The following is a 57,671-nucleotide window of genomic DNA, read 5'->3' on the forward strand; positions in this document are numbered from 1 at the left end:
ATGTATAAGGCATGGCCGAGAATAAATTCAATATCATGGTCGTCGCAAAAGTCGGCGACCCAGTACCAACAGTGCATGCATTCAACGCCGAGGACAAGATCATCTAAATAGGGGCTGATAAGTTCAATCAGCGCGTCTGGATTCGCTGATATTTCCTTATGTAGGCGCGTTTCACCTTGTTGATTGATAATGCAAACATAGAGGCTGCGGGCGTGCAAATCGATTCCACAATAATGCTGATGGGTGCTATTGTAAAAGTTCATTGGGTCTTCTCCTTTTTGGTTTGGTTGCCTTTCAGTTTAGCCAAGCTGGCTAAATTGGGGAGAAGGCTCAATGAGTATCAAAGCGCTGCTGTCGGACAAATTTTCCGCTGCGCTCCAAATTTGCCGCAGAGCGCAACGTTAGGCGGTAAAAGTTTACGGTGCAATGGTTAAAATATGAATGAAAAATTGCTTAAAAAGTACCTCAAATATGCTGGCACAGATGAAGCGTTTGCGGTTCTGTTTGCTAAGAAACATATTGAAGATACCAGAGGGCATTGGGTTGATGTCGTTGATTGCAGACGATATGAAATGTCATCCGATAATTTACATTTCAGGCTTGTGGTTGGTGGGCTCTATCGGCGAAAAATTCAACCACAATATCCTTCAAAATCGCAATTTACAGTTGATGGAAAATTCGATGAGCACCGTTACATGTTAATGGTTCGAGCCATAACGTGGGAAACAGCACACAAAGACATTGAGCAGCAAAAATTGAAAGGAATAGCGCCAAGGAAATTCAAAATAACTGGTGTGAGCTACGATAAGAATCGAGACAACAAAAATTTTTTCCGTGACGATGCACCACCTGAAATAAAAGCTCTTGCAAAAAACATAAATGATCGAACTAATCCATTGTGGGATGCCGCCTTGCGGTATGCCAATAAGCCAGAGTTTGTTTACAAAATTAGGCAGGTGTACCTTGCGCCAAGGCGAGCCTAACAAGGTGTTCAAGATCGTTCGCCTTGCTCACTGGGACCTTCGCAGCCGCGCTGCTTCGGCCCCTTAACACGGCGTTAGGCTTACTTAGTCATATGTTGCTGTAACTTTTAACTATTAAGGACGAAAAGTGGTTGATCTCACAGAGCGGATTAAAACAATATCTGACAAAGTTTCCGCAAATGAAAACTCTATTAAAGAGATAAAAGATAGCTTAAAACCCGCTAAAAAAAGGGAGCAACTCAAAATAGGTGTATGGCCTGTTTGCGCATACCATGCGCAGATAAACCCCGAACTCAAATCAAAAACGATATTGACGGACTCTACTTGGGAATATGTTGAAATCTACTTAAAACAAAAATCAGATGGCTCAATAAAACACAAAAATGCTATCTTTTATTGGCAACAAGCAAGGAATTTTTATAAAGCTACTAAGTCACTGGACAATAACTCAAAGCCATTGACCACTTATTACTGTTTTCTTAACGCGTCAAAAGCTCTGTTAGAGATTAAAAAAATTCCATATGACTTTTCTCATGGGGTTTCAGGACGAAGTGAAAACGGTCATAACAATATAAAAAATGAATTCGTTAGGCTTAAAACTAAAGGCGTTTTATCAGGGTTGTGTTCATATTTTGAGGAGGCAGTTATTCCAAAATCGAAAGATGAACCCCATGAAGAATACTCTCTTAAGGACGTGCTTTACAATTTGGCATATATACACCGCTCATACAATGTAACGTACCCCAATCAAACTGAGTTGTTCATACCAATTTTGAATCCTAAGATAGTTAGAGATAAAATAAAAAATAAAGCGTGGATGCAATTTGAATTAGAACCAGAACATTCCAATAGAACTACTCTAACAAGGCTTGAATCCTTAAATTTTTAATTAGAGGTTATAGCTGAAAATGATGAGAACTATACAATTCGTCATAAGCGTAGATTTAAATGGGATGTCGCTCGGAATAATCCCGATGCAGCGAATTTGAATAGATTGAATAATTATTTAAAAGCCCGTCGCAAAGAGTTTCAGTATATCTATAGTGCAAACGAGCTCTGGTATGTTAAGCGAAATGATTTAACATCAGAATCTATTATAAATCGTAATCCGTTAGTTTTATCTTATGCTGCAATGCATCGTTTGAGTGAGTTAGCTAGGTATCAACCAAACGTTTTGAGGTCTCATTTGGAAAAAGATGCTTCATGGCTTCTTAATGAATTTATAGAGAAATCAATAGTGCAGTTCATAGATCAAGTCTCATCAGAAATTACGGGTAATACGTTTCGAGTTACAGGGTTTCGCTCGTAAAATAAGCCTAACAAGTTGCTTAATTTCGTTCCGGCCACAAACAGCGTGGCCTCCACTGGACTGCCTACGCTGCGCTGCGGCAGCCAATTAGCAAAGCGTTAGGCGTGGGAGAGAATTGAGATCGCGCGCGAATATCTAGAGTCATCGGAGTGCATAGACTGGAAAACACCAGAGGTGTTGGCCAACGCTTAATCCCTCCGTCCCCTTTGTTTTGCGCTGGTGGTCCAATGATTGTGCTAGACTAGTAATTAACAGACAACATCAAACTGCCTGTTTCAGGCCACGTTGCACAACCGGAGGAAACCACGATGAAAATAAAAGCGGCCGTCACCCATGCCCAGGGTAAGGATTTCAGCATTGAGGAAGTCCGCCTTAGCGGACCCAAGTCCAATGAAGTGCTGGTGAAGGTGGTTGCCACGGGGGTCTGCCATACTGACGCGGTTGCCCGGGATCTCGCCATCTCACCCTATCCCATTGTGCTGGGCCACGAAGGCTCAGGCATTGTTGAGCAGGTGGGGGAGAATGTCACCAGCTTGGCAGCCGGAGATCACGTCGTGATGTCTTTTGCCCACTGTGGCCAGTGCGAAAATTGCCTCACTGGCCACCCCACGGTTTGCGCGGCATTTAACGACCTGAACTTTGGCGGCCGCATGGAAGACCAGACCTATCGGTTGCACCAGGGCGACACCGATCTGGGCACTTTCTTCGGACAGTCGTCCTTTAGTACCCACGTGGTGGCCCACGAGCGAAACGTGGTTAAAGTGGACAAGGACGTGGATCTGGCGCTGCTGGGACCATTGGGGTGTGGCATCCAGACCGGCGCGGGCACCGTACTTAACCGCCTCAAGCCGGAGTTCGGCACTTCCATCGCGATCTACGGCTGCGGAGCGGTGGGGCTGAGCGCGATCATGGCGGCGAAGATTGCGGGCTGTCAGCAGATATTTGCCATTGACGTCCACGACAGCCGGCTGGAGTTAGCCCGAGAGCTGGGGGCGACTCATACCCTCAACGGCAAGAACGTGGATGTGGTGGGGGAGATCAGGAAGGCCGCCGATGGCGGGACCCACTACGCGGTGGAAAGCACTGGTGTGCCGCCGGTGGTGCGGCAGTGCCTGAATGCGCTACGCCCCCTGGGCCAGGCCGCCATCGTCGGGGTGACACCGGAGATGAACATCGACGTCCACAATGACCTGATGGCCGAAGGCAAGAGCATGATCGGGGTTATCGAAGGGGATTCAGTACCACGGGTGTTCATCCCCAAACTGGTGGAATTCTACAAGGCCGGCAAGTTCCCGTTCGACAAGCTGATCAAGTTCTATCCCTTCGACCAGATCAACCAGGCTTTCGAAGACTCCCAGAAGGGGGTTGTGGTCAAGCCGATTCTCAAACTCGCCTGAGCGCAATCGCTCAGGACCGGGCCTCGTGCCCGGACGCCTTGCCCCTTCGTTTGAGCCGGTAACTGATCTGGGCCCGGCTCATACCAACCATGCGCGCCGCCGCTTGGCAGATTGCTGGCAGGCAGAAAACAGCCCTAAGTTTGGCAACGGCTTCGGCGCGTAATTTGGAGTTCAGGTCGCGGGGCAATCCGGCGTAATCGTCGGGTAATTTCCGCTCATTCGGTGGCCTGGTTCCTGGCGCAATGGGTCAAGCTGGCACACAGTATCGGGAGTTGGCATTCAGCATTGGGTGCCCAATAAAAACCAAGGGTGAACAGGCCCTTAACATTCGTGCTTGTTTGATGTTCGCGGGTCAAGTACATTCCACACTCAAGAAAATTTTTTTAAAAACAGTATAATGGGGTCTTTGACCCATCGCACATCAACTATCGATGCAGCAGGTCCAATGTTATTGGAGGTGTTGCTATGTCTGGTTATGAAACGCGTAAAATTCACTTACGCGTTGGTTCACGTGAGTGGAAAATTCGCTCGTTAAAAGATACTCAACAGTACTATGATCCTCAGGGCGAAGCCAAGCGAGCAGGGATTTGCTCGGCGAGTTGGAGCTTGTTCGGGCAATTGTGGCCGGCGAGCAAAGCGTTAGCGCGAGCAGTGAAGAAAATTGACATTAGCGGACGTCGATTTATCGAGCTAGGTTGTGGCCTCGGGTTACCAAGTTTAGTATTGCGTGCGCGCGGCGCCCATGTGGTGGCCAGTGACAAACATCCGTTAAGCGAAGAGTTTCTTGACTATAACGCGGCGCTAAATCAGGTGCCCGAAGTACCATTCGTTGATTTAGATTGGGGGCTATCGCCTGCTCCTGATCAGCGCGGGCAATACGATGTCATTCTTGGTAGTGATATTCTGTATGAGCCTGATCACGCTGAAATGTTGGCAGAATTCGTAAATCAGCTTGCAGCGCCTAAAGCGAAAGTGTTGATTACGTGTCCAGGGCGTGGCTATCGCAATCGCTTTGCGCGTTACCTGCAAGACTATGGATTTGCTTTAACCGAGCAGAACATTCCGTTTATAGAAGGTGAGCCAGCACCACATCGGGGCCGGTTACTGAGCTTTCGGCGGGGTTTCTAAGTGTCCAGCGGCATGAGCCGCTGGCACTTATGTCAAAGCGCTTGCAAGTTAAGCATACAACCGTGCACGGGCGGCGTGAAGCTTCTTATAGCTGTCTAGTAATCGTAAGTGACGATCTAAACCATCTAGCTGGCTGTTGGTTTCAAACAGGCCAGGGAAGCGAACCGTTCCTTCAACTGCGCCCACCACATCCGCCATGGTTTGTTCCCCGTACATGCGTTGGAAACTACGCAGGTAGTCGGCAAGTTCCATATCATCCGACAACGTTACTTCCAAAACAGCACTCATGGCGCGGTAAAAGAGATTCCGCTCCACCGTGTTGTCGTTGTACTGTAGAAACTCTTCGGTTAGCTCAAGCGCGGTTTCATGGTCACCTAGCGCAAGATAAATCAGTAATTTGAGTTCAAGAATGGTGAGTTGGCCCCACACGGTGTTTTCATCAAACTCAATGCCGATCAGGGTAATAATATCAATGTACTGATCCAGCTGACTTTCTTCCAAGCGTTCTACCAGAGCCTGCAATTGCTCGTCACTTAAGCGGTGCAGATTGAGAATATCTTCGCGGTAATCAAGCGCCTTGTTGGTGTTGTCCCAAACGAGATCTTCAATGGGGTACACTTCGGAGTATCCGGGCACCAAGGTACGCACCACTGGAATGCCAAACTTATCGTGCACGGCCATGTACACTTCATGCCCCAGGTCGGTCAGAATGCGCATTAAGTTCTCTGCTTCGACTTCGTTGGAACCGGAAAAATCCCAGTCGCTGAACTCAAAGTCGGCACGCGCACTGAAGAAGCGCCATGAAACAATGCCTGACGAGTCAATAAAGTGTTCCACGTAGTTGTTGGGCTCCGTTACTGCCATGCTATTGAAGGTTGGTGGCAGGAAGTCATTCAGGCCTTCAAAACTACGTCCTTGCATGAGTTCGGTTAGGCTCCGCTCCAGTGCAATCCGGAAGTTCGGGTGTGCGCCAAACGACGCGAATACACCACCGGTGCGTGGGTTCATGAGGGTGACACAAGCCACCGGGAAACGTCCGCCGAGGGAGGCATCTTTAACGAAAATTGGGAACCCTTGGGCTTCTAACGCTTCAATTCCCTCAACAATGTGAGGGTAGCGAGCCAAGACGTCTGCTGGAACATCGGGCAACGCAAATTCGTTTTCGATGATTTCTTTTTTCACCGCTCGCTCGATGATTTCACACAGGCACTGCACTTTGGCTTCGGCCAAGGTATTGCCCGCACTCATACCGTTACTTAAGTAGAGGTTTTCGATTAAGTTGGTTGGGAAGTAAACAGTTTCCCCGTCGGATTGACGTTCAAACGGCAGCGCACAAATGCCGCGGTCAACCCGCCCTGAATTCGTATCAATCAGGTGTGAGCCTTGTAACTCACCCTCAGGGTTATAAATACTTAAGCAATGTCCATCCAGCAACCCCGGTGGCAAGCTATCGTCTGGGGTGAGAGGAAACCATTTTTCATTGGGATAATGCACAAACTCTGCGTTTGCAATTTCTTCACCAAAGTACTGGTCGTTGTAGAAGAAGTTACAGTTTAGTCGTTCAATAAATTCGCCTAGCGCCGATGCTAATGCGGCTTCTTTGGTGGTTCCTTTCCCGTTGGTGAAGCACATGGGCGATGCGGCATCGCGAATATGGAGCGACCAAACGTGCGGAACAATGTTACGCCAAGAAGCAATTTCAATCTTCATGCCTAAATCAGCCAAGATTTTGGTGACATTGGCGATGGTTTGTTCAAGGGGTAAATCTTTGCCTTCAATGTAGGTTAATGACCCATTCTCAGGCTGCCCCATTAATAAGGCTTGTGCGTCCTCGTCCAGATTCTCGACCACCTCAATCTGGAACTCAGGACCGGTCTGCACCACTTTCTTAACGGTGCACCGGTCAATGGCGCGTAAGATACCTTGGCGATCACGCTCGGAAATATCGTCTGGCAGTTCCACTTGGATTTTGAAAATCTGGTTGTACCGATTCTCAGGGTCCACAATGTTATTTTGTGACAAACGGATGTGTTCCGTCGAAATATTGCGGGCAACACAATAAACTTTAACGAAGTAGGCCGCACACATTGCCGACGAGGCAAGAAAATAGTCGAACGGGCTCGGTGCTGAGCCATCGCCTTTGTATCGAATCGGTTGATCGGCAATGACCGTGAAGTCATCGAACTTCGCCTCAATACGCAGGTTGTCGAGAAAGTTAACTTTAATTTCCATGAGCTAATAACCGCAATTTGATAAAAATATTGGCTATTATCCCGTGTTTAGCTGGCAAAGTCTCCGTTTGCACCAGAATTCTTTTTCGGCTTCGTCGCTGGTGCGCTTTCGGCCAGTCCAAAGGCTTCACGCAAATTGTTGGCAAAGGCAATAAACTTTTCTTTAATGGTTCGTTTCACAGAAACACTTAAGGAACCTAACACCGAAAATCCCGTAATCGTAATGTGAGGCGCTTGTTTACCGGCCATGCAAGGGGCTTTGTTTTCTGAAGAACCAACAATATCAAACATGCGAATCGTCACGTTCACGTGCTCCGGGACAAAAATATCCACGCTGCTCAAAACACTGGCAATGTTAATTTCGATTTGTTGGTGCTGGAAAATGGCATCGGTGAAATCAAGTTGGGTGCTTCCCAATACCCCGACAATGCGCAGCTTTTTAGGAGGAACCCATTGGCCTTTGCGCTGATTGGAGCCGACCAAGCTCATGATTCGTTCTTTATCTTCCTCATTTGGGTTTGCGGCGTCGTAGTTGAGGCGAAACGAGCGTTCTTTTTTGGCATCGTAGGTATCGTCCGCTTCCAAGGGTAAATCAGCAACGAGATCGACTAACTCCTGGTGAGATTCGGTTTGCATGGCGCTGTCGAGGCGGCGTTCAAAAGCTTCTGAAGAAATAATGGCATGACTGTAGTTGATGATTAATTTATCAACGGTTTCTTCTCGCACTTGCTCAATGGGACGATCTTCCAATTTAACGGCCATGTTGTTCTCCTAATCATTATTATGTTGGAATCGTGATTGATTTGATGAGAATAAATGCAAGATTCACGCCAAATAAAAACAATAATAAAATCAGATAGTTATAATTTTGATGCTGAAGTGGTAAAGGAAAACTCACCACCATTTAGTCAAATTACCCAACTTTCGCTTAAGCTGTCATCATAGTAGAATAACCTGTGACACGACAGTTTGTCGTTGAATTGATAGAAGCGGAGGAATGATGAAAAAAGTTGCAGTAATTCTTTCTGGTAGTGGTGTTTTCGATGGCTCGGAAATCAATGAAGCGGTGCTGACGCTCCTGCATTTATCGAAAGCCGGTGCGAGTTATCAGTGCTTTGCTCCAGATGCGAATCAACAGCACGTGATCAATCATTTAACCGGCGAAGAAATGAATGAAACACGGAATATTTTAGTGGAAGTTGCTCGAATTTCACGTGGGGAAGCAAAGCCACTCACTGAGCTGGATGCTACTCAATTTGATGCGGTAATTTTACCCGGTGGCTTTGGGGCAGCCAAAAACCTTTGTAACTTTGCCGAGCAAGGTGCCGCGTGTGAACTGACACAAGATGTCCGCAATGCCTGTGAAGCCTTTAAGAAGTTGGGTAAGCCAGCGGGCTATATGTGCATTGCTCCGGTCATGGTACCACTGGTGTACGGCGCTGGAGTTCAGGTCACTATTGGTAATGATAAAGATACGGCAGCAGCAATTACTGCCATGGGCGGCAAGCACGTTGATTGTGCCGTAGACGGTATTGTGGTCGATGAAACCCATCGCGTGGTGACCACCCCTGCTTATATGTTGGCGCAATCGTTAGCGGAAGCAGAGCAAGGCATTAGCAAGTTGGTTCAGCAAGTATTAGCGATGGCTTAAGCCATCGCTGCGGCATTTTTATTTTTAAGAATAACAAATAGTTATAACTTTAATTAGAAAGTCGACTACATTTTGTACAGAAAGTGAACGATACTGAAGATGAGCGGAGCGATCACGCTAAGCTCATTTATCGGAGGTATTCATTATGCGGTCGTTATTTATCTTGCTACTGTGCGCAGCCGCAATCGGGTGTTCATCAACATCAACGCCAACAACCTCTAGCAAACTAGTGGTCGATCATGACCGCGTCGAAGCTATCGAGCGCGTTGCGACGGTGACTGATGTTGAAGTTTACTGGATTAACCCACCGAAAAAGCGGGTTAATACCACCGACAATTAAACGCGGCGCTCGCCCCTAATTCTTAAAGTGAGCTTCTATCTCATGATGAAGCTCTTTTTTTAAGCCCAGCATAAAGACCACTTCAGCCACCACAAACAGTGGACCAATCGCTAAGCCCATAATATCGTCAACAAACGCGGGTTTTCGGCCCTCAAAGTAATGCCCGATAAATTGGAAGATCCAGCCAACGACAAAAAGCCCAATGCCCCAACTCAACCACAGATGAGTTTCGAGTAAGGCCACGGTGCTGCCGAGCCATACTGCTAAGCCGAGCAGCAGGGTCATCAGTATGCCGAGCGGCCGATCGAGTTTAAGATAAAACAAGGCCGCAAGGGCACTGACAATTATCGCTGGAGAGATAGGCAGGTTGGCAATAAACCAAGTTGGCCGAGATAATAAAATCTCAAGGGCAATCACGATCATTGGGATACCAATTAAGTGCGTGATAATATTTCGTTGATTGCGGTGATAGGCAGCATAGCCGATTAAGTGTTCTGTGATTGTTTTCATACTTGCTCACCTTTTGTTTTATTGTCAATATTAACCTGATTCCAATAAAGAACAAGGATATCCAATGCAAGAACAGTTTGAGCGACGAACCTTCCTTATTTTATTAGTGGTGGTGTCGATCGCGTTTGGTTTTATCCTCAAGCCATTTTGGACGGCAATTTTCTGGGCATGTGCCATTGCCGTTGTTTTTGCGCCCCTTCAGCATCGATTGGAGCAATGGTGGGGAATACGGCCGAATACCAACGCCTTGGTGACCTTGATCGTTTGTATGTTCATTGTGGTCATGCCGTTGATCTTTGTGACCAAAATTCTTGTGCAAGAAGGCGTGCAGCTGTACCAATTGCTAGAGTCGGGGGCGATTGATCCGCGTGCTATGCTCACCGAATTACGTGAGGCTTTCCCCATTATTGATGAATTGCTGGTGGAATTTGGGATCAACCCGAATAACATTCGAGAGCAAGTCATTGAACTGTCGCAGGCGCTGTCAAAGTTTCTGGCGCGGGAAACCTTATCAATCGGGCAAAACACGTTCAGCGTGTTGGTAAGCATTGGCTTGATGATGTATTTGGCTTTCTTCTTGTTGCGTGACGGCACCAAGGTGAGCCGTTCCATTGTGCACGCTCTGCCGCTGGGTGAAACACGAATTCAGGCACTGATTGAAAAGTTTGTTGAAGCCACCCGCGCAACCATCAAAGGCAACCTCGTAGTCGCCATTGTGCAAGGGGCGCTCGGGGGAGTTATCTTCTGGTTATTGGGAATTGCTGCCCCGCTATTATGGGGCGTGATCATGGCGTTCCTCTCGCTGATTCCAGCTGTTGGTGCTGCCATTGTCTGGTTCCCAGTCGCGGTTTACCTCTATGCCACAGGCCATTGGATTGATGCGACCATTTTGGTGGCATACGGCGCCGTGATTATTGGGTTGGCGGATAATGTTCTACGCCCCATTCTGGTAGGCCGAGATACGAAACTTCCTGACTATGTCGTGTTGTTCTCAACCATTGGTGGGATTTCATTGTTTGGCATTATTGGCTTTGTGATTGGTCCTCTCATTGCTGCCTTATTCATGTCTGTGTGGCAAATTTTTGTCGCAGACTTTATGCGTCGTCCGCCGCCGTCAGTCTGAGAGGGCGGCGATAACCGCTCAAGCTAGCTGGGTGCCTCAATACCCACTGCCACACTTGTAAATCGCGGGCGCGGAAGGCGCCTGCACACGACAACAGGTAGTAGCGCCACATGCGAAAGAAGCTTTCGTCATAGTCCTCACGCAAACTTGGCCAGGCTTGCTCGAAATTTTGATACCACGCCATTAACGTCGGGTCGTAATCAGCCCCGAGATTTTCAACATCCTCGGCGCGTAAGTGCTTACGAGATGCCGCATCGATATGAGCTAAACAGGGTAGTTCGCCATTGGGGAAAATATAGCGATGAATCCAAGGGTCCGTGCCGCGAACATCTCGATTACGGCCAATTGTGTGTAGCAAAAACAGTCCGTCAGGAGCTAAACAGCGCGCCGCTACTTGCATGAAATGGGAATAATTCCGTTGGCCGACATGCTCGAACATTCCCAAGCTGACTACCGCATCGAACGGCTCATGCAACGTTCGGTAATCCTGCAGCCGAAACTCAATGGGCAGCCCTTGACATAATTGCTCACCAAGCTCCACCTGCTGGCGCGAAATAGTGACGCCGACACAACTGACTCCATAGTGTTCCGCTGCGTACTTCATAAAACTGCCCCAGCCACAGCCAATATCGAGCACCCGCATGCCAGGTTGCAAGTTGAGCTTCTGACAAACCAATTCTAGCTTATCGCGTTGTGCATCTGTTAAGCTTTGGGCATGACGCCAATAACCACAGGTATACACCATGCGCTCATCAAGCATGGCTTGGTAAAGTCGATTCCCTAAATCGTAGTGACGGAATCCCACCTGCCAGGCTCGCTTTGGGGTTTGTAGGTTAAATAGATGGCTTTTTACAACATGCCAAAGCAAACGTGTCGGTTGAACGTGCTCGTGCAAGCGGTGGGTTAAAATGCGACAAAATAAGACATCCAGCGCTTCACAATCCCAGTCACCGGCCATGTATGCCTCGCCGAGAGCAAGATTACCTCGACTGAGGAGTTGCTGGAGAAAGTAATCATCTCGTAGTTGAATGTCCCAGGGGCGGTCACCGTTTAGTTGGATATCCGCTGGGGCTAATAATTCAGCAATGAGCTGGTGGGTTTTGTTCATAGCGTCTCCAACCGTGAGCTTGCTTTCAGTGTAGTCGAGGGGCGCAAAATTGCACGGAGTAAAGGGGGATTTCGCATGTACGAGGAGTTAGAGTTTGCCCTATAATGAGGCGATCTTTACATCAATCTTTACATCATAGTACAAGCGTCGTTCGCTCATTTAACTTAAGATAGGGTACTGTTATGAAACGTATATTTGTTGCGTTAATGGTGGCATTCGTTGCTGGCTGTGCCACATCACCCGCAACGGATTTGGGAATTGATATGGCGGTTGCCGATAGTGTGACCTTCATGCGCCCTTACGAATTGTCGCGTACGGATGTCAACTTTACGGCGTTGGGTGAGGTGCAGGGCGCTTCGTGCCAAGTGAACCGGTTTGCCGCAGAGCCGACCCAGCAAGAAGCCTTGCTACGGTTGAAGGTGGCAGCCGCTGAGTTAGGGGCGAATCACGTGGTGTTGCGTCAATGCCGCCAACAACAAAGTGATGAGTGCCGGAGCCAATGGCTTTGTACCGGAGACGCGTTTCAATCACAGCCACTGCGCTAAGGTTATTAAGGAGTGATCATGCAGGTTGCAAAATTATCTGCCGAACTGATTGGGCAGACCGATTTATTGCGATTAAACTCATTATCCGAACTGACTGGGTGCGATATTTTTGTGAAATTAGAGTCACAAAACCCCGGTGGTTCGATTAAAGATCGCGCTGCGTTACAGATGATCAAAGATGCGCTGGCAAGTGGTGAACTCAAGCCAGGCATGACCATTGTCGAAGGCACTGCAGGCAATACAGGGATTGGCTTGGCCGTGGTTGCCCGTTCGTTTGGCTTGAACATGGTGGCGGTAATGCCTAATGACCAGACCAAAGAAAAAGAACAAATGATTCAATTGCATGGGGCTGAGTTGGTCACGGTGGATCCGGTTCCATTCAAAGATGAACGACATTTCTACCATACAGCTCGCCGATTGGCGGAAGAGCGCCCAGATTATTGGTGGGCGAATCAGTTTGAAAACACGAGCAATGCGCGTGCTCACTACGTCACCACAGGCCCTGAAATTTGGGAACAAACCCAAGGTAAGATTGATATTTTAGTTTCCGCGGCCGGAACTGGCGGAACCATTGCTGGGAACTCCATGTTTCTTAAAGAGCAGAATCCAGCAGTTCAAGTGTGGCTTGTCGATCCGGATGGTTCGGGTATTTATAGCTACCTTAAATCGGGTGCTTATGTGAGCCAAGGCAGTTCATTTACTGAAGGGATTGGAATTATGCGCTTAGTGGAGAACTTCCGCTTAGCGCAAATTGATGCCGCAGTGAATCTCCCTGATGATGACTTAGTGAGTTTATCGCGTCATCTCGTGCAACACGAAGGGTTGGTATTGGGTAGTAGTTCATGTTTGAATGTCGCGGGCGCATTACAAGCAGCGGTGCTGCATGGTCCGGGCAAAACGATTGTGACTTTTGCTTGTGATTTGGGGGAGCGCTCAGCAAGTAAGCTCTATAACCCAGAATATTTAGCCCAACGTGGCGTTCGAACTGACGCCGAACCCATTCATGATTTAATTGCCCGTTATCGTCAACAAGGCGATCGGGTTTGGTACCGTACTCCATGAAACTGAATTTAGCAGGGCTAGCGGTCGCGACCGTTTGGCTATTGGTAACCCCCGTTGTTGCGGGACAAACGATGGCGGAAGAAACGTCTCCGCCAGTGACTGTGGAGCAAGTTGAGGGGGACATCATGGTGCAGCCAGATACTGAAATGGTGCAGCCGGATACGGAACTCGAACCCACCAAACCGATTGTGATTGCGCACCGAGGGGCATCAGGGTACGCCCCTGAACACTCGGTGGCAGCGTTAGCAATGGCCCATGTGATGGGAGCGGACTATATTGAGCAAGATATTGTGCTGACGCGTGACCACGTACCAGTGGTCTTGCATGATATTGTGCTGGACCATATTTCGAATGTTCGTGACGTGTTCCCGGACAAAAAACGCCCGGATGAGCGCTACTATGTGCTCGATTTCACCTTTGTTGAACTGCAAAAATTAAATCTAACCGAACGACAAACCGCTGCGGGAGAGCAACGTTATCCAGCTCGTTTCCCAGCAGGGACGGGGCAACTGAAAGTCATGTCCTTGGCGCAGCAAATTGAGTTGATTCTTGGTTTAAACCAAACCCGAGGGCTACAAACCGGGCTATACATTGAGTTAAAGAATGCGCGTTGGCATAAACAACAAGGTTATGACGTGCTGCAACAGACCCTTAATGTACTGGCTCGCTATGGGTTAACGGACGCTAGCAATTTAGCCGCACCGGTATTTTTGCAATGCTTTGATCCGGAAGTATTGCGGCGCATTAAACGTGAGTTTTTGCTTGAGCTACCATTAATTCAGCTCATTGCTGATAATAGCTGGAATGAAAGCGATATTGATTATCACACCATGCTTTCAGCAGCGGGAATGGAAACCCTACGCAACTATGCCGATGGCGTAGGCTTGTGGCTGGAGCAAGTCTTTTTAGGCCTTGATGAGCAGGGGCAGCCGAAGTTTTCACAAGTGGTGGAGCACGCTAAAGCAGCAGGCCTGTTAGTGCATGTTTATACGTTGCGAGCCGATGAACTGCCAGAAGGTGCTGAAAGTTACGAACAGTTGGTGCAATGGCTGACCGATATTGGCGTGGATGGGTTCTTTACCGATTTTCCAGATTATCCAGTACCGCTAAAGTCAGCGCCATCCGATACCCATCCGCTCCCCGACCATAATAGTCTGGAAGAAGATCAACAACTTCAAAATGGTGCCGACGGTATAGTTCTATAGCCGCGGTATTATCCACTTTCACTTCGAGAGTGAACTGTTCTGCGCCGCCTTGTCGAGCTTTGGACAAGGCATGTCGTAGCAATGTTTTCCCTAATCCGAGTCCACGATGCTCAGGTGCTGTAGCAATTGAATACAGTCGCCATTTCATGCTGTTTTTACGGGTCAGCAGAATGTAATACCCCAGCAGCTCTTGAGTTGCTGACAAACAGACCACGAAATGGGCAGTCGGGGAGTCAATCAGATAACGAAAGCTGCGACGCCCAATTTGACTGTAGTCAAAACACTTCTGTTCCAGCGCCACCAGCGCCGATAAATCAGTACGAGTGGCAGTTCGGATTTGCCAATTCGACGGGGAGGTCATGACTATTTCTCATCTAAACGACGGGCAAAATCACGCATAATAATATGGTAGAGTTCGTCGCCTAATAGAAGATCTTCCACGCCCGAATCGATGGAAGGGTTGTCATTGATTTCAATGATGACCGGGCCTTTCGCTGTCATTTTTACGTCCACGCCATAGAGTCCATCACCAATCAGACGCGTTGCTTGGAGTGCGGTTTTTACCACTTCCTTCGGCACTTGATGAATTCCTACCGTGGCGAAACCACCAGATTTCGCGCGGCTACTGGTGCTGGCGTGGTTATAAATTTGCCAGTGGTTACGTGCCATAAAATACTTGCACGCATAAATGGGACGATGGTTTAACACCCCAATCCGCCAATCGAACTCCGTTTTGACAAACTCTTGCGCCAACAAAATCGTGGAGGTATTGAACAGTTTTTCTGCAATTTGTTGAAATTCTTCCTCGTTCTCAGCTTTTTCAACACCAATGGAAAAGGAGCCATCCGGTATTTTTAATACCACCGGGTATCCTAAGCGCTCACCAATGGCTGCATAGTCGGTATGTTGTTGACGCAGCAGGAGCTCCGTGCGCGGAGTTGGAATTTTGTGTTTATCCAGCAACTCTTTCAGAAACACCTTATTCGCACATTGTAAAATTGAATGGGGTGCGTCAATCACCACCATGCCGTTCGCTTCGGCCTTTTTCGCAAAATGGTAGGTGTAATGGTTGATTCGGGTGGTTTCACGAATAAACAAGGCATCGAACTCTAACAGCCGGTTGTAGTCATTCGCGGTGATCAGTTCGGCGTCAATATCGGCATCTTTGGCAGCTTTAATAAACCGCTGTAAGGCCTTTTTATCGCTGGTCGGAATCGTTTCATTGGGATCATGCAAAATCGCTAAATCGTAGCGGTACTCTTTCCGTGCTCGCGCTTTGCGCCACACTCGTTTACTGAAGCTATCCAGGGCGTTGCCAAAGAATGTTTGTTGCTCATCACTCAGCTCAGTTAAGGCACCGGCTCCGATTTGATGGATAAACCAACGCCCTTGGTAGCGGAATTCCACCCAGATAATGGGGCAGGGGTAGCGGTCAAACATTTGCCGAGCGAAGTTATTGAGTAAGGGTTCAGCGGTTTGGCCGAAACAAACGAGTACCCGTAGCGGCTCATCTTGGGGCGCTTTGGACAAATATTTCAGAACGTGTTTGTCAGTTTCAGCAAGCAAGAGTTGATAGTGGCTGAAGTTTGCCAAGTCGTTAATGGTTGACACCGAAGGGAGCACTCGCTGCCCGCGAGCCTCCGCCAGCAGACTGACATAATAGCCCGTTGATAAATAGCTCAGATCACCGCACAAGTTGAGCACTTGAGTCCGGCTTTTTACTGACGATTGTAGTAAGTACTCACTGGCGGTCACCGTGGCTTGGCTAGGATAATAGGGTTGCCAATCGGTGATCTCGTCAAGAATGATCAAGGCTGAGTTTTGCATAGGGGCTCCGCTGTTTAATTGCCGCATATTCTTCGCTTATCGCACTGAAAATACAATAGGTTGCGATTTATATTTTCAGTAAAAAAGGCGTTTTGAAATAGCCGAAACATCTTCACTAAGCTATTCTTACAGTTACAAATATAGTTGGGGGTTTTGGTTATGCTTAGCTTATTAGCAAAATTTCTCAAAGCATTGAATTCGGAGTCGGGAGTTTGGGCTCTCGCTTTCGCGTTCGTGTTGGGAATGATAATGGGGTTTACGCCACTTTGGCGACTACATAATTTAGTGATTTTGTTAATTGTGTTGCTGTTTCGCATCAACTTAACAGGGTTTATTTTAAGTTTTGTGATTTGTTCAGGTATCGCTTATTTACTGGACCCTTGGTTCCATCAGATAGGCTATTCGCTGTTATCGAGTGAAAATTGGCAGCCACTTTGGCAGGGGCTCTATCAGTCCGCATTTTGGCGAGTTCTCCAATTCCACCACACTATTACACTTGGCAGCATGCTGCTTAGTTTGGCATTTGCACCAGTACTACTGGGTGTGAGCTATTTTGTGATCACGCGTTATCGAACGCATATCCAAGCTTGGTTTAACAAACTGAAGTTGGTGCAAATGCTTAAAGCCAACCGGTTTTGGATGATTTACAGCGAGTTACGGAGATAACCAGCATGTCGAAAACAAATATATCGCCGGTGGAACGCCGCAGTACCATTCGTTGGTCGGGGTTGGGGGTATTTCTGATCATTTGCGGACTGTTGTTCGCGTTTTCATGGTTATTACTCGACAGTATTTTGAAATGGACGATTGAACGCAGTGTGGGCGCAATGAATGGCGCGGAAGTGAACGTGAGTCAGGTTGACCATCGCTGGAGTCCATTGGGCATTGAAGTACGAGGAATCCAAGTGACGGACCCGGCGCAACCGGACTATAACCGTTTGGTCATTGACCAGCTGAAAGGTTCGGTGAACGTTGAACAACTGCTGCTAGGGCGGTTGCATATTGAAGATATGGTGGCGACCGGCATTCGAGTGCACCAACCACGGGCAAAAACGGGCGAGGTGTATCAAACTACCGAGGAATCTGGCGACTTAAAGCAATGGGCATTAGATAGTCTGGCAGATCTCAACATGGCGTTGCCCGACGTTGATGAGATTGTTGCTCGCATTGAACTGCAAACGCCAGCTGCCATAGAACGAGCGAAAGCGACCGTGGCTGAGCAGCGGGAAGTGTTGGCACAAATTAAGCAGGACTTACCGAGCGCTGAGTTGCTAAAAAGCTATGAAGAAGAACTGAAAAAGCTGACCGAAACAGACATTAAAACACCGCAGCAATTGCAACAGTTACAAGATCAATTTAATGCATTGAAGGAGCAGTTTGAGGCCGATAGAGAGCGTTTAAAATCCATCAAAGAACGTGCGTCACAAGCGGTGGCAACGCTAAAAGAGGATTTTGAAGCGGTGCAGCAAGCGCCCAGTCAGGACATTGAACGAGCGCAACAGTTGTTGCAGTTTAATAGTGAAGGCTTTACGGAAATCACTGCAGTCTTGTTCGGGGATCAAATGCGTCAATGGAGCCAATATATTCTTCTGGCCTATGACACGCTGGCGCCCATGTTAGCCCGCTCTGCCGATGAATCGTTGGTAGAACCCCAGCGCGGCGAAGGCGTGTGGTTTGAGTTTAGCCAAGCAGACGAACCGCCTTCCTTCTTGGTGAAAAAAGCAGTCACTGAATTTGTTTGGGGCGAAACCCGGGTTGATGCGAATTGGACCAATATCACCCATCAACATCAGCAATTGGGACAGCCGACCACCTTCCAAGTGCGTTCCGACCAGTCACCCTTGTGGCAACTGCTGAACCTTAACGGCGAGTTAGCGCTTACTGACTCCGGTGTGGATGCCAAGCAGCAATGGCAAGTAAAAGGCGTGTCATTGGAAGAAGTTGGGTTGAGTGACAGCAGTGAATTTACCGCAAGCATTGTGCAAGCCTTGGTGGACTCAGAGGGCGCGGTGTCTCTCCGTGACAGTATGTTTGATGGTGGAGCAACGGTGAAGTTTGCCGAGATGGCGGTGGCAGCACAGGCGGACAACCGTTGGGCAGAAGTTGTTGCAAGCGCATTACGGCAACTGCAGCGTCTTGATATTAATGCCAATATTGCTGGCGCATTAACCAGCCCTGAGTTCTCGTTTGCGTCCGATTTAGATCGGCAATTAGGCGCTGCCTTGAAAGATGCCGCGTTGGATGCGAGTAAAGGTGAGCTGGCTGCATTGCAAACGAAGTTGCAAGCAGAGTCCGGTGGCTTCCTCGGTGAAAACCAAGAGCTGTTAGAAGGGCTGATGGAGTTATTAGGAGATGCCGAACAGCAAGACAATAAACTTGAAGAGATGATGAAAGCTAAATTTGAGCGGCAGCTTGAAGATAAATTGAAAGATCGTCTCAAAGGGGTATTTGGACGTTAAATGAAAAACACCGGCTTAGGCCGGTGTTTTGTTATAGGCGGCTGACGATTATTGCGCTAAAAACTCAGCAATTAGCGCCGCTTTTGTTTGAATGGAGTAAAGCCCATCCAAGTGGCCAAAAACACCCTCAATTTCATCATATTGAGGTTCTTTACCAAGCTCTTTTAACGTCGCGACGGCTTGCTGTGCCAAGTAAGGTTGTAGCAACAAATCGTGCTTCGCTGGAAGGAATAAGGTTTTCGCATTGAGGTTTGCCAAACCAGCGGCCAAGTTCTCTTGATGGCCTGCAATGAATAACTGATTCGCTCTGACCAAATAAAGAATATGGTTGGCATCGGCAAGCACCGCATTTTTAGCCGCTGCGTTGAACCAAAACGCTGTTGCTGGTAAATCATTCAAGATACTTTCCAGCCCCGCCGCAGGCAAGGTTTCTTGCGTTGGTGATGCTTGGTTGAACGAAATCGGATGCATGGCTTGCTGGGTAATCATGGTTAAGGTGCTGGCTAAGCCGGCAATGGGAGCATTGCCGTCGTAGTAATTGCCTTGATTCCAATCTGGGTCCAGTTTAATGGGGCGTGCCCAATGTTCCAGCGCGGTAATGGTCCAAGCGTCCATTGCAGCGGCACCAATCACGGACACCACGCGTTCCACCATGTCGGGGTAGGCAGTGCCCCATTCAATGGCCTGTAGTGACCCCATTGAGGCGCCAATGACGGCGTGGAGCTTGGAAACTCCCAAGCTTTCTAGCAAGGCATGTTGAACGTTTACAAAATCCCGAATAGTGACCACTGGGAAATCTAAGCCGTAAGGCTTTCCGGTTGTTGGATTGATCGACGCCGGACCGGTGGTCACTACATGAGGTAAATGAGGAAACGCATTGACCAAGGTATCCGAACTAATCACGTAGTACTGATTAGTATCGATGGCTTTGCCAGGGCCAATAATGGCATCCCAATACCCTGGTTGTGGGTCGGTGGGTGAGTACTTGCCAGCCGCGTGACTATTGCCTGAAAAGAAGTGGGTGATCAGAATGACGTTATCTTTGGCGTCATTTAACTGGCCATAAGCTTCCCAGCCGATGGTGACCTCTGGAATTGTCTCACCGCTTACGGTGACAAAGTCATGGGTGGTAAAGCGCTGTTTTTCTACCAGCAGTTCAGTGGCATGAAGCCCTGGCAACCAGGCGAATGCCAATGCAATGATGATGGTTATCCGAGTTAGCATTGTGTGTTACTCCATGAATAAATTAAGGTATTTGTCTCGCAGCTCATGCTTGATGAGCTTCCCAGTGCCAGTGTGCGGAAGACTATCGACCAGAAGAACTTCATCTGGCATCCACCATTTGGCAATTTTTCCTTCTAAAAATTGATAAATCTCTTCTTTGCGGATGTCCGTGTTTTGGTTTGGCACAATGAGTAACAACGGACGTTCATCCCATTTAGGATGTTTGACGCCAATAACGCAACATTCATTGACGGCGGGGTGTTGGCTGGTGATATTTTCAATATCCAGTGAACTGATCCATTCCCCACCACTTTTAATTAAGTCTTTTTTCCGATCGATTACTTTCATATAGCCGTGGGGATCAATCACGGCGATATCGCCTGTGGCTAGCCAGCCGTCTTTGAAAACTTCTGGGTCATCACGACGATAATAACTGCTTGTTATCCAGGGGCCGCGTACTTTGAGTTCACCAGAACTGCTGCCATCGTGTGGCACCGGCTGCCCCTCACTATCGAAAATCTCCATATCTACGCCAAAACAGGCGCGTCCCGCTGTGGTTTGAATGGCATACCGTTGCTTCAATGGCAGTGCCATCAGCTCTCTCGTGGGAGGTGCCGAGGTAACCAAGGGCCCTGTTTCAGTCATGCCCCAAATAGGCTGCCAATACACCTGATAACGTTCATGATAGAGTTTGACCAAACCTAACGGTGATGCAGCGCCGCCAACGCACACCCGCGTTAAACTTGGCACGGTGAGTTGCTGGGTATGCAAATGGTTATGCAAAGTGAGCCAAATGGTCGGTACGCCTAATGCAACAGTCACTTGTTCGGTGGTGATGAGTTCGTACATATCGGCACCACTCATTCCTGCACCCGGCAAGACCAATTTGCTGCCAGCCAGTAAGGCCGCGTAAGGAGCGCCCCAAGCCCCCACGTGATACATCGCCACCATGGGCATCAGCACCACGTCACTATCCAATTGGAGTAGCTCAGGACCTGCAGCCGCTTGTGCATGCAGCACAATGGAACGGTGAGAAGACAGCACCCCTTTGGGATTCCCCGTGGTGCCGGAGGTGTAGCACAACATGGCGGCAGTGTGTTCGGGAAAAACCGGCCAAGCAAAGGTGGTCGGTTTTCCTTGAATCAAGGCCTCATAGTTGTATGAAGGTAACCATTGGCGCGCAAGCTCCGGTTGATGCTCAGGATCGGCGAGCACCACAATGCCTTTCACAGTTTTTAGTTGGTGAACAAATTCTTCCAGGAGCGGCACAAAACTTAAATCGACAAAGAGCCAGCTGGCCTCGGCATCATTAATAATCCATTGGATCTGATCGGCGAGTAAGCGGGGGTTCACGGTATGGATAACCGCACCGATTCCGCTCACGGCATAATACAGCTCAACGTGACGATAGGTGTTCCATGCCAAGGTAGCAATGCGATCACCGGGCTGAACATCCAGGTCTGTTAAGGCATGGGCCAACTGGCAAGTACGCTGGTAGCAGTGTTGATACTGGTAGCGGTGAATATCGCCCTCCAAGCGGCGCGATACGATTTCTTGTTGTGGGTGACGTCGTACCGCGTGACGTAGAATATCAATCACCATCAATTGACTCTGTTGGGCATTCCCCAAAAGTGGGGAGGAACCTGTGGTCGTGACTTCAAACATAATAAATTCCTACCTGATTCGCCCGAATTAAAACCATATAAACAAGCCAATGGCTAAGGCCACGCCTATCAAAGGAACCACCACGGTGACAGCGGCCACAGGCCAATAGGCAGCTTGGTGAGTTTCTTTACAGATACCGCGGATGGTGGTGACCACATAACCGTTATGAGGCAATGAGTCCAAGGCACCCGAAGAAATGGCGGCAATCCGGTGAAGCTGATCGGGGCTCACACCTGCATCAATGTAGTGAGGGCCTATGAAAGGAAGTGCAATCACCTGACCGCCTGAAGCCGACCCTGTTAACCCCGCAATCACACTCACTGCAATTGCTGCACCTATTAATTCATTGCCCGGTAATTGGGTCATGATAACCACCGCCTGCTCAAATGCCGGTGTGACTTTTGCAATACTGCCAAAACCTACCACTGCTGCAGTATTACCAATTGCGACTAAGGCACCGGTCGAGGCGTCGGTGAGTGCTTGGGAAATGTTTTGGAAGTAGCGGTGGTTAATGATTGCCAGCGATAATACCCCTCCCAACAAGGCAATAATTAGCGCGTTTTGTTTCAATGACTCATGAAACGTAAAGCTAAGACCAAGCACGACTAATAAAGGAATCAGTCCACTGATGGGGCTGGGGAGTTTGCGAGCAATGTTTTTCGGGTCATCGGCGCGCTCCTCAAAGTGTTCCCCTTGCGCAACTGCGCGCAGAATCATGCGCTTGAGCCACCAATAGCCAAACGAGGCCATCACAATTGCCACCACTAAGCTCACTTCCCATGCTGCATAGGGGGAGGTTCCGAGAAACTGAATGGGAATCCAGTTTTGAATTTCAGGAGAGCCAGCTGAAGTCATGGTAAAGGTAACGGAACCAAAAGCGAGTGCTGCAGGAATAAAGCGGCGCGGTAAGTTGGCGTCTTTAAAGAGCGACAAAGCCATGGGGTAAACTGAAAACGCCACCACAAAAACACTGACCCCGCCGTATGTCAAAATCGCACAGGCTAAAACCACGGCGAGCATGGCTTGCTTACGCCCTAGTTTGTCGATGATCCATTTGGCAACACTGTCCGCAGCTCCCGTATCTTCCATAAACTTGCCAAAAATTGACCCGAGCAAGAACATGAAGAACCAAGCAGCAATAAAGCTGGTAAAGCCACTCATGTATCCGGTAACAAAATTAGTCTCTCCAATAAATAAAGGGACTTGGCTCGTCAGGGCTACGACTAACGCGCAAAGGGGGGCGCTGATGAATAGATTCATTCCCCGTAGGGTGAGAATGATCAGAAGGGCAAGCCCTCCGATAAGTCCGATCATGCTTAACATGCAGTTCCTCTTATTATCATTTTATGGTTCAGGAATGCCATGACCTGAATTGCTGCAACGTTGCGCAGTATCATGCGCTACTGATTGTGATTTTTACATAGTACTAACGTACAGAATACATTCTCAATACTTTGCGCTAGGGTACTTAAGCCATGACAAATATTCGCAATTGTGTTGCATGAGATAACAAAAATAATGATGACAACGACAAAACAACAATCTATCGGGGAGAAAGACACCATGAGTCAACCCACATTTCGCCGTTCTTTATTGGCTGTGGCAATCACTACCATCATTGCGATGCCAGCCTATGCGCAAGACACACCGACTGCTGATGAAGAAGTGAAAGCTTTGGAGCGCATTGAAGTAACCGCACGCCGCAAAGTTGAAAGCCTGCAAGATGTGCCGGTCTCGGTCACGTCTTTTGGCGCAGGTGATTTGGAAGAAATTGGCGTTGAAGATATTACCGAGCTACAGCAGCGAATTCCGAACGCAACCATCCAGGTAAGCCGTGGCACCAACTCAACGTTAACCGCTTATATTCGTGGGGTGGGTCAACAAGATCCGCTCTGGGGTTTTGAGCCTGGCGTTGGGGTGTATATTGATGATGTATATATCGCCCGCCCCCAAGGTGCTGTTTTAGAAGTGTTTGATCTGGAGCGGATTGAAGTGCTGCGTGGTCCGCAAGGAACCTTATACGGTAAAAACACCATTGGTGGTGCCCTCAAATATGTTTCCAAAGAGCTGACGGGTTATAACGAGCTGTCCATTCAAGGCACCGTGGGTAGTTATAATCAACGTGATCTGAAGCTTTCAGGGCAAACAGCATTAGCAGATAACTTCTACGTTGGTGCGGCGATTGCTTCGTTGAACCGAGATGGTTTTGGCACCTTCCTGAACACGGGCGATGATAACTACGACAAAGACTTACTGACCTATCGAGTGTCGGCTAAATGGCTGCTTAACGATGACATGGATGTGAAGTTTTCGTACGACAAAACCAAAGACAAGTCGAATGCCAAAGGCGGCTATCGGTTGTTGACCAGTAGTGTCACAGGCGTTGCTCCGCTCGATGATGTGTACGACTCGAACACCGCGATGCCGGTTGATAACTTGGTTGAAACTGAAGGCTGGTCGGTTACTTATAACTGGGATATCAATGACCAGTGGGGTTTCAAGTCGATTACAGCCGGTCGCGAAGGGTATACCAACACGAATATTGACTTTAACTCGACCGGTGAACCAATTTTTATGGTTCCTGCCATCTATGAAGATGATCAATTCACTCAAGAATTCCAAGTGAGTTATAGCAATAACTCCAACTTTGACTTCGTCGGTGGGCTTTATTACTACGATGGTGAAGCTTGTGGTGTGTTTGGCACCGTGTTACCCATGTATTTAGCGGCATTGGGCGGGGTTACCGTGGATAACGGTGGTTGCGTTCAAACCGATAGTTATGCAATTTACGGTCAAGGAAACTACAAATTATCGGATGCGCTAACGTTGACCCTTGGCGGCCGCTTTACCAAAGATGAAAAAGAAGCCGATGTGTATCGTGCGACTTATCTAGGCATTCACTATATTAATGCCATCGATCCGGATTCTGTTGGCACGCCGTTTGCGGTGAACTCAGACTTTACCACCAAAGCGGATTGGAGCCGTTTCTCTCCACACGTCGCCTTGAACTACAAAGTGAATGACGACGTTATGGTTTACGGTAGTTATAGCAATGGCTTCAAGTCCGGCGGTGTGGATATGCGGGCAGACCAATCGCTGAACCCCACCATCAACGAGCCTTATGATCCAGAAATTGTGGATACCGTTGAGTTTGGGGTGAAATCCGAGTTGCTCGATGGGCGGATGCGGTTGAACAGCGCCATCTTCTACTCAGATTACCAAGACATGCAGGTCACGGTACAACGGGTGGTACCTGCCGGAATCTCGTCTCAAGTGCTGAATGCGGGTGAGAGTACGGTGAAAGGGTTTGAAATCGAATCCGTTTTCGCGGCAACTGATACGTTAAACTTTAACGTGGTATTGGGGTACATCGATGCTGAGTTTGACTCGGTGATGTACGAAGAGCCGGCCACCGGTGATATCACGGACGTGACGGATGCTTGGTCCTTCCAAAACACACCGAAATTGACGTACAGCGTGGGTTTCAATAAGACCTTTGATACCAATGCCGGGCAGTTTGTTTGGACCACCAACTACGCCTATCGTGGTTCTGCACAAATGTTTGAGGTGCCGTCATTGCTGGATGAAGACAGCTACGGTTTACTCAATACCAGCATTGTGTGGTACTCCAAAGATGGTCATTGGAATATTGGCTTGCACGGTAAGAATCTGACTGATGAGGAATATCGCGTCGGCGGGTACAACTTCGATGCAACCTTTGGTGACGATGCCATTGTTGGCTATTACGGAGACCCACGAACTGTTTCCCTGGCAGTGGGGTATAAGTTCTAAGCATTCCCCACTCAGTGGTTACCTGTGTCGTGATGCAGGTAACCACTGACTTTTTTTGATGGACACGTTAGCATGGCTACTTTAGTCACACATTGTGTAGGTTCAACCATGGCTCGCGTTATTATTGCTGATGATCATCCCTTATTCCGTGCCGCACTGAAGCAAGCATTAACGGAAACGTTAGCGGCGCCCATTTTAGAAGCTGAATCCTTTGAGCAACTACTCACCTTGATTGACAGTCATCCCCATGTTGAACTGGTTTTGCTTGATTTGACCATGCCTGGAAACCGCGGTTTGACGGGCTTAACCTCGTTACGCAGTCGTTATCCCGATATTTTAGTGGTGGTAGTGTCTGCGAATGAACAATTGGACACGATTCGCCAAGCCATGGCATTTGGTGCCAGCGCTTATATCCCTAAATCCATGCCGTTGCTTGAGTTACAAGCAGCAATTCATACGGTATTGGCGGGGGATACTTGGCTTCCAGCTGATATTGAGCAAGCTGTAACGCAAACTGCTGCCGAGGATTACGAGGAGTTTGCCAAACGTTTGGAACAACTCACTCCCCAGCAGTTTCGAGTGTTGGAATGTTTGGCGGATGGTTTGTTGAATAAGCAAATTGCCTACGAATTAAATGTGCAAGAAACCACGATTAAGCAGCACGTTTCGGCGATATTAAAAAAACTCAATGTCACGAACCGTACCCAAGCCGGAATTCTTTTCAAACAAATGCTTAGCACGTCCGATACTAATCATTGACCAGACGTTTGATGAGACGCTTGAGTGCCGCCGTCTTGATAGGTTTAGGAGTGAATAAGGCAGCCGTTGCGATCACTTCTTCGCGCACGGTTTCATCGGGATCGGCGGAGTTAATAATGGCAGGTAACTCCGGCAGCTGATAATGCTCACGCACCTTAGTCAGTACTGCAACGCCGGTATCTTGCTCATCTAAATGATAATCAAAAATCAGTAATTGCGGGGGCGGTTGGTGCCAGGGGAGTTGCTCACGATTTAACGCCGTATGCACTCTTGCTCCCCATGCAATGAGTAGTTGCTCCATGGCCTGCAATACCTGCGGATCGTTATCCAGAATCCAGACCACTTGCCCGTGCAAAAACTCCTCATCATGAGACGTCTGTAGTTCGGGCGAGCTTGTGGTTTGCGGGGGCCAATGAACTTCAGGCAAGGTAATCGCGAACAAGGTTCCTTGGCCGACTTGTGATGTTAAGGTCAAGGGCAGTTCAAGCAATCGGCACATCCGATCAACAATCGCTAATCCGAGTCCTAAGCCGGGATTACCTCCCTGCTGATGAACTTGGTGGAACTCGGTAAAAATCTTGTTCCGTTGGTCGGCAGGAATGCCGCGTCCGGTATCGTAGACGCGAATTTGCAGCTGAGTACCGCAGCGTTTAGTACCAATTAACACTTTGCCGTGGTCGGTATAGCGAATGGCATTCGAGAGTAAATTTTGTACCACCCGACTGAGCATTTTCCGGTCGGTATAAACGGTTGCCCGGGTGGGAACGTAATGAACTTCTACCCCCTTATCGGCTGCAATAATCCGCTGGTTTTCCACCAATGGCCCGATCACGTCATGCAATGCGGTGTGTTGCTTATTGACGGGAAGGTTCCCTGCTTCTAACCGCGTCATTTCTAACAGCATGGTGAGCAATTCTTCTGCGTTTTTTAGCGACTGTTGCACTTGGCGAACCAGCTGCTGGGAGCTAGGATCGGCGCGTTGCGCGAGTAAATCACAAAATAGGGTGGCTGCATTAAAGGGCTGCATTAAATCATGGCTTACTGCTGCGAAGAATTTAGATTTGCTTTGGTGAGCGCGTTCCTCGGCTTGTTTGGCCGCCAATAGCTGTGCAGTTCGGTCTGCAACTCGTTGTTCTAATTCAATATTAACTTGCTCTAACGCGCGTTGGGCAGCAACGAGCTCCGTGATATCAGTATAGGTGGTCACGAATCCGCCACCCGGCATGGGGTTGCCTTGCAGTTCAATCACGAACTCTCCCTGTTGTCGTTGGTAGCGGTAAGCACTGCCATGGCGCAGGTAGTTCAGGCGTTTCTCGACTTCTTCATCAATATCACTGGCGGCTGCGGTCGCGATAAGCCCGCGCTGCGCATTAAAACGAAGCAATTCAGCGACTGGCATGCCGGCTTGGAGGAAGTTGGGGGGATAGGAAAATAACTCCACATAACGCTGGTTCCATGCCACGAGCCGGAGTTCTTGGTCAATCACGCTAATGCCTTGGGGGATGTTTTCGACGGAAGCTTGGAGTAATTCACGGTTAAACTTATACAGTTGTGATGCTTCAGTTGCCCAAGTGACGACATGTGCGATAGGTACCGCTGGTTGTTGGGTGACGGTATCTAAGAGAATACGACTTGCTGCAGTACCGATAACGGCGGAAAGTTCCCGCTCAATCTTTACCAGAATAGCACCCGGCACCAACTCATCTGCTGGTGCAACGGCCAAGTTGTGGTTGAGCCGTTCACTTAATCGTTCCAATTCCGCGTAATTAAAGAAACGAGTCAATAACTGCCGCAAGCGCCCCCAAGAGATGGCATGGTGTGGATAAAACTCCGTGTGATCCCCTTGCGGATCGGTATACAACGCGCGTAATTGGGTTTCAATGGGCGATGCTTTGGTGATGATGGAGAATAGGAAATAACACAGCACGTTGACACTTAAACTCACCAACACTCCTGAGCTTAAGGCAATATCGGATAAGCCAGGATCACGTTGTAACGAAGGTAAGAACAATAATCCGAACCAAAGCAGGGTGCCCATGGTAATACCGACGCTGGCGCCTACGCGATTTCCTCGTGACCAGATAATGCCCCCGAGCAGTGCTGGGGCGAGCTGTGCGAGTAAGGCAAGCGACAGTAGCCCCGCGTTTACAAGAGGCAAATTGGCTTCAGTCAGTTTATGGAACCCTAACGCAAACACGATAATCAACGCGATGGTGGTACGGCGAATAGAAAGAATCTTTTGCGGCGTAAATATTTCATTGCGGAATTTGCGTTTGGTGGACTTCAGCCACAGCGGCATCACCACATCATTTGAAATCATAATGCTCAACGCCAAAGTGGCGATAATCACCATGCTCGTTGCAGAAGCTAATCCACCAATAAATGCTATTGCCGTGATGCCGGGGTCGTCCGCTGTGAGAAGCAAGCTAATCATTAACGTATCGGAATGCATGGCTTCAGGGACTAACAACAAACCAGCCAACGCCAACGGCAGAATGAAAAGGTTGATGGCAAACAAATACAATGGAAATGCCCAGCGGGCCGTTTTCAGCTCTTCTGGGTCATTATTCTCAATGTAACTGACGTGAAATTGCCGCGGTAAACAGAACATTGAAATGGCACCCAAAATAATATGGGTCATGTAGACAAAGCCACCATGAGGTTGTCCTGCAAGGACAGCGGTAATAGCCGGTTGTTGTGAGGCTTGGACGAAAATGTCGGTGACGTTGTCGAATAGGACATAGCTCACATAAAAGCCAACGCCCATAAATGCCGCAAGTTTAACAACCGATTCAAATGCAACAGCATCCATTAACCCAGCGTGTTGCTCGGCTAAACTCATGCGCCGAGTTCCAAACAAAATAGCAAAGCCAATCATCGCAATTGCGACCAGAACGACCACATCGATGAACCAAGGTAATGGCGTAGCGGTGAGTCCGGTGACGGCTCCAAAGCTACTGGAGACAGCTCGTAGCTGTAATGCGATATAAGGAATGATGCCGATCAACGCGATGATAGCGACTGCAATGGCCAAGGTTGGGGATTTCCCATAACGTTGGCTAATAACGTCAGAAATAGACGTTAAATTCTGTTGCTTACAGACATGCAATAAGCGCATTTGTAATCGATGTGCGAATAGGAAAACTAACATAGCTCCAATGTAGGTAGGAGCGACGGACCAGCCGTAAAACGCAGATTGCGTCATGGTGCCGTAAAAGGCCCAGGTGGTGCAGTGAATTCCTTGTGCTAATGCATAGCGGTAGGGTTTATGTTGATTAGACGAACGACGCTCACCGCGGTATGCAATGCTATACAGAACCGCAATATAGGCCATGGCAAGGAGAATGGTGAGGCCGGTACTTAACATCGCTATCGAGTTCCATCATGGTCACGAAAGACCACCAGTGACCAATGCCAGCGAATCGCACCGAGACGAATCAACAGAGTTGTTAATCCTCCAACAATAATAGCTACTGGCTGTGAGTAGGGAACCAACAAGATAAAAACGGCGCCGCCAATAATACACGCGGTTGCATAGAGTTCACCTTTAAGAATCATCGGACGTTCTTGGGCAAGAACATCACGCAACATGCCACCGAAACAGGCGGTCATGGTTCCCATGACAATACAAATTAAGGGGCTAAACCCGGCATCGGCAGCCTTGAGAGCTCCCATCACGGTAAAGAAAGCGACACCGACGGCATCAGCAATCAGCAACGTACGCTCATTGATATAGGCTTTGTATCGTAACCAAATGATGGTTAGGGCTACCGCCACTAAAATAGTCAGTAGGTAATAGGTGTCGTAGACCCAAAATACTGGCAATCCCAGAATGAGGTCACGAGTTGTTCCGCCGCCAACCGCTGTGACTGTCGCAAGGACAATGGCACCCACACCATCTAAACTTTTACGGAATGCCAATAAGGTTCCAGAAATAGCAAAGACCGCAACGCCAAGATGATCGAAACAGTAAAAGAAGGTTGTTAATTCCATATCACCTCAATGAATCCTTTAGCTGCGTAGAATGTAACGGTTGGAGTACTAATTCGCTCCCTATTTAACCAGAAATTCGCTAGAATAGCTGCCACACATAAAAAATTAGAAAGTTGGGCTTGTATGCCATATATTCAGCCCCATCTTTTCACTTTACCAACTTTAACAGTAGCAGAGAGGATTTACATGGACTTCTTAATTCCAACAGCTTATGCCCAAGACGCCGCACCACAAGGTGGTGGCATGGAGCTCATTTTCATGCTGGTGATGTTCGGTTTAATTTTCTACTTCATGATTTACCGGCCACAAGCGAAGCGCGTTAAAGCACACAAAGAATTGATTTCTAGCATTAGCAAAGGTGATGAAGTTCTGATGAACGGTGGCTTCGTAGGACGTATCAGCAAAATTGCAGACGACAAAGATTTTATGGTGATTGCACTTGCTGAAGGCATTGAAATCACGGTTCAAAAAGCTGCAGTGACCGCTGTGTTGCCAAAAGGTACCATGAAGTCTCTGTAATCAAGAGATAAGGATTTATCGTGTTAAATAAATTTCCGTTATGGAAAAACGTGATGATCATCGTCATTATTGCGGTGGCAGCACTGTATGCACTTCCCAACCTCTATGGGGAAGATTACGCGATACAAGTTTCTGCGACGCGTACTGTGACAGTCGATGACAAAACCTTAAATCAAGTCGAGCAGACGCTATCAGAGCTGGGTGTACAAGCGAAAGGGATCACGTTCGAAAACGACCAGATTTTGGTCCGTGTCAATACTGATGCTGAGCAACTACAAGTTCGTGATGCCCTGTTACAGGCCTTGGGGAATGATTATGTTGTGGCGCTAAACCTGGCTGCAGCAACACCAAAATGGTTAGCCGCGTTAGGGGCTGAACCAATGAAATTAGGCCTCGACTTGCGTGGCGGTGTGCACTTCTTAATGGAAGTGGACATGGACGAAGCAACCCGCAAAATTCAAGAGCAAATGCGTGATACCGTGCGCGCTGAACTCCGCGAAGAGCGAATTCGTTCGTCCAGCATTCGGCGGGTTGATGATGACGTTGTGGTTGAACTACGTACTGCGGAAGACTACACCGCAGCGCGTCGTTATTTAAATAACCGCTACCAAGGTTATCGCTTGATTGATGATGCAGCGAATAACACCTTGCGTTTGCGCATGACGGAAGTGAAACTAAAAGAAACCCAAGATTACGCAATTTCACAAAACGTCACCATTCTTCGTAACCGGGTGAACGAGTTAGGGGTCGCTGAGCCAATTGTGCAGCGTCAAGGCGCTAGTCGCATTGTGGTACAACTACCTGGTGTTCAAGACACGGCGCGAGCCAAAGAAATCCTTGGGGCAACAGCAACCCTTGAATTTCGTTTTGTCGACACTGAAAGCAGTTTACGCGATGCCGAAATGGGGCGTGTACCTTTCGGTTCAGAGTTGTTCCCTAATCGAAATGGTGGCAATACTCTGCTACGAGAAGATGTGATTTTGACTGGTGACCACATTGTCAACGCAACTGCTGGATTCGATGAAAACCAGCGGCCGCAAGTGAGCATCTCTTTGGATGGTCCAGGTGGGAATAAAATGTCCCTCGCGACGCGTGACAATATTGGTCGACCCATGGCAACTCTGTTTATTGAGTTTAAATCAACGGGTGAACGCGATGCCAATGATCGCCTGGTTTTTGAACGCCATGAAGAAGTCATCAACGTTGCTACCATTCAATCCCGCTTAGGAAGTAACTTCCGTATTACTGGGATCAACTCGCAGCAAGAAGCGCAAAACCTAGCTCTGTTGTTACGTGCTGGTGCGTTGATTGCCCCTATTCAGATTGTTGAAGAGCGAACCTTAGGGCCAAGCCTAGGTCAAGAAAACGTCAATTTGGGAACCAAAGCAATTCTTTGGGGCTTCATTTTGGTGGTGGCCTTTATGGCGCTTTACTATCGCTGGTTCGGCTGGGTCGCTAACTTGGCATTGACGGCAAACTTGGTGTTGATCATTGGGGTGATGTCAATGATTCCAGGGGCAACCTTAACCCTTCCCGGTATGGCCGGTATCGTTCTAACAGTAGGGATGGCGGTTGACGCCAACGTCCTGATATTTGAGCGTATACGGGAGGAAATCCGAGCGAAGCGAACGCCTCAACAAGCGATTCATTATGGTTATGACAGTGCGTTCTCGACCATCATGGATGCGAACATTACGACCCTGATTGTTGCGTTAATTTTATTTGCTGTGGGCACTGGGCCAGTCAAAGGATTCGCCGTCACCCTCGCAATTGGTATTGTCACGTCAATGTTTACCGCCATTGTTGGAACCCGCGCAGTGATTAATGCGATTTGGGGTGGTAAGAAAATTGATCGGCTATCGGTGTAGGGAGAATTGTTATGCGTCAATTGATTAAAGCGGAACAAGCTTTCCCATTTATGCGCTACCGCTGGTGGGCTTGGATTATCAGCGGAATTTTAGTGGTAGCGTCCATTGTCAGCCTAGGTGTAAAGGGGCTGAACTGGGGGTTAGACTTCACCGGTGGAACCGTCATTGAAGTTGGTTATGACCAAGCAGCTGACTTATCGAGCATTCGTCAAACGCTCGATGAGAACGGCTTTGGCGGTGCTGTGGTGCAAAGCTTTGGCACTCAGCAAGACGTCCTGATCCGGCTTGAACCTCTTGAAGGAGTTAAAGTTCAAGAGCTTGGCGACCAAGTACTGAAAGTTTTGCAAAGTGCGGCCGATGCGAATGTTGAGTTACGTCGAATTGAATTTGTTGGACCTCATGTCGGTGACGAATTGGCAGAACAAGGTGGCTTGGCCGTATTAGCTGCGTTGACCGGAATTCTCATCTACATTGCCATGCGGTTTGAATGGCGCTTGTCGTTAGGGGCAGTCGGTGCTCTAGGACATGACGTTATTTTGACGCTGGGGTTGTTTTCAATTCTTGGTTTAGAGTTCGATTTAACGGTATTGGCAGCGGTGCTTGCTGTTATCGGTTACTCAATTAACGACTCGGTGGTTATTAGTGACCGGATTCGTGAAAGCTTCCGGAAATTCCATAGAGGAACGCCGGAAGAGATCATCAACGAAGCCTTAACGAGTACCTTAAGTCGTACGGTCGTGACGTCATTAACGACGATATTAGTATTGATTGCACTCTACGTGCTTGGTGGGCAATTAATCCGTGGTTTTGCTACCGCGCTCTTATTTGGTGTGGTAGTAGGTTCCTATTCGTCAGTATTTATCGGTAGTTCCTTAGCTCTGGCATTAGGTGTGAGTCGCGAAGACTTGATGCCGCCAGAAGTTGAAAAAGAAGGCGAAGACTTAGAGCCAATGCCTTAACCAACCGATGCTTAGTAAGAAGGGATGGATGAACTTATGTTGGTTGTCATATCGCCTGCAAAGAACTTAGATTATGACAGCGTGTTACCAACGACCCAGTATTCGCAACCGCGTTTACTGGGTCGTGCACAACAGCTGATTGATAAATGTCAAACGTTAACTCCGCTGCAGTTAAGTCAACTGATGAAAATTAGTGACAAGTTGGCGGGTTTGAATGCGGCACGTTTTGCCGAGTGGCAGCAGCCATTCACGCCAGAAAATGCACGCCCCGCAATCTATGCGTTTGATGGGGATGTGTATAGCGGTTTAGCAGCAGAAAAGCTGTCGGAAGAAGCAATTTCATATGCGCAGGAACATTTACGCATTTTGTCGGGTCTATACGGTGTATTAAGGCCGCTTGATTTAATGCAGCCTTATCGCTTAGAGATGGGAACGAAGTTGGCGACCCCCTTTGGTAATAACTTGTACGAGTTTTGGGGGAACGAAATTACTGAGCTTTTGAATCAGGACTTAGCAGCGATTGATTCAGACTTGCTCGTAAACCTTGCATCTCAAGAATATTTCTCGAGCGTAAAACCAGCAAACTTGAATGCAACGATCATTACTCCGGTGTTTAAAGACGAGAAGAATGGTCAGTATAAAGTGATTAGTTTCTGGGCGAAAAAAGCTCGCGGGATGATGGCTCGTTTTATTATGAATGAACGACCACAATCTGTTGCAGATTTGCGCCAGTTTAATAGTGGCGGGTATCGTTTCAATGCCGACGAATCTACGGCGACAGAATTAGTATTCTATCGTGCTGAACGCGATCAACAATCATAACGAGGAACCAAGGTAATGAGAGATTTTGGGCATGAATCATCACCATCAGTGACGCCAGCGACATCTAGAAAAACACTATGGGTGTCGTTGATAGTCGTTTTGACGCTTGCCGTTGCTGTGATTCTTTGGTTCATGTATGAAAACCAGTCTCAAACACCTTCACAGCCCGTAATTGACGTGGTGGAATCCCATGAAACAGCTGAACCTGAGGTGCCGGTAGAAGAGCCAGCACCGCTTGTTCAGGAGGTGATTCCACCGGTTGCAGACACCTTAGATTTGGATGAGCCCGCTCCAGCAGAACCCGAAGTCCCGTTGCCCAGCTTGAATGAAAGTACGGCGGCTGTGTTACAAGAGTTGGTTGAGGCGGAGCAAACCGTCACGCCGTTACAATCCGAACAACTTATCCGTGATGCCGTGGTGTTTATGGATAACCTGCGTCAAGGCCAAGTGATTCGCGAAAAATCAGTGATTGCGGGCCCGACCGCTGCGTTTCGGGTATTAGAGCAAAACAGCAACGTTTATATAGATCCACGCAGCTATGACCGTTACAACACCATCGTGGATTGGTTTGTCAGTTTAGATACAGAAGTTATCATGCAGCTATTTGAACGCTATCAGCCACTCATGCGCGAAGCCTTAGCCGAAATAGGCTATCCCGATGAGGAACCAACACAGGTGTTGCTTGAAGCCATTGAGGTGCTCATGCAAACACCCGCAGTAGGAACGGTGATTGAGCTGAATGATGATAGTGTCATGTATCGTTATGCAGACCCTGCGTTGGAAGCATTACCAGCAGCACAGAAACAAATGCTACGGATGGGGCCAGACAATATTCGCCGGGTAAAATTAAAACTGACCACCATTCAAGAAGCATTGAAGAAGTAGTCAGCAATGGCGAACACACCCTTAGATCCCATTCCCACGTCTTTACATGGCGACTTCCCACTCCGTGGGAACAGTTTTAGCCGTTGGGTAGGGCGGTTGGGGATGCGTGTATTGGGTGGTTGGCGCATCGAAGGGGAATTACCGCCAGTTCGTAAAGCCATTTTTCCCGTAGCACCTCACACCTCTAACTGGGACTTTTTTGTTGGTGTGTTTGCCATGTTAGCACTGGGTCTAAACCTCAGCTACCTCGGCAAACATACAATTTTCCGCTTCCCAGTGAATGGTATTCTGCGTTGGTTGGGCGGGATCCCTGTGGATCGACGCGCCGCAGGAGGTGTGGTTGCGCAAATGGTGACACAGTTCAATGAGCGCGAACATCTCATTCTTGCGTTATCACCCGAAGGGACCCGAACGAAAGTTGTTGAGTGGAAAAAAGGCTTTCTCCACATCGCGAAAGCAGCGCAAGTTCCAGTCATTCCAGTTGCGCTGGATTTTTCCCGTAAAGTGATTGAAATCACCCCGGCAATGATGATTACCGGTGAGATTGATGTTGAATTACAACGTGTCAAAGGGGCGGTTGCCCATGCAGTCGGAAAATATCCTGAGCATACGTGATGCGTTAAAATGTGCTATTATCGTGCAGATTTTTTGAAAAGGATCAAACCATGAAAATCATTGAAGGTGGAATTGCTGCGCCAGGCAAAAAGTTTGCGATTGTTGTATCGCGGTTTAATCATTTTGTGGTGGACAGTTTGTTAAACGGTGCGTTAACAACGCTCAAGCATTACGGACAAGTGAGTGATGAAGATATCACTGTTGTGCGTGTGCCGGGTGCTTATGAAATTCCGTTAACGGTCAAAAAGTTAGCCAAGTCAGGGCGCTACGATGCCGTGATTGCGATTGGTGCCGTGATTCGTGGTGGAACGCCGCACTTCGACTTTGTGGCAGGGGAAAGTAATAGCGGTTTAGGGCGCGTTGCGCTTGAGCATGAAATTCCTGTCGCATTTGGAATTATTACCACCGACTCCATTGAGCAAGCCATTGAACGCAGCGGTACGAAAGCCGGCAACAAAGGTGCAGAAGCAGCCTTGAGTGCGCTCGAAATGGTCAATGTTTTGAGTCAAATTTAAGAGAGAATTGAATGAAACCAGCGGCCCGTCGTCGAGCAAGAAAACTTGCCGTACAAGCCATTTACTCATGGCAAATGTCTCAGAACAGCATGAGTGATATCGAAGTTCAGTATTTAACTGAAAATGATACCAGTAAACTTGATGTGGATTATTTCCTCGCACTGGTACGTGGTGTTGCAGGACAAGCTGTCGCACTGGATCAAGCCTTGGAGCCTTTTCTTGATCGCCCACTCAAAGATCTCGACCAGGTTGAACGCGCCGTGTTGCGGTTAGCAGCGTTTGAATTGCGAGAGCGGCCAGATGTGCCGTTTAAGGTAGCGATTAACGAGGCAATTGAACTCGCCAAAGCCTTTGGTGCAGACGACAGTCATCGCTTTGTCAACGGGGTGTTGGATAAGGCCGTTAGCACCTTGCGTCCCGTACGCCAATAACGCAGAGCATTGCTATGGCCGCTGGTGAGTTCGACCTAATCGCAACCTATTTTACCCATCGGTATCCTACTCGCGGAGATGTGGATACCGGTGTCGGTGATGATGGTGCCGTGCTGCAAGTGCCAGCGAATTCAGAGTTGGTGGTGGTGACGGATACCTTAGTCGAAGGTGTTCACTTTGATCACTATACGCCAGCGCGTGCCATTGGCCATAAAGCGGTTGCTGTTAACTTGAGTGATTTAGCGGCCATGGGCGCAGAGCCAGCCTGGATTAGTTTGGCCTTGACGCTGCCAACGTTTGATGACGAATGGCTCACTGGATTTGCCAACGGTTTACGTGAAATTTGTGATTATTACCAATGCCAATTAATTGGTGGGGATACCACCCGTGGGCCGTTGACGATTACCGTGACAGCTCATGGCTTTGTACCGACCGGAAAGGCACTGCGTCGCAGTGGAGCGAAACCTGGGGATTGGATTTATGTGAGCGGTGCTTTAGGCGATGCTGGGTTAGCACTGGCAGGCATGCAGCAACGACAAAAAATAACTCCAGATTATCAACGGCGTTTGAATGAACGCTTGTTTTTTCCTGCCCCACGAGTTGCGCTGGGCCAATCCTTACGAGGGATTGCTAGTAGTGCAATCGATGTTTCGGATGGCTTGCTCGCCGATTTACGCCATATCCTCACTGCTTCTCAAGTAGGCGCTCGCATTGATGTGGACGAACTCCCGTTATCCCTAGCGTTAACGGAAAGCTTATCGGAAGCCGATGCATTTCGCTATGCCCTGACCAGTGGTGAAGATTTTGAACTCTTATTTACGGTTCCAGAAGCGCAACGAGGTGTGTTTGATACTGTCATTGCGCACGCCGCCCAAAAGCCTGTATGTATTGGTCGAGTGACCAATGATGCTGGCGCGATCCAACTGCTTTACGCTGGGGAGCCCTGGTCGTTCCCAGCAGATGCTGCTTACGGTTTTGATCATTTCCAGCAGCCGACGGCTGAGTCGGAGACTTAATTCGTGCGAACTATGTTACGCCACCCCATTCATTTCCTTGCTCTTGGATTTGGCAGTGGGCTTGCTCCCAAAGCGCCGGGAACCTTTGGTACCTTAGCTGCTATTCCTTTGGTCTGGTTGATGCAATGCTTGAGCTTGACCGGTTATGTGGTGGTCACGCTAGTTGCGGCAATACTGGGGTTCTGGATTTGCCAATATACGGCAAAAGCATTAGGCGTTCATGACCATCCTGCCATTGTTTGGGATGAAATCGTGGGTTACATGGTGGCGATGATCGCGCTACCTTTTACCTGGTATAACGTGTTGTTAGCCTTTGTGCTATTCCGGCTGTTTGACATTTTGAAGCCAGGGCCGATAGGTTGGTGTGATAGAAAACTTACCGGTGGCGCTGGCATCATGGTGGATGATGTGCTGGCCGGGGTGGCCAGCACAATTGTATTACACCTTGGCCATGCGGCGTTGAATCTGGGCTAAAATACCAGCTTTATCAAGCTCAAGTTCAGCTCGAATTTCATCTTGGGTACCATGCTTAATAAAGACATCGGGTAGCCCAAGATGGAGCACTTGCACATGATGACCTTGCTGCGCTAAGTACTCACTGACAGCGCTTCCTGCGCCCCCTGCAATCGCTCCTTCTTCAAGCGTGACCAAGAGTTCGTGTTGACTTGCCAACTGCTCAATCAGCTCGTGATCCAACGGCTTCACAAAACGCATGTCAGCCACACTGGCATTTAAGGTTTCAGCACATTTGAGTGCATCTCCTAACCAAGTGCCGAAGTTCAAAATTGCCACGCCTTCGCCTTCGCGAACCAGTCGGCCTTTGCCAATTTCCAGTTGCTGCATGACGGCATCATAAGGCACTCCAACGCCATTACCACGTGGATAACGGACAGCCGCAGGGCCTTGATAAAGATGCCCCGTATAGAGCATGTTGCGGCATTCATTTTCGTCACTGGGGGTCATAATGACCATGTTAGGCACACAGCGCATGTAACTGATATCAAACGCGCCTTGGTGCGTAGGGCCATCAGCGCCAACAATTCCAGCTCGGTCAATGGCAAATAGCACAGGTAATTCTTGCATGGCGACGTCGTGGATTAATTGATCGTAACCACGCTGCAAAAAGGTCGAATAAATAGCGACCACTGGATGATAACCACCAATGGCCAAGCCCGCCCCGAACGTCACGGCATGTTGCTCAGCAATGGCTACATCGAAATATTGATCGGGGTACTTTTGAGAGAACTCAACCATTCCAGAGCCTTCGCGCATGGCCGGTGTGACCGCCATCAGCTTGGGATCTTGTGCTGCCATGTCACACAGCCAATCCCCAAATACTTGCGAATAGGACGGTGTTTTAGGGGCAGATGTCGGAAGTGAAGTGGTGCTTGGATCGAATTTAGGCACCCCATGATAACCAATGGGATCTTTTTCGGCCGGCGCGTAGCCTTTTCCTTTGCGTGTCACAATGTGTAAGAATTGAGGCCCCTTGAGATGGCGCATATTGCGCAATGTTTGCACCAACAAGTTCACATTGTGTCCGTCAATTGGGCCAATGTAGTTAAACCCTAATTCTTCAAAAATAATTCCCGGCGTCACAATGCCTTTCATGTGCTCTTCAGCACGGCTTGCTAGTTGTGAAATGCTCGGCATGCCTTGCAGCAAACGCTTGCCGCCTTCACGAATTGAGGTATAAAAGTTGCTAGAGAGGACACGCGCTAAATGGTTGTTTAATGCCCCCACGTTTTCTGAAATCGACATTTCGTTGTCATTCAGAATCACCAACATATCTGGCTTGATATCGCCGGCATGGTTCATGGCTTCAAACGCCATCCCCGCAGTGATGGCGCCATCACCAATCACGGCGACCACTTTTTGCTGGCTATGATTGCGTTGGGCGGCAATTGCCATGCCCAAGGCGGCACTAATGGAGGTACTGGAGTGACCAACACTTAAGGTGTCGTATTCACTTTCTGGGCGCCATGGAAACGGATGCAGTCCATTTTTTTGCCGAATGGTATGCATGGCCTCTTTGCGGCCAGTCAAAATTTTATGTGGGTACGCTTGATGCCCCACGTCCCACACGATTTGGTCGTATGGCGTGGCGTAGACGTAATGCAACGCGACAGTTAATTCAACGGTGCCAAGTCCTGAGGCCAAATGACCACTACTTTGGCTGACAGACTTTAATAGAAACTCACGAACCTCACCGCATAACTGCGGTAACTGCCGCTCGTTTAATAAACGAACATCGGCAGGTGTGTTAATGCTGTCCAATAACTTGGTTGGCGCATTAGAGTGACTACGAGTTGACGACATGAATTAATGATCCCGGTTCAGCAAATGGTCAGCGAATGCTGCTAATAATTCGGTATTGTAAGAAATTTTGGTAAGGGCATGAAGCGCTTTCTGGTGGAATTCCTGTAAACGCTGCTGTGCTCCGTCCAAACCTAAGAGTGTAACATAAGTGGATTTATTTGCCTCTGCATCGCTTCCTTTCGTCTTGCCTAGAGCGATGGTATTACCGATCACGTCGAGCATGTCATCTCGTACTTGAAACGCTAAGCCTAAATAGTAAGCAAAGTCATCGAAATGTTGGCGGAAGGGCTGGGCATCATCACCCCCAGCAAGCACCCCTAGAACGACGGCCGCCCGAATTAAATCGCCGGTTTTGTGTTCATGAATGCGAGCGAGCTCGGGTTCGGCAAGGTGAGTGGCACCTGTAGCGGCTAAATCAAGTGCTTGCCCGCCACACATGCCGTGGTCTCCACTGGCTTTCGCGAGCACATGAATCATGGCTAACTGGCGGCTTGGATCGACGGCGAGTTGGGGGGAGCTCAATAATTCGAACGCCAGAGTTTGTAAGGCATCCCCGGCCAAAATAGCGGTAGCTTCATCAAACGCGACATGACACGTTGGGTGCCCTCGACGCAACTGGTCATCATCCATTGCGGGGAGATCATCATGGATTAACGAATATGCATGAATGCATTCTACTGCGGCTGCAGCCCGCAACACGACATCTGGGTGAGCGCCACATAATTGACCGACTGCTTGGGTTAGGAATGGGCGGACACGCTTGCCACCCAAGACCAGCGCATAATGCATGGCTTCATTTAACCGGGGGGCAACGGCAGGACGTTGCTGTAGCAAGTCATGCAGGTACTGGTTGATCTGTTGTTTCGACTGGTCCAATAGTTCTTGCAGATTCACGCCTCATCCTCGGCAGCCTGTTGAAATGGGACTAAGACTTCTTGCCCTTGTTGCTGTAGCAATTGTGCTACTTTTTGCTCGGCCTGTTGCAGTTTTTGTTGGCTTAAACGGGAGAGCTTCACCGCTTGCTCAAACTGAGCGAGCGCCTGCTCAAGAGGGAGTTCGCCTTGCTCCAGCTGAACGACAATTTTTTCTAGCTGTTGCATGGCTTGTTCAAATGATAAATCACTCATAAGATAGGCGACCTCATTGGGGCATGAAATGATGGCGCACAAGTTACCCTGATTACGAAGTGTCGTCAAATTTGGTATAATGTCGCGTCCCTTACTTTAGCTCAACGATGGTCTCAAAAATACTCGCATGAAATTTACAGTTCGACTCCACGCAGAAATCACGATTAAAAGTAACGGTGTTCGCAAAAGATATGGCAAGTTGTTGGTTAATAACTTGAAAAGTATCTTCCAACGACAAGGAATCAAGGCCAAAGCGATTTGGTGTTGGGACCGAATTGAGGTGGTAGTCGCACCCGATGCAGAATTGCAAAAAGAACAAATCATCGAGTTGCTGCAGCGTGTGCCGGGTATTTCTTGGTTCAGTGAGTCTCACGAAATGCCATTGCCTGAAGGAAACCCTACCGATTTTGTGCCAATTGCTGAATTGGTCGTGGCCTGTTGGCAACCTGTCGTGACAGGGCAAAGTTTTGCGGTGCGAGTAAAGCGTAAAGGGGAGCATCCGTTCCGCTCATTGGATCTTGAGCGTTACTTAGGGGGTGCATTGTTACGCCACTGTGCGGATTCTCGAGTGAATTTAAAACGCCCTGATGTTGAGGTACGGGTTGAAGTCGATCGGGATATCGTGCGGGTGTTTGGCGATAAAATTCAAGGGCTAGGTGGCTTTCCGCTACCGACTCAAGAAACCGTCTTAAGTTTATTATCCGGCGGTTTCGACTCCAGTGTTGCAAGTTTTCAGCTGATTCGTCGTGGTGCACGGGTCCATTTTTGCTTTTTTAATTTAGGCGGTGCGCAACATGAAACCGGTGTCCGGCAAACTGCGTATTATCTCTGGCAGCAGTATGCGAGTTCGCATCCACTTAAATTCATTAGTGTGGATTTTGCACCAATTGTCGAAGAGATTTTGACGAAAGTTGATCATGGGTTGATGGGAGTCGTATTAAAACGACAAATGCTGCGGGCGGCGGAACGGGTTGCGGACAAGTTGAATACGGCTGCAATCGTGACCGGAGAAGCGTTAGGGCAAGTTTCGAGTCAAACCCTGAGCAACCTCAGTGTGATTGACGAAGCCACTCGAAAACTGGTGCTACGCCCATTAATTACCACCGATAAACAAGATATTATCAATTTGGCGGACCAAATTGGCACAGGTGATCTAGCTCGGAGCATGCCAGAATATTGTGGCGTCATTTCGAATAAACCCACGGTAAAAGCGAAACGAGACGATCTTGAGCGGGTTGAAAGCCTATTGGATGCGAGTTTGCTTGATCAAGTTGTTTGCCAAGCAAAAGTTGAAGAAGTAAGCCAGATTGGCGCAACCCTAGAGAGTCGGGTCGAGCAGTATCATGAAGTACGTGACGTCGATACAGCCATTCATGAAATTGTCGATATCCGTAGTCAAGATGAGGTTGAGCGAAAGCCCTTTGTTGCTCCTCATGATGGGGTTGTGGTTCGGCATATTCCATTTTTTAAATTAGCGACAGCCTTTGCACAATTAGATCAAGGTAAAACCTATTTACTCTATTGCGATAAAGGAGTAATGAGTAAACTTCAAGCCTTGTACTTGCAGGAACAAGGCGTGACTAATGTGGCGGTTTATCAGCCTCGCTAACGACACACTATTTTTATTGGACGTTGATAAGGGATAAACGGAATGATCTCAAGAAATGTAGCTCGAATTATCTTTTTGTTGCTGTTGATTGCGCTGTCAGCTGCATTTCTGATGCAAGTGTCAACGGGGGCCGTGCCGCGGTTTGAACATGCCGATAAAGTGGTCCATTTTGGTGCGTTCTTTGTCTTGGCATTGACCTTTCATCGCGCCTTTCCGATCCCAATTTGGGCCGCGTTGATTGTCTTAACGCTGTATGGTGTTGCGATTGAGTGGTTGCAGGGAATGCTGCCCTATCGGGATGCCAGCTTGGGTGATTTAGTCGCGGATGCCTTAGGGGCTGCCGCGTATTATGCCATCGCGTATTGGTACTATCGCCGACAGAAAAAGGGGCGTGTGCAGAACCTGAACGGGGTGAATGAACTGCAAAAATAAAGTGCTGTGGTATTGCAGGGGAGAGCTCCCCTGCAACCTAAATTATTCCTTCGCAGGCTTTACTTTCTTTCCTTGCTTTGGCTTTTTTACTTTCTTCACTTGCTTCGTTTTGTCAGTTTTGCTTTTCTTCTTCTTTTTCACTTTCCCAGGCGTTGGGAATTTAAATTGGGGCCGTAAATCATCAAACACTCGGCGCTCAATTTTAATCTTTTGATAACGCTCGATGCGGCCCAATAGTTCTGCATCATGGGCTTCAACCAGCGCTATAGCCAATCCGGTTTTACCCGCACGACCGGTTCGACCAATGCGATGAAGATAGATATCTGCTTGCCGAGGTAGGTCAAAGTTTACCACCAGTGCAATATCATCAATATCAATCCCACGAGCGGCGACGTCGGTCGCAATGAGCGTGGTATCGTTGAATCGCTCCATTCGGGCAATGATACGTTGGCGGTCAGCCTGAGGCATATCACCACGTAAGGTGAGGTTTCTGACCCCAGCAGCGAGCAGTTTTCCTGCCAACTCTTCAACCCGCTCACGGGTACGCACGAAGATAATGCGGCGGCCGGGGTTTTCTTCTAACACACGCAATAGCAACTGAAATTTATGCTCGGCCGTATCAGCCTGGTACCAGCGTTGTAAAATTTTGCCACGTTCCCGTTTAGGAGGCTCCACCGTAATATGCTGAGGTTCCTTTTGGATCTCGCTGGCAAAGCGCAACACTCCGGCACTTTCTAAGGTGGCAGAAAATAAGAGAGTTTGTTGCAGGTGTTCAATTTCATTCAGTAATTGCTTTACGGCTGTGCTGAACCCCATATCCAGCATCCGATCGGCCTCATCGATAATCAGCCACTCGACAGTATCGAGGGCATATTGCTCTGCGCCGATTAAATCAAGAAGACGCCCCGGCGTTGCCACCAGAATATCATGGGGGGCTTCAAGCAGTTGGTGCTGTGAACCATAGTTCACGCCACCGGTGATTAATACTGTCGTCAGCCCTGTGGTTTCGTGAAAGGCATCTGCTTGTTCTGCAATTTGCTGCGCTAATTCACGAGTGGGAGCAAGAATCAGTACCCGTGCTGGGCCTGCATGACGGCGTGGAAAGTCCAGTAAATGCTGCAATGCAGGCAGCAGAAACGCGAGCGTTTTTCCGGTTCCCGTAGGGGAGTTCACCAGCAAATCTTGGCCTTCTAAAGCTGCAGGGATAACTGCTTGCTGTACTTTTGCAGGCTTGTTAAGGTTGGCTGCTTTGAGAACCTCAATGAGTTCGTCATCAAGTTCAAGTTGTTCCCAATCGGGTGTCATGCCTAATTCCTGTCGTTATGGAGAGTTTAATGGGGTTTCAATGTCGGCGATTTTACCTGAAAGATGACCAATGTGCGATGAAAGTTAGTACCGATAGTCTGTTATTCGGGGCTTGGGTCTCTATGGGAGGAGCGGAACGGCTGCTCGACCTCGGTACAGGGTGTGGCATTTTAGCCTTGATGCTAGCCCAACGAAGTGCGGCGAAGGTGCAGATTGATGCGGTTGAGCTGGATACCGCAGCAGCACAACAAGCGGTGGAAAACGTCCTGGCATCGCCGTGGCCTGACAAAGTGCAGGTGCACCTAGGACCTGTCGAAACCATTGAGCTGCCCGTAGCATGTTACGATTTGATTGTGATGAACCCACCGTATTTTGCTGGGCATTTAGTCAGCGCCTCGGCGCCTCGCCAATTAGCTCGTCAGGGCACTGGTGATGTTTGGCAAACTTGGCTGGCACGAGCAAACGAATGGCTGTGTGCGAACGGTCGGATTGCATTGGTTGCACCCATCAGTGCGGAGTTACAAATTCTGTCCCAACTTGAGATTCTGCAACTGCATCTCAAGCGTCGCTGTAACGTTCGTAGCACGCCCCAAAAGCCTGCGTATTTAATGCTATTAGAATTGCAAACGGAGCCGGTGGAAGCGGTGATGGAAGAACTGGTGATTCGTGATTTGCAGGGGATTTATACGCCGGCGTTTAAGAGTTTAACTCAGGACTTTTACTTGTCGTAAGGGAAACCGCGACGGGCTGATACCCGTCACGGTGGGTCGGCAAAGTTTATAAACCCAGTACTTCGACGCCTTGGCGGAAGGTGATATCGACGGGGATTTGAGCCGCTGCTAAACGATCAAGATCCGCTTGTAGCTGCGCATCAATGTGCCCCATGGTATCAAATAACTCTCCCACTCCTTGGTAGTCACCGTCACCCTGTAAGGTCAAAATCTTCGCTGATAACGAGTTCATGGCGTCACGCATGGCATCCATGTTCACGGCATACTGACCGTGCTCATTGCGAGTAAAGGCACCGGCTTGAGCAAAGTAGTTAAAACGAATCATATTGGCTTTTCCATGGGCACTGGCGGCACCAAAACGGACGGAGCGGAAAATACCAGCTAAAAAGGTGGTGTAGTAATCTTCCAAGACGCCCTCGGTGATAACGCCTGCTTCAAGCAATTGAGTCACCATGTACAAGCCTAAAATGTCCGCCTTACCTTCTTCCAGCGCCGACGCATGTTCTTTTAAAGCCTCACGGACGGTGCCAGGCTGATTGACCAAGTTTTTAATGCCTAAACCGTGGGCAACCTCGTGAAACATGGTATTGGCAAAGAATGCATCAAAGGTAATGTGCGCGCGTTGTTCAGGTACAATCAACTCTTCTGCAATCGGGACCAAAATGGCATCAAATTTCGCTCGCATGGCGTTTTTTAACTGCAAGCGGCGCGTGCCTTTATCGAGCTGTACCTGTTCATCATTGGGAAGGTTAATCGCAATGGTTTTACTGCCTGCATTGGAATGTCCGGCGTAATAAATCACGTCGTATGCATTCAATTGTGCGCCGGTGCCGGGTACCTCTGCTTTATATGCGTCAGGAACCGGTAGCTGGTGCTGAAGCGCTGGTAAATGTTCGGCGAAAATGGCGAGTTTTTCACTCCATTCTTGGTCTTTCACCAACACGTAGGATTCGAAGGCAGTGCGATAGCCGTACAGTTGGTCTTCATAGCTTTCGATGGGGCCGATCACAACATCAATGGCGTTCTCGGTCATGTCCATCCAAGCATAGTCAGACGCCTGATACTCATTACTTAAGAAGGCATCCGCACGCATTTTGAGGTAGGTTTTGAATGGTTCATTGTCAGCGAACTCTGCCGCTTCGCGTAATAGTTCAGCGGCACGCTGTAATTCAGGCTCGTAAGCCTCATTGTATGGAATCGCGTAAAGCTGCCCTGCTTGATCGCGCCGCACTAAGGTGTACTGATCAATTTTCCCCGGGAAATCCGCTTGTTCGAATTCTTCTTTGGTCATATCTGCAGGGTAGAAGTTCGCTCCCGCTGGTTTCTCACCGAATCCCGTCAGGAAAGGAGCGTTATTATTGAGCCTATCCCAGGGGCCGTAGTTGATGGCTGCAAATTGACGCACTTGAGGGTCAGAAAGACGACTTAAGAGGTGTTCTGCACTACTGCCATAAGCTTGTCGCCAGAATAAGTCATCCATAATCTCAGACGCCTCAATGAGTAACTTCACCATGTGGCGTTGGCGTTCACTTAAATGGCTTAAATCACTGGTGAGATCAAATGGATGATAGATGGCGAGGCGACTGTGCGCATCTGCTACCAACTCGACTGGAGGCAACGCAGCGGTCGCACTGGATTGTTCGGGGGCATGCCCACAAGCGGCAAGAGTAGCACTCAGTGCTAGAGCCGTTAACGAATGTTTGGTAAAGCTTCGCATAAATAGTGTCCTTGTAGAATGCTGGAAAGTCACGAGCGCGTTGCGGCGTCAGTGAATAAGCTCACCAAGTCAGGATAAAACGCTTTTAATTCACCTGCAAGTAAGGCGAAATCTGCGTCAATCTTCTGTTCTGGTGTGGCATCAACCAACTTATCCTGCTCATCGATGAGGATGTCAGTGGGCTTGAATCGCTTGATTGCTAAGTCGTGCTCTAGCACAAACTCGATACGATCCCGCCATTGCAAGCCTAGCTTCGTTGCGCGTTTGTCATGTTCAAGGTGAGTCTTTAACTCGGTTCCGGTCAGGTCGTGTTGGCGCATGCGCACCACGCTCCCTTCTTCTGACAAATCACGTAACTCAACTTCATCACCGAACTGGAATGGGCCTGGCACTAGCCCTTGTTGTAACCATTCCGTGAAGTAGACATCGGTTGCTTGTTCACAAAACAGCGGCTTGACTGGGAGTGAACCCAAACTGCTTCGTAATAGCCCTAAGAAATCTTCGGCACGATTTGCAGCAGAAGCGTCGACAATGACCACCTTGAGTTGAGTATCCAACATCCCCCAGGTGAGGCGAAACCGGGTGAATGCTTGGGGCAATAGACGGTGCACGATATCTTCTTTGAGGTTTTGTTTTTCTTTGCTGCCGACTTTACGGGCTTGTTCGGCTTCGATGATGTTCACTTGTTCTTCGAGTTCGGCTTGCACAACGGCGGAAGGCAGAACCTTTTCTTCTTTTCGTGCACAGAACAAATAAGCGCTCCCGATTTGGTGAGTGAGTACCTCACTATGCGCTCCAAACGGGGAGCTCCAGCCAAAGCTGGCAAGCTCTTGCCGACCGCATGGCCGAAACTCATTGTCGACCATGCGGTCGCTGATGTTGTCAGGAAGCACAAAATCTTGTGCGAGCGTATAGATTCTCAGGTTTTTAAACCACATGGTTAATCCTTGCAATAATGATGTGAGCTGCCGTTGGCGGCTCTAGATAAAAATAATCGGAAGTTTCATGGTATAGGTTAGCCCTTGGCCAAGCTGGCTTTCGGCATGAATTGTCCCACCTAATGTTTGCGTAACCAAGTTACGAATAATATGGGTTCCTAAACCACTCCCGCCTTGCTGATCTTTGGTGGTGAAAAATGGATTGAACAGCTTCTTGAGCTGCTCTTCGGTAAGGCCTTTGCCATTATCCGAATATTGAATAAATAACGAATCTCGTTGTCGTTCGATAACAATATGGATAGCCCCGGTGCCGCGCTGCTTATTTTCAAAGCCGTGAATAAGTGAATTGATAATCAGGTTAGTGAAAATTTGCGCGAAGGCGCCGGCGGGGCATCGCACACGCAGTGATTCAGGGCAATCAATCGTAATGGTGGGGTGATATGGCTTTAACCGTGGCTTTAAGGTGTGAATCACTCCTTGGACATATTCTTTAATGGTGATATCACGAATGGCTTCGGAGGTTTGGTCAATGGCGACCTGTTTAAAGCTACTGAGCAGGTCGGTGGCGCTGGCTAAGTTATCCTCAAGCAAACGAACGGACTCCTGACAAGAATTAATCGCTTGGGTGAGTTGCGCTTGCGTAAGCTCCCGCGCTTTGAGTGATCGTTCAACCTCACTGACTTGGTCACGTAAATAGGTGGCAGCCGTCACACAAATCCCGATGGGGGTGTGCATATCATGAGTGATACCTGCAACTAAGCCACCCAGTGATGCCATTTTCTCAGACTCGATAAGCTGATCTTGAGCGTGCTCTAGCGCAGTCAATGATTCTCGTAAGCGATGGTTGGTGCTGCGTAGTTCATCTTCAGCAAGCTGGCGGCGGCGAATTTCTTCTTGGAGAAACTCTTGTCGTGTTTCCAAATCTTTTTTCTGTCGTTCAAGATCCACTAAAATGCGGCTCATATTACTGGTTTTACGGGCCACCTCTTGCTCAAGAATATTATTGTGCTCATCCAGTTTGCGGTTCACTTTAATGAGTTGCTGCTGAGTTCGCTCAAGGTCTTCTTGGTATTCTTTAAGGTTTTCAACCAATTGGTTATAGGCCCGTTCAAGCAGAATGAACTCGGTGTCGCGTAAGTTACGGACATGAATTTTTGAGTGCTCTAAATCATCCAGCCGAAAGTTTTGGATTTGGCTGGTGAGATCACGCATCGGGTGACTTAACATTTGATGGAAAGCAACGCTAAATAGCAGGATTAGAAACGTACTTTTGACAATGGCGGAGCCAATGATGAAGTATAAACTGACCTTAATCCGTTCAATGGCGATATCTCGGGTGGTATATAAGGTGACATCGCCCACTTGGGTTGAGTCGCCGGAAAACTCGAACACCAGTTTTGAATAATAGCCAAACACTCCGTTGCGCTCGGGTAATTCATAGCTGTCAGCGGCAACCATCGGGAAGTCACTTAAGGGCGGGGTTCGGCCTAATTCACTGATGACTCGTCCGGTATCGTCTCGAATCACTAACCCAGCAATGGCTGGGATGTTAATAAGACCGTCGGCAATCGCTTCAATTTGTGGGGTGTTGTATTCCCATAGGGAACGAGCCAAGGAGTGATTAAAAGTACTTTGCTGGTTATTCAGCTCTTGCACCAGCATGTGCTTGGTATCGTAGTACTCCGCCACAACTTGCACCGACGTAACAATCAGTGTCAGCACAAAATACACGGATAGAACGTTGGTTAATAGCGATTTTGAAATACTAGATGTTGCCATTGAGTGTCCCTGAATACTTTCCAACAAGGTACTGGAAATTGGCCTGCTGCGCAATAAGCCAAGCGTTGTACCCGCAACCCAAGTGCGTTATGTTATTCTACTGAAGGACGCACTCAAAAAGCGGATAATGTAAGGTAAATGGTATGCAAGAACAGTTAGAGTTAGGACAAAAATGGTTAGCACAATACGCGGAGTTAGATATTTTGGTACGCGTCTTGTTATTGTTAGCGGCAGCATGGCTGGCGAACTTTGTAGTAAAGAAGATTCTTCTACGCGGCGTTCTTGCGGTTATTTCATATACTCCTGCGGGGCGCGACAAAGAATTATTTGAAAGTAATGTGATTGCGCGGATCGCGAACGTGGTTCCGGCGCTAGTTATTTCATACGGCGTGATGACTATCACGCAACTCCCTGCAGAAGTTGGGATTGTGGTGCGTAACGTTTGTAACGCCTTTATTGTATTAACGTTAGCCCGCGCGATAAGCGGTATTCTGACCGTCGTAAACACCGTCTACGAGCGTCGCCCGGATGCCCACCAGAAGCCAATTAAAGGCTATATTCAAGTCGTTAAAATTGGGATTTATGCAATTGCAGCCATTTTAGTCATTGCCGCCTTGATTGATCGTTCACCGGTCATTCTACTATCAGGCTTAGGTGCAATGGCGGCAGTCTTGATGTTGGTATTCCAAGACACCTTGCTCTCGTTGGTGGCAAGTGTTCAAATTTCTTCGAACGATATTATTCGTGTTGGAGATTGGGTGGAAATGCCAAACCTTGGCGTTGATGGTGATGTCATTGATATCGCATTGCATACCGTCAAAGTACAGAACTGGGATAAAACCATTTCGACCATCCCGACCAAACGCTTCATTAATGATCCCTTTAAAAACTGGCGCGGAATGCAAGAGTCAGGTGGGCGACGGATTAAACGGAGTTTGATGCTCGATCAAAACAGTGTGCACTTTTTATCGAGTGAAGAACGTAAAAAACTGTATCGATTCCGCCTATTGCGCGATTATCTTACTTCGAAACAGCAAGAAATTGACGAGTGGAATCAGAAATTAAAAGACGAAGGTAAGGAGCCGGTGAACACTCGCCGAATCAGCAATATCGGTACCTTCCGAGCCTATGTGGTGCAGTATTTGAAGAATCATCCGCGGATTCATCAAGATATGACGCTGATGGTGCGGCAGTTGAACCCAACGCCAGATGGACTGCCATTGGAAATCTATTGTTTTACGGCCACCACAGTTTGGGCTGAGTATGAAAGCATTCAATCGGATATTTTTGACCATCTAATTTCCATTTTGCCTGAATTTGGCTTGCGCGTATTCCAGCATCCAAGCGGTGTGGATATGCGTGAAATGGTCACACAACTTAAACAATCCGATCATAATGAAACATAACTGACATCATTAGGTCACTCCGCTGTCATAAAACAGCAGTATCTTGCGCATCATTGATCCATAGATGCGCAAGGTACATTCATGAAGCATTCCATTCTTTCTACGGTGATCCTACTTACTCTAAGTAGTGCGCCTTCCCTCGCTCAGGACTCAACCCTGGCACCTGTTGTTGATGCTGCGAACGAAATTACCCAAGCAGCAAAATCATCACAGCACAAGGTGGCAACCATTGCGGATTCCACCCAAGAACGTCTTCAACAATACAAGCAAATAACCCGCCAAATTCAAGGGCTTAAGGCTTATACGCAACAGTTGCAACGCCAACTGCAGTCTCAGCAAGCTGAAAAAGATGAACTCAATCGGTCTATCGATGAAGTCAGTGTGGTGGAGCGTCAAATTACTCCACTGATGTTGCAGATGGTGGAAAGCTTGGGGGTATTCATTGATTTGGATGTGCCTTTTTTACCAGAAGAAAGACAACAGCGGTTAGCCGGATTACAAGCATTGATGGATCGGGCCGATGTTGCCGTTTCAGAAAAATTCCGTCGCGTTATGGAAGCCTTTCAAATTGAAGCAGATTACGGACGTACCATTGAGGCATATAACGGCGTGATGGAGATTGCTGGCCAACCTCAAGATGTGGAGTTCTTACGGGTGGGACGTACGGCGTTGATTTATCAGACACGAGATGGATCGACCATAGGAGTATGGAATCAACAGCAACGGCAGTGGGAGCCACTTTCATCAAGCTACGCCAGTGCCGTACAAAAAGCGATTCGGGTGGCGAAGAAACAATTAGCCCCTGACTTATTGATGTTGCCAATTCATGTCGCAAACTCGGCGGTAGGAGAGTAATTATGTGGAAGAAATCGATTGTTGCCGCACTTGCAGTGGTAGTGAGTTTGGCCTCATTCTCGAGTTGGTCTGCCCCCCAAGAGCCGGTGAACTTAGAGCAATTGCTCCAGCAACTTCAGCAAGGCAAATTTTCCCAGTCGAAGGAAAACCAAGAGCGTGAAGCTCGGTTTCGTGCTCAAGCCGATGCGCAAGAACGTTTGTTGCGTGAAGCTATGGCGGAACGTGATCAACTTGAGCGTTTGAGCGAGCAATTAGAGAGCCAATTCGAAGGCAATGAGATGGAATTGGCGAGTCTCACAGAGGCCTTAACTCAACGGATGGGTTCCTTGCGAGAACTATTTGGTGTGTTGCAACAGGTGGCCGGAGATACCGCCAGCAAGCTACAAACCTCGGTGGTATCAGCAGAGTACCCTGAGCGTCATCAGCCGTTATTAGACCTTGCGGAAAAAATGGGCCGCAGCTCCACATTGGCGAGCATGGAAGAGATTGAATCCGTATGGCTGACGTTACTCCATGAAATGGCTGAGTCCGGAAAAGTCACTCAATTTGATTCTTTAGTGACCTTAGCGAATGGTGAAAAAGACATGCGTGAAGTGACGCGTGTGGGTGCCTTTAACCTGGTTGCCGATGGGCGTTACTTGGAATTGATTCCAGGAACCTCATCCGTTGCTGAGTTGGTTCGTCAGCCAAGCCAACGCTATTTAGCAACGGTGAAAAACCTTGAACAAGCAGATTCACAACCGACTCAGTTTGCCTTGGACCCGACCGCAGGAGCCATTTTGGGACTGTTAGTTCAAGCGCCAGACCTTGGCGAACGTATTGAGCAAGGCGGGACAGTTGGTTACATCATTTTAGCGCTAGGTGTTATTGGCTTAGTTCTCGCAGCAATTCGGTTTGTCGGATTAACCCGCATGAACGCGAAAGTGAAGCGTCAAATGAACAGCAGCAAAGTGAGTGTTGATAACCCACTTGGCCGAGTCATGGCGGTCAAAGACAACTATCCGAGCGCTGATACTGAAACGTTGGAACTGAAATTGAGCGAGGCGATTTTACGTGAAGTCCCTGCAATCCAACGGTACTTAACCTTTATCAAAATCATTTCTGTGGTAGCACCATTGATGGGATTACTTGGTACTGTCACCGGTATGATTAATACCTTCCAAGCCATTACCTTATTTGGTACCGGCGATCCGAAGCTGATGGCTGGGGGTATTTCGCAGGCCCTAGTGACCACGGTACAAGGGTTAGTTGTGGCGATTCCAATGACGTTATTGTTCGCTACATTACATACCCGTAGCCGCAATATTATTCATATTTTGCAGGAACAAGCCTCTGGAATTATTGCGGAACGTTCAGAACGAGGGCAATAACCATGCTACTGCTTGAGTTCAGTCACGCCATTCAAGATTTCATCGAAACCGGTGGGCAAGTATTGCTGGTGATTGGGGTGCTCATTTTTGTGATGTGGTTACTGATTTTGGAACGTATTTTTTACTACCTGCGTGGTCATCGCCAGGCGGTGACTGCAGCGGTACAGCAATGGCAGTCGCGAACCGAAAGAAACTCGTGGGAAGCAGAGCAAATTCGAAGTGCGCTTATTTCGCGAGTTTCGATGGCGCTTGGTGGTAATTTACCAACCCTCCAAGCCTTGGTAGCACTCTGCCCCCTGCTGGGTTTGATGGGAACTGTGACCGGCATGATTGAAGTTTTTGATGTCATGGCGGTAGCTGGCAGCGGTAACGTACGTTCCATGGCAGCTGGTGTGTCGAAGGCGACGATTCCAACCATGGCAGGGATGGTTGGGGCGCTCTCGGGAGTATTTGCCACCACTTGGTTAAAGCGCGTCACTAAGCGTGAGCGGGTGACGTTAGCACAGCAGTTGGCGTTGGATGATAGTCAACTCCAGCTCTCAGCATAATTTGGAGCGATATGATGAAACAACATTTTGCCAATTTAGTTGAAGAAGAAGATACCCAGATCGATATGACGCCCATGCTGGATGTGGTGTTTATCTTATTGATCTTCTTTATCGTTACCGCCTCTTTTGTGAAAGAAGCAGGGATTGACGTGAATCGCCCAGAAGCAGCCACTGCAGTGCAAAAGGATCGAGCCAATATCTTAGTCGCGATTAGCGAAACAGGTGAAGTTTGGATCAACAAACGCCAAGTGGATGTGCGAGCTGTGCAAGCCAATATTGAACGTTTGTATGCAGAAAACCCACAAGGCTCAGTGGTGATTCAAGCAGATAAGAAAGCGACCACCGATGTGCTCATCAAAGTCATGGATGCTGCCCGTGCTGCGGGAGTATTTGATGTCTCCATCGCAACTCAAGAAGAGGGACTATGAAACGACTTGCGCTAGCGTTGCTCGCTGCATTCGTTATGACTGCGGGCCTCTTTTACATGATGCAAGCCATGATTGTTGGGGGGGAAGGAGCGATGACTGAACCTCCCCAAGGCAGCATGCTCGACTTTGTGAGAGTGAAGCCCGACGAAGAAGTGCAGCAAAAAGAACGCAAACCACAACGTCCACCTGAGCCGAATCCTCCGCCCCCGGTGATGCCGCAGCCGCAACTGCAATCGGATCCCGTCGATTCCTCCATGAGTGGGTTTGATTTCTCCGTCGATGCGGGTGGTGATGCACAACTTGCTGGAGGCATTGGATTGGATCAAAGCGATGGTGAGTACTTACCCATTGTGAAGGTGCAAGCGGTGTATCCGCGGCGAGCATTACAACGTGGTATTGAAGGTTATGTGGTGGTTGAATTTACCGTAACCAAGCAAGGAACGGTGCGAGATCCTTATGTGGTGGAAGCTCAACCAGAGCACATTTTCGACCAAGCGGCTATCGATGCGGTATTGAAGTTCAAATACAAACCGCGGGTCGTGCAAGGAGAACCTGTTGAAGTTGAAGGGGTTCAAAACCGTCTCACGTTTGCGATTGATGGATAGAGGCTAAACTCATGCGAAAACTCATTATTTTGTCCGTGTTATTGAGTGTTCTGATACAAGCCGAAGGCTTTACTCAAGAGCGCAAAAAGACACCTGCGTTGCGTGAACAAGTGTACAGTCAATTGGCACGCGCACAACAATTGGTTGATGCCGGGGATGTTGATGCGGGGCTCCGCGTGTTACAAGAAGTGGAACGCAAACAAAGCAGCATGAACAGCTATGAGCGTGCGATGTTGTGGAACTTCTATGGGTACTTCAACTACGGCCAAGACAATGTTGAAAAGGCCATTTTTTACTTCAATAAATTAGTTGAAGAAGAAGCGTTGCCACTTGCCTTGGAACAAAATACCCTCTTTAGCCTCGCCCAATTGAGCTTAGGTCAAGAAAACTACGATCAAGTGCTGCAATACCTCACCCGCTGGGAGCAACTGGTGCCGCAAGAACAGCAGCAAAAAGGTTGGGTGTTAAAAGCGCAAACGCTCTATCAGCAGGGGAATTTCCCGCAGGCCCTCACAGCCATTAACCAGGTGATTCAAGCGGCCGTTAAGCAAGCTCAGAAGCCGGAAGAGAATTGGCTGATTTTACAGCGCGCGGTGTACTACGAGTTGGACCAAATGGAGCAGGTTGCAGGGGTATTGGAGCAATTAGTGAAGCATTACAATAAACCGGAATATTGGGTACAACTTGCAGGGGTTTATGGGCAGTTAGGTGAGCATCAAAAGCAACTGGCGCTGATGGAAGTGTCCTATCAACTCGGTTATCTCGCGAAAGAATCGGAGCTATTGAATTTGGCGCAAACCTACTTTTTCGGTGATTTGCCATATCAAGCCGGGCAAGTAGTGGCGAAGGGTATGGCGGAAGGAGTTATTCAACCGACGTTATCTAACCTACAGTTTTTATCGCAAGCATGGATTGCTGCGCGTGAAACTGATAAAGCCAATGAGGCACTGATTGCTGCTGCGAAACTGAGTGATAATGGTGAATTGGATGCGCAGCGAGCGACCTTGTTGCTCAACAATGAGCGTTATCAAGAAGCGTTAAGTGCTGCTCGACAAGCTCTGGAAAAAGGACAGTTACGGCAACCTGGCATGATGCACCTAGTCATTGGCATGGCGGAGTTAAATTTAGAGAACTTTAATGCTGCGCTACAAGCCTTTGCTGCAGCCAAGCAATTCGATGAGGCGCAGCAACTTGCCAGTCAGTGGGAACAGTATGCTGAAGCAGAACAGCAGCAGTTAGAATCACTGCAAAAATTGAGCGATGTCATCCGTTCGTCATCTTAATGCCATCAATATGACGAAAAACTGACACAAAGTAATCAAACTGTCACAAATATGACATAACATAGCCCCGTTTTCGTTCATGGATTACACTAGATTGCGACCATTTAACGGGAAGGGGCCGTGTTATGCGCAAGATAATGAATGGCGTTATAGTCATGATGGGGTGCGGGTTGGTGATGCCAGCAACAGCAGTAGCTGACCAACCGACGTGGTTTCAACTCTATGGTCGTGCAAATTTGGGGTGGCAAGCCAGCGATAGAGACGACGGTGCCGGAACCGATACCAGCCTGACAAATTATGCATCACGCATCGGCGCGAAAGGAGCGGTCGCGCTGAGTGAAACCACCGAAATAATTTATCAAATGGAATGGGAAGTTGATTTAACCGATCTCACCGATTCCCATGTATTTAGCCCCCGTAATCAGTATCTAGGAATCAAAGGCAACTTCGGAGAGTTCTCGGTTGGGCGCCGCGATACTGCCGTCAAGATGCTACAAGGTGCCTTTGATTTATTTGGCGACTACGAAGGCGATCTCAAGCACATTTTCGCCGGTAAAAGCCGGATGAATGACACCTTCAATTACTTCTCTCCCATGCTGGGCCAATTCCAAGTGGCTGCCAGTTACACCCTTGAAAATAATGCAGATAATGGCGTGTCAGTGACCGTCACGTACGGCGATAGTAAGCTTAAAAATAGTGATTACTATGTCGGCGTTGGGGTGGATGATGCGGTCAATGGGAAAAACATTGTTCGGGCGGTTGCTCTAACTCACTTCGGGACTACTCAAGTAGGCGTACTGTGGCAGGATCAAGAGAACGTGGATGGCAGCGGTCAAGCTGATGGCTTTGCGTTAAACCTTGCTCAACCTTGGCGGGAACTTAAATTCTTGGTGCAATATCAACAGTTAGATTTCAGCAATGGCAAGCGCAGTTCGTGGTCGGGTGGTGTTGATTATCAATGGTTGGATAACACGAAACTCTACGCTTGGTATACCCAGCGCGATCTCGATCATATCGAAGCGCAGCAGGAGTTTGCTTCTATCGGTATCGAACATCGCTTCTAGGAAGGTTACACTAGGGTCATCATTGGTGTAGTAAAAAGGTTAGTTTGAAGCGATGGCCCATTTTATTTTTATCGCAGGGTATCTTGCGATTGGTTTGCTGTTACAGCGGAGTCGACAGTTTCCCCAAAATACCGGACAGGTACTGAATGCTTTCGTTATTTACGTGGCATTACCTGCGGTGGTGTTACAAAAAATTCCAACCTTGGAATTTGGC

52 protein-coding genes and 3 pseudogenes (1 of these 55 running past the window's edge) are annotated in these 57,671 nt (G+C 48.4%); 36 read left to right on the plus strand and 19 right to left on the minus strand.

Going from position 1 to position 57,671, the window contains the following annotated elements; genetic code table 11:
- Positions 1-263 (minus strand): annotated as a pseudogene (locus BLP64_RS06795) (IS110 family transposase); the annotation flags it as partial.
- A gap of 174 nt (positions 264-437) precedes the next feature.
- On the opposite strand from BLP64_RS06795, the gene BLP64_RS06805 reads away from it, so the two are divergent.
- From BLP64_RS06805 to BLP64_RS06825, 4 genes and pseudogenes are all read left to right on the plus strand, one after another.
- Positions 438-983, plus strand: a complete 546-nt coding sequence (locus BLP64_RS06805; RefSeq protein ID WP_092593032.1) for a hypothetical protein — start codon at positions 438-440, stop codon at positions 981-983.
- Between the two features lie 127 nt (positions 984-1,110).
- A pseudogene (locus BLP64_RS10910) lies at positions 1,111-2,292 on the plus strand (YaaC family protein).
- A 308-nt stretch (positions 2,293-2,600) separates the two neighbouring features.
- A complete protein-coding gene (locus BLP64_RS06820) occupies positions 2,601-3,689 on the plus strand; it encodes an NAD(P)-dependent alcohol dehydrogenase (RefSeq protein WP_092593038.1) in 1,089 nt (362 codons plus the stop codon).
- 465 nt (positions 3,690-4,154) lie between these two features.
- The gene (locus tag BLP64_RS06825; RefSeq protein ID WP_092593040.1) at positions 4,155-4,817 is read left to right on the plus strand and encodes a class I SAM-dependent methyltransferase; all 663 of its coding nucleotides are present in this window, start codon (positions 4,155-4,157) and stop codon (positions 4,815-4,817) included.
- Between the two features lie 48 nt (positions 4,818-4,865).
- Here BLP64_RS06825 and BLP64_RS06830 read toward each other — a convergent pair whose 3' ends face one another.
- Entirely contained in the window at positions 4,866-7,049 is a 2,184-nt protein-coding gene (locus tag BLP64_RS06830; protein ID WP_092593042.1) for an OsmC domain/YcaO domain-containing protein, read from the minus strand.
- Between the two features lie 47 nt (positions 7,050-7,096).
- Positions 7,097-7,810, minus strand: a complete 714-nt coding sequence (locus BLP64_RS06835; RefSeq protein ID WP_092593044.1) for a LiaF domain-containing protein — start codon at positions 7,808-7,810, stop codon at positions 7,097-7,099.
- A gap of 238 nt (positions 7,811-8,048) precedes the next feature.
- Here BLP64_RS06835 and elbB point away from each other — a divergent pair, with 238 nt between their 5' ends.
- Both elbB and BLP64_RS06845 read left to right on the plus strand, forming a co-directional pair.
- Complete coding sequence (gene elbB / locus BLP64_RS06840; RefSeq protein WP_092593046.1) at positions 8,049-8,699, plus strand: isoprenoid biosynthesis glyoxalase ElbB; 651 nt, start codon at positions 8,049-8,051, stop codon at positions 8,697-8,699.
- 145 nt (positions 8,700-8,844) lie between these two features.
- Positions 8,845-9,039 carry a hypothetical protein gene (locus BLP64_RS06845; protein WP_092593048.1) on the plus strand — a complete coding sequence of 65 codons (195 nt, stop codon included), beginning with the start codon at positions 8,845-8,847 and terminating at the stop codon, positions 9,037-9,039.
- Between the two features lie 15 nt (positions 9,040-9,054).
- Here the strand turns inward: BLP64_RS06845 and BLP64_RS06850 are convergent, their stop codons facing one another.
- Positions 9,055-9,549: an Mpo1 family 2-hydroxy fatty acid dioxygenase gene (locus BLP64_RS06850; protein ID WP_092593050.1), complete on the minus strand. Its 495-nt coding sequence runs from the start codon at positions 9,547-9,549 to the stop codon at positions 9,055-9,057.
- 64 nt (positions 9,550-9,613) lie between these two features.
- Here BLP64_RS06850 and BLP64_RS06855 point away from each other — a divergent pair, with 64 nt between their 5' ends.
- The gene (locus BLP64_RS06855; protein ID WP_092593052.1) at positions 9,614-10,672 is read left to right on the plus strand and encodes an AI-2E family transporter; all 1,059 of its coding nucleotides are present in this window, start codon (positions 9,614-9,616) and stop codon (positions 10,670-10,672) included.
- Here BLP64_RS06855 and cfa read toward each other — a convergent pair.
- On the minus strand, positions 10,644-11,780 hold the full coding sequence (cfa, locus tag BLP64_RS06860) for a cyclopropane fatty acyl phospholipid synthase (RefSeq protein WP_092593054.1): 1,137 nt from the start codon (positions 11,778-11,780) through the stop codon (positions 10,644-10,646). The two genes, BLP64_RS06855 and cfa, sit on opposite strands and share 29 nt — an antisense overlap.
- A 182-nt stretch (positions 11,781-11,962) precedes the next feature.
- On the opposite strand from cfa, the gene rcsF reads away from it, so the two are divergent.
- The 3 genes and pseudogenes from rcsF to glpQ form a co-directional block, all read left to right on the plus strand.
- Positions 11,963-12,325, plus strand: coding sequence for an Rcs stress response system protein RcsF (gene rcsF, locus BLP64_RS06865; RefSeq protein WP_092593056.1), 363 nt, complete (start codon positions 11,963-11,965; stop codon positions 12,323-12,325).
- An 18-nt stretch (positions 12,326-12,343) separates the two neighbouring features.
- The gene (locus BLP64_RS06870; RefSeq protein WP_092593058.1) at positions 12,344-13,387 is read left to right on the plus strand and encodes a cysteine synthase A; all 1,044 of its coding nucleotides are present in this window, start codon (positions 12,344-12,346) and stop codon (positions 13,385-13,387) included.
- 146 nt (positions 13,388-13,533) lie between these two features.
- Positions 13,534-14,430 (plus strand): annotated as a pseudogene (gene glpQ, locus BLP64_RS10915) (glycerophosphodiester phosphodiesterase); the annotation flags it as partial.
- 34 nt (positions 14,431-14,464) lie between these two features.
- On the opposite strand, the gene BLP64_RS10855 reads toward glpQ, so the two are convergent.
- Both BLP64_RS10855 and BLP64_RS06885 read right to left on the minus strand, forming a co-directional pair.
- Positions 14,465-14,953 carry a GNAT family N-acetyltransferase gene (locus BLP64_RS10855; RefSeq protein ID WP_092593060.1) on the minus strand — a complete coding sequence of 163 codons (489 nt, stop codon included), beginning with the start codon at positions 14,951-14,953 and terminating at the stop codon, positions 14,465-14,467.
- A gap of 2 nt (positions 14,954-14,955) precedes the next feature.
- Entirely contained in the window at positions 14,956-16,419 is a 1,464-nt protein-coding gene (locus BLP64_RS06885) for a RimK family protein (protein ID WP_092593062.1), read from the minus strand.
- 159 nt (positions 16,420-16,578) lie between these two features.
- Between BLP64_RS06885 and BLP64_RS06890 the strand changes: the two genes are divergently transcribed.
- Both BLP64_RS06890 and BLP64_RS06895 read left to right on the plus strand, forming a co-directional pair.
- Positions 16,579-17,085, plus strand: coding sequence for a TIGR03546 family protein (locus tag BLP64_RS06890; RefSeq protein ID WP_092593064.1), 507 nt, complete (start codon positions 16,579-16,581; stop codon positions 17,083-17,085).
- Between the two features lie 5 nt (positions 17,086-17,090).
- Positions 17,091-18,878, plus strand: a complete 1,788-nt coding sequence (locus BLP64_RS06895; protein ID WP_092593066.1) for a TIGR03545 family protein — start codon at positions 17,091-17,093, stop codon at positions 18,876-18,878.
- Between the two features lie 48 nt (positions 18,879-18,926).
- Here BLP64_RS06895 and BLP64_RS10805 read toward each other — a convergent pair whose 3' ends face one another.
- From BLP64_RS10805 to BLP64_RS06905, 3 genes are read right to left on the minus strand one after another with little or no spacing between them, the layout of a single operon-like run.
- Complete coding sequence (locus tag BLP64_RS10805) at positions 18,927-20,102, minus strand: E22 family MetX-like putative esterase (protein ID WP_176754940.1); 1,176 nt, start codon at positions 20,100-20,102, stop codon at positions 18,927-18,929.
- 6 nt (positions 20,103-20,108) lie between these two features.
- Positions 20,109-21,767, minus strand: coding sequence for a long-chain fatty acid--CoA ligase (locus tag BLP64_RS10810; RefSeq protein ID WP_176754941.1), 1,659 nt, complete (start codon positions 21,765-21,767; stop codon positions 20,109-20,111).
- A gap of 27 nt (positions 21,768-21,794) precedes the next feature.
- Positions 21,795-23,090 (minus strand): GntP family permease, encoded by a 1,296-nt coding sequence (locus tag BLP64_RS06905; RefSeq protein ID WP_092593068.1) that lies wholly within the window; start codon positions 23,088-23,090, stop codon positions 21,795-21,797.
- Between the two features lie 240 nt (positions 23,091-23,330).
- On the opposite strand from BLP64_RS06905, the gene BLP64_RS06910 reads away from it, so the two are divergent.
- Together BLP64_RS06910 and BLP64_RS06915 are read left to right on the plus strand one after the other, a co-directional pair.
- Positions 23,331-25,559, plus strand: a complete 2,229-nt coding sequence (locus tag BLP64_RS06910; protein WP_092593070.1) for a TonB-dependent receptor — start codon at positions 23,331-23,333, stop codon at positions 25,557-25,559.
- A 108-nt stretch (positions 25,560-25,667) separates the two neighbouring features.
- Positions 25,668-26,318: a response regulator gene (locus BLP64_RS06915; protein WP_092593072.1), complete on the plus strand. Its 651-nt coding sequence runs from the start codon at positions 25,668-25,670 to the stop codon at positions 26,316-26,318.
- Here BLP64_RS06915 and BLP64_RS06920 read toward each other — a convergent pair.
- Complete coding sequence (locus tag BLP64_RS06920) at positions 26,308-29,685, minus strand: hybrid sensor histidine kinase/response regulator (RefSeq protein ID WP_092593074.1); 3,378 nt, start codon at positions 29,683-29,685, stop codon at positions 26,308-26,310. The two genes, BLP64_RS06915 and BLP64_RS06920, sit on opposite strands and share 11 nt — an antisense overlap.
- Positions 29,686-29,687: 2 nt before the next feature.
- Positions 29,688-30,311, minus strand: coding sequence for a trimeric intracellular cation channel family protein (locus tag BLP64_RS06925; RefSeq protein WP_092593076.1), 624 nt, complete (start codon positions 30,309-30,311; stop codon positions 29,688-29,690).
- Positions 30,312-30,497: 186 nt separating this feature from the next.
- On the opposite strand from BLP64_RS06925, the gene yajC reads away from it, so the two are divergent.
- The 10 genes from yajC (at position 30,498) to BLP64_RS06975 (ending at position 38,415) form a co-directional block, all read left to right on the plus strand.
- Entirely contained in the window at positions 30,498-30,830 is a 333-nt protein-coding gene (gene yajC / locus BLP64_RS06930; protein ID WP_092593078.1) for a preprotein translocase subunit YajC, read from the plus strand.
- Positions 30,831-30,850: 20 nt separating this feature from the next.
- Positions 30,851-32,698 (plus strand): protein translocase subunit SecD, encoded by a 1,848-nt coding sequence (secD, locus tag BLP64_RS06935; protein ID WP_092593080.1) that lies wholly within the window; start codon positions 30,851-30,853, stop codon positions 32,696-32,698.
- A gap of 11 nt (positions 32,699-32,709) precedes the next feature.
- Positions 32,710-33,657 (plus strand): protein translocase subunit SecF, encoded by a 948-nt coding sequence (gene secF / locus BLP64_RS06940; RefSeq protein WP_092593082.1) that lies wholly within the window; start codon positions 32,710-32,712, stop codon positions 33,655-33,657.
- A 36-nt stretch (positions 33,658-33,693) separates the two neighbouring features.
- Positions 33,694-34,479 (plus strand): peroxide stress protein YaaA, encoded by a 786-nt coding sequence (yaaA, locus tag BLP64_RS06945; RefSeq protein WP_092593084.1) that lies wholly within the window; start codon positions 33,694-33,696, stop codon positions 34,477-34,479.
- An 81-nt stretch (positions 34,480-34,560) separates the two neighbouring features.
- Positions 34,561-35,364 carry a DUF3014 domain-containing protein gene (locus BLP64_RS06950; RefSeq protein ID WP_176754942.1) on the plus strand — a complete coding sequence of 268 codons (804 nt, stop codon included), beginning with the start codon at positions 34,561-34,563 and terminating at the stop codon, positions 35,362-35,364.
- Between the two features lie 6 nt (positions 35,365-35,370).
- Positions 35,371-35,979: a lysophospholipid acyltransferase family protein gene (locus BLP64_RS06955; protein WP_092593088.1), complete on the plus strand. Its 609-nt coding sequence runs from the start codon at positions 35,371-35,373 to the stop codon at positions 35,977-35,979.
- Between the two features lie 50 nt (positions 35,980-36,029).
- Positions 36,030-36,494, plus strand: coding sequence for a 6,7-dimethyl-8-ribityllumazine synthase (ribH, locus tag BLP64_RS06960; RefSeq protein WP_092593090.1), 465 nt, complete (start codon positions 36,030-36,032; stop codon positions 36,492-36,494).
- A gap of 11 nt (positions 36,495-36,505) precedes the next feature.
- Positions 36,506-36,925, plus strand: a complete 420-nt coding sequence (gene nusB, locus BLP64_RS06965; protein ID WP_092593092.1) for a transcription antitermination factor NusB — start codon at positions 36,506-36,508, stop codon at positions 36,923-36,925.
- 14 nt (positions 36,926-36,939) lie between these two features.
- A complete protein-coding gene (thiL, locus tag BLP64_RS06970; RefSeq protein WP_092593094.1) occupies positions 36,940-37,941 on the plus strand; it encodes a thiamine-phosphate kinase in 1,002 nt (333 codons plus the stop codon).
- A 12-nt stretch (positions 37,942-37,953) separates the two neighbouring features.
- Positions 37,954-38,415 carry a phosphatidylglycerophosphatase A family protein gene (locus BLP64_RS06975; RefSeq protein ID WP_092593096.1) on the plus strand — a complete coding sequence of 154 codons (462 nt, stop codon included), beginning with the start codon at positions 37,954-37,956 and terminating at the stop codon, positions 38,413-38,415.
- Here the strand turns inward: BLP64_RS06975 and dxs are convergent.
- From dxs to BLP64_RS06990, 3 genes are read right to left on the minus strand one after another with little or no spacing between them, the layout of a single operon-like run.
- The gene (dxs, locus tag BLP64_RS06980) at positions 38,380-40,260 is read right to left on the minus strand and encodes a 1-deoxy-D-xylulose-5-phosphate synthase (protein WP_092593098.1); all 1,881 of its coding nucleotides are present in this window, start codon (positions 40,258-40,260) and stop codon (positions 38,380-38,382) included. The two genes, BLP64_RS06975 and dxs, sit on opposite strands and share 36 nt — an antisense overlap.
- A 3-nt stretch (positions 40,261-40,263) precedes the next feature.
- On the minus strand, positions 40,264-41,154 hold the full coding sequence (gene ispA / locus BLP64_RS06985; RefSeq protein WP_092593100.1) for a (2E,6E)-farnesyl diphosphate synthase: 891 nt from the start codon (positions 41,152-41,154) through the stop codon (positions 40,264-40,266).
- Positions 41,151-41,387 (minus strand): exodeoxyribonuclease VII small subunit, encoded by a 237-nt coding sequence (locus BLP64_RS06990; protein WP_092593102.1) that lies wholly within the window; start codon positions 41,385-41,387, stop codon positions 41,151-41,153. Before BLP64_RS06990 ends, ispA begins: the two co-directional genes overlap by 4 nt.
- A 127-nt stretch (positions 41,388-41,514) precedes the next feature.
- Between BLP64_RS06990 and thiI the strand changes: the two genes are divergently transcribed.
- Together thiI and BLP64_RS07000 are read left to right on the plus strand one after the other, a co-directional pair.
- Positions 41,515-42,996 (plus strand): tRNA uracil 4-sulfurtransferase ThiI, encoded by a 1,482-nt coding sequence (gene thiI / locus BLP64_RS06995; protein WP_092593104.1) that lies wholly within the window; start codon positions 41,515-41,517, stop codon positions 42,994-42,996.
- Between the two features lie 42 nt (positions 42,997-43,038).
- On the plus strand, positions 43,039-43,428 hold the full coding sequence (locus BLP64_RS07000) for a VanZ family protein (RefSeq protein WP_092593106.1): 390 nt from the start codon (positions 43,039-43,041) through the stop codon (positions 43,426-43,428).
- A 42-nt stretch (positions 43,429-43,470) separates the two neighbouring features.
- Here BLP64_RS07000 and srmB read toward each other — a convergent pair whose 3' ends face one another.
- On the minus strand, positions 43,471-44,733 hold the full coding sequence (gene srmB / locus BLP64_RS07005) for an ATP-dependent RNA helicase SrmB (RefSeq protein WP_092593108.1): 1,263 nt from the start codon (positions 44,731-44,733) through the stop codon (positions 43,471-43,473).
- Between the two features lie 29 nt (positions 44,734-44,762).
- Here srmB and BLP64_RS07010 point away from each other — a divergent pair, with 29 nt between their 5' ends.
- Positions 44,763-45,464 carry a tRNA1(Val) (adenine(37)-N6)-methyltransferase gene (locus BLP64_RS07010; protein WP_176754943.1) on the plus strand — a complete coding sequence of 234 codons (702 nt, stop codon included), beginning with the start codon at positions 44,763-44,765 and terminating at the stop codon, positions 45,462-45,464.
- 46 nt (positions 45,465-45,510) lie between these two features.
- Here BLP64_RS07010 and BLP64_RS07015 read toward each other — a convergent pair whose 3' ends face one another.
- The 3 genes from BLP64_RS07015 to BLP64_RS07025 are packed head-to-tail and all read right to left on the minus strand — an operon-like array spanning position 45,511 to position 49,898.
- Positions 45,511-47,181, minus strand: a complete 1,671-nt coding sequence (locus BLP64_RS07015) for a dipeptidyl-peptidase 3 family protein (protein ID WP_092593112.1) — start codon at positions 47,179-47,181, stop codon at positions 45,511-45,513.
- A 29-nt stretch (positions 47,182-47,210) separates the two neighbouring features.
- Positions 47,211-48,119: a recombination-associated protein RdgC gene (gene rdgC, locus BLP64_RS07020; protein WP_092593114.1), complete on the minus strand. Its 909-nt coding sequence runs from the start codon at positions 48,117-48,119 to the stop codon at positions 47,211-47,213.
- Between the two features lie 42 nt (positions 48,120-48,161).
- Positions 48,162-49,898: an ATP-binding protein gene (locus BLP64_RS07025; RefSeq protein ID WP_092593116.1), complete on the minus strand. Its 1,737-nt coding sequence runs from the start codon at positions 49,896-49,898 to the stop codon at positions 48,162-48,164.
- A 143-nt stretch (positions 49,899-50,041) separates the two neighbouring features.
- Between BLP64_RS07025 and BLP64_RS07030 the strand changes: the two genes are divergently transcribed.
- The 9 genes from BLP64_RS07030 to BLP64_RS07070 form a co-directional block, all read left to right on the plus strand.
- A complete protein-coding gene (locus BLP64_RS07030) occupies positions 50,042-51,304 on the plus strand; it encodes a mechanosensitive ion channel family protein (RefSeq protein ID WP_092593118.1) in 1,263 nt (420 codons plus the stop codon).
- Positions 51,305-51,385: 81 nt separating this feature from the next.
- A complete protein-coding gene (locus BLP64_RS07035) occupies positions 51,386-52,159 on the plus strand; it encodes a DUF3450 domain-containing protein (protein ID WP_092593120.1) in 774 nt (257 codons plus the stop codon).
- Positions 52,160-52,161: 2 nt separating this feature from the next.
- Positions 52,162-53,529, plus strand: coding sequence for a MotA/TolQ/ExbB proton channel family protein (locus BLP64_RS07040; protein WP_092593122.1), 1,368 nt, complete (start codon positions 52,162-52,164; stop codon positions 53,527-53,529).
- 8 nt (positions 53,530-53,537) lie between these two features.
- On the plus strand, positions 53,538-54,077 hold the full coding sequence (locus BLP64_RS07045) for a MotA/TolQ/ExbB proton channel family protein (protein WP_176754944.1): 540 nt from the start codon (positions 53,538-53,540) through the stop codon (positions 54,075-54,077).
- Between the two features lie 14 nt (positions 54,078-54,091).
- Positions 54,092-54,505: an ExbD/TolR family protein gene (locus BLP64_RS07050; RefSeq protein WP_092593126.1), complete on the plus strand. Its 414-nt coding sequence runs from the start codon at positions 54,092-54,094 to the stop codon at positions 54,503-54,505.
- On the plus strand, positions 54,502-55,110 hold the full coding sequence (locus BLP64_RS07055) for an energy transducer TonB (protein ID WP_092593128.1): 609 nt from the start codon (positions 54,502-54,504) through the stop codon (positions 55,108-55,110). The genes BLP64_RS07050 and BLP64_RS07055 overlap by 4 nt, the downstream gene beginning before the upstream one ends.
- A gap of 11 nt (positions 55,111-55,121) precedes the next feature.
- On the plus strand, positions 55,122-56,393 hold the full coding sequence (locus BLP64_RS07060) for a tetratricopeptide repeat protein (RefSeq protein WP_092593130.1): 1,272 nt from the start codon (positions 55,122-55,124) through the stop codon (positions 56,391-56,393).
- A 125-nt stretch (positions 56,394-56,518) separates the two neighbouring features.
- Positions 56,519-57,457, plus strand: a complete 939-nt coding sequence (locus BLP64_RS07065) for a porin (RefSeq protein WP_092593132.1) — start codon at positions 56,519-56,521, stop codon at positions 57,455-57,457.
- A gap of 52 nt (positions 57,458-57,509) precedes the next feature.
- Positions 57,510-57,671: the 5' end (the start) of an AEC family transporter gene (locus tag BLP64_RS07070; RefSeq protein WP_092593134.1), read on the plus strand. It continues 765 nt past the right edge of the window; 162 of the gene's 927 nt are visible here — the first part of the coding sequence; the start codon lies at positions 57,510-57,512; its stop codon lies off the right edge, out of view.

The organism is Pseudidiomarina indica (assembly GCF_900104245.1).
Classification (GTDB): Bacteria; Pseudomonadota; Gammaproteobacteria; order Enterobacterales; family Alteromonadaceae; genus Pseudidiomarina; species Pseudidiomarina indica.

What these genes read in the sequence shown, in the direction of transcription:
- BLP64_RS06920 (WP_092593074.1), bottom strand. Translation starts at nt 29,685, where the DNA reads ATGTTAAGTACCGGCCTCACCATTCTCCTTGCCATGGCCTATATTGCG.
- BLP64_RS06890 (WP_092593064.1), top strand. Translation starts at nt 16,579, where the DNA reads ATGCTTAGCTTATTAGCAAAATTTCTCAAAGCATTGAATTCGGAGTCG.
- BLP64_RS07010 (WP_176754943.1), top strand. Translation starts at nt 44,763, where the DNA reads ATGGGGTTTCAATGTCGGCGATTTTACCTGAAAGATGACCAATGTGCG.
- BLP64_RS06830 (WP_092593042.1), bottom strand. Translation starts at nt 7,049, where the DNA reads ATGGAAATTAAAGTTAACTTTCTCGACAACCTGCGTATTGAGGCGAAG.
- yaaA (WP_092593084.1), top strand. Translation starts at nt 33,694, where the DNA reads ATGTTGGTTGTCATATCGCCTGCAAAGAACTTAGATTATGACAGCGTG.
- BLP64_RS10810 (WP_176754941.1), bottom strand. Translation starts at nt 21,767, where the DNA reads ATGTTTGAAGTCACGACCACAGGTTCCTCCCCACTTTTGGGGAATGCC.
- BLP64_RS07050 (WP_092593126.1), top strand. Translation starts at nt 54,092, where the DNA reads ATGAAACAACATTTTGCCAATTTAGTTGAAGAAGAAGATACCCAGATC.
- dxs (WP_092593098.1), bottom strand. Translation starts at nt 40,260, where the DNA reads ATGTCGTCAACTCGTAGTCACTCTAATGCGCCAACCAAGTTATTGGAC.
- BLP64_RS07040 (WP_092593122.1), top strand. Translation starts at nt 52,162, where the DNA reads ATGTGGAAGAAATCGATTGTTGCCGCACTTGCAGTGGTAGTGAGTTTG.
- BLP64_RS06905 (WP_092593068.1), bottom strand. Translation starts at nt 23,090, where the DNA reads ATGTTAAGCATGATCGGACTTATCGGAGGGCTTGCCCTTCTGATCATT.
- BLP64_RS06850 (WP_092593050.1), bottom strand. Translation starts at nt 9,549, where the DNA reads ATGAAAACAATCACAGAACACTTAATCGGCTATGCTGCCTATCACCGC.
- BLP64_RS10855 (WP_092593060.1), bottom strand. Translation starts at nt 14,953, where the DNA reads ATGACCTCCCCGTCGAATTGGCAAATCCGAACTGCCACTCGTACTGAT.
- BLP64_RS06825 (WP_092593040.1), top strand. Translation starts at nt 4,155, where the DNA reads ATGTCTGGTTATGAAACGCGTAAAATTCACTTACGCGTTGGTTCACGT.
- BLP64_RS07065 (WP_092593132.1), top strand. Translation starts at nt 56,519, where the DNA reads ATGCGCAAGATAATGAATGGCGTTATAGTCATGATGGGGTGCGGGTTG.
- BLP64_RS07015 (WP_092593112.1), bottom strand. Translation starts at nt 47,181, where the DNA reads ATGCGAAGCTTTACCAAACATTCGTTAACGGCTCTAGCACTGAGTGCT.
- srmB (WP_092593108.1), bottom strand. Translation starts at nt 44,733, where the DNA reads ATGACACCCGATTGGGAACAACTTGAACTTGATGACGAACTCATTGAG.
- BLP64_RS06820 (WP_092593038.1), top strand. Translation starts at nt 2,601, where the DNA reads ATGAAAATAAAAGCGGCCGTCACCCATGCCCAGGGTAAGGATTTCAGC.
- BLP64_RS10805 (WP_176754940.1), bottom strand. Translation starts at nt 20,102, where the DNA reads ATGCTAACTCGGATAACCATCATCATTGCATTGGCATTCGCCTGGTTG.
- elbB (WP_092593046.1), top strand. Translation starts at nt 8,049, where the DNA reads ATGAAAAAAGTTGCAGTAATTCTTTCTGGTAGTGGTGTTTTCGATGGC.
- BLP64_RS06855 (WP_092593052.1), top strand. Translation starts at nt 9,614, where the DNA reads ATGCAAGAACAGTTTGAGCGACGAACCTTCCTTATTTTATTAGTGGTG.
- BLP64_RS06955 (WP_092593088.1), top strand. Translation starts at nt 35,371, where the DNA reads ATGGCGAACACACCCTTAGATCCCATTCCCACGTCTTTACATGGCGAC.
- BLP64_RS07060 (WP_092593130.1), top strand. Translation starts at nt 55,122, where the DNA reads ATGCGAAAACTCATTATTTTGTCCGTGTTATTGAGTGTTCTGATACAA.
- BLP64_RS06990 (WP_092593102.1), bottom strand. Translation starts at nt 41,387, where the DNA reads ATGAGTGATTTATCATTTGAACAAGCCATGCAACAGCTAGAAAAAATT.
- BLP64_RS07025 (WP_092593116.1), bottom strand. Translation starts at nt 49,898, where the DNA reads ATGGCAACATCTAGTATTTCAAAATCGCTATTAACCAACGTTCTATCC.
- BLP64_RS06895 (WP_092593066.1), top strand. Translation starts at nt 17,091, where the DNA reads ATGTCGAAAACAAATATATCGCCGGTGGAACGCCGCAGTACCATTCGT.
- BLP64_RS07055 (WP_092593128.1), top strand. Translation starts at nt 54,502, where the DNA reads ATGAAACGACTTGCGCTAGCGTTGCTCGCTGCATTCGTTATGACTGCG.
- BLP64_RS06845 (WP_092593048.1), top strand. Translation starts at nt 8,845, where the DNA reads ATGCGGTCGTTATTTATCTTGCTACTGTGCGCAGCCGCAATCGGGTGT.
- BLP64_RS06870 (WP_092593058.1), top strand. Translation starts at nt 12,344, where the DNA reads ATGCAGGTTGCAAAATTATCTGCCGAACTGATTGGGCAGACCGATTTA.
- yajC (WP_092593078.1), top strand. Translation starts at nt 30,498, where the DNA reads ATGGACTTCTTAATTCCAACAGCTTATGCCCAAGACGCCGCACCACAA.
- BLP64_RS07030 (WP_092593118.1), top strand. Translation starts at nt 50,042, where the DNA reads ATGCAAGAACAGTTAGAGTTAGGACAAAAATGGTTAGCACAATACGCG.
- BLP64_RS06915 (WP_092593072.1), top strand. Translation starts at nt 25,668, where the DNA reads ATGGCTCGCGTTATTATTGCTGATGATCATCCCTTATTCCGTGCCGCA.
- BLP64_RS06885 (WP_092593062.1), bottom strand. Translation starts at nt 16,419, where the DNA reads ATGCAAAACTCAGCCTTGATCATTCTTGACGAGATCACCGATTGGCAA.
- BLP64_RS06805 (WP_092593032.1), top strand. Translation starts at nt 438, where the DNA reads ATGAATGAAAAATTGCTTAAAAAGTACCTCAAATATGCTGGCACAGAT.
- BLP64_RS07035 (WP_092593120.1), top strand. Translation starts at nt 51,386, where the DNA reads ATGAAGCATTCCATTCTTTCTACGGTGATCCTACTTACTCTAAGTAGT.
- BLP64_RS06975 (WP_092593096.1), top strand. Translation starts at nt 37,954, where the DNA reads ATGTTACGCCACCCCATTCATTTCCTTGCTCTTGGATTTGGCAGTGGG.
- BLP64_RS06910 (WP_092593070.1), top strand. Translation starts at nt 23,331, where the DNA reads ATGAGTCAACCCACATTTCGCCGTTCTTTATTGGCTGTGGCAATCACT.
- rcsF (WP_092593056.1), top strand. Translation starts at nt 11,963, where the DNA reads ATGAAACGTATATTTGTTGCGTTAATGGTGGCATTCGTTGCTGGCTGT.
- BLP64_RS06835 (WP_092593044.1), bottom strand. Translation starts at nt 7,810, where the DNA reads ATGGCCGTTAAATTGGAAGATCGTCCCATTGAGCAAGTGCGAGAAGAA.
- BLP64_RS06925 (WP_092593076.1), bottom strand. Translation starts at nt 30,311, where the DNA reads ATGGAATTAACAACCTTCTTTTACTGTTTCGATCATCTTGGCGTTGCG.
- thiL (WP_092593094.1), top strand. Translation starts at nt 36,940, where the DNA reads ATGGCCGCTGGTGAGTTCGACCTAATCGCAACCTATTTTACCCATCGG.
- BLP64_RS07000 (WP_092593106.1), top strand. Translation starts at nt 43,039, where the DNA reads ATGATCTCAAGAAATGTAGCTCGAATTATCTTTTTGTTGCTGTTGATT.
- nusB (WP_092593092.1), top strand. Translation starts at nt 36,506, where the DNA reads ATGAAACCAGCGGCCCGTCGTCGAGCAAGAAAACTTGCCGTACAAGCC.
- rdgC (WP_092593114.1), bottom strand. Translation starts at nt 48,119, where the DNA reads ATGTGGTTTAAAAACCTGAGAATCTATACGCTCGCACAAGATTTTGTG.
- ribH (WP_092593090.1), top strand. Translation starts at nt 36,030, where the DNA reads ATGAAAATCATTGAAGGTGGAATTGCTGCGCCAGGCAAAAAGTTTGCG.
- thiI (WP_092593104.1), top strand. Translation starts at nt 41,515, where the DNA reads ATGAAATTTACAGTTCGACTCCACGCAGAAATCACGATTAAAAGTAAC.
- cfa (WP_092593054.1), bottom strand. Translation starts at nt 11,780, where the DNA reads ATGAACAAAACCCACCAGCTCATTGCTGAATTATTAGCCCCAGCGGAT.
- secF (WP_092593082.1), top strand. Translation starts at nt 32,710, where the DNA reads ATGCGTCAATTGATTAAAGCGGAACAAGCTTTCCCATTTATGCGCTAC.